Annotated in this window: 53 protein-coding genes (2 of these 53 running past the window's edge); 17 read left to right on the top strand and 36 right to left on the bottom strand. The window is 71.9% G+C overall.

Annotation, left to right across the window (positions count from 1 at the left end; genetic code table 11):
• Positions 1-552 carry the 5' portion of an MFS transporter gene (locus ACZ6S0_RS31320; RefSeq protein ID WP_465922902.1) on the bottom strand. 675 nt of this gene lie to the left of the window's left edge, so 552 of the gene's 1,227 nt are visible here — the first part of the coding sequence; the start codon lies at positions 550-552; the stop codon falls past the left edge of the window.
• 123 nt (positions 553-675) lie between these two features.
• On the opposite strand from ACZ6S0_RS31320, the gene ACZ6S0_RS31325 reads away from it, so the two are divergent.
• Positions 676-1,596 (top strand): EamA family transporter, encoded by a 921-nt coding sequence (locus ACZ6S0_RS31325; protein ID WP_465922903.1) that lies wholly within the window; start codon positions 676-678, stop codon positions 1,594-1,596.
• A 423-nt stretch (positions 1,597-2,019) separates the two neighbouring features.
• Here ACZ6S0_RS31325 and ACZ6S0_RS31330 read toward each other — a convergent pair whose 3' ends face one another.
• From ACZ6S0_RS31330 to ACZ6S0_RS31365, 8 genes are read right to left on the bottom strand one after another with little or no spacing between them, the layout of a single operon-like run.
• On the bottom strand, positions 2,020-2,694 hold the full coding sequence (locus ACZ6S0_RS31330) for a GntR family transcriptional regulator (RefSeq protein ID WP_465922904.1): 675 nt from the start codon (positions 2,692-2,694) through the stop codon (positions 2,020-2,022).
• Between the two features lie 49 nt (positions 2,695-2,743).
• Positions 2,744-3,772 carry an ornithine cyclodeaminase family protein gene (locus tag ACZ6S0_RS31335; protein ID WP_465922905.1) on the bottom strand — a complete coding sequence of 343 codons (1,029 nt, stop codon included), beginning with the start codon at positions 3,770-3,772 and terminating at the stop codon, positions 2,744-2,746.
• Entirely contained in the window at positions 3,769-4,746 is a 978-nt protein-coding gene (locus ACZ6S0_RS31340) for a proline racemase family protein (RefSeq protein ID WP_465922906.1), read from the bottom strand. Before ACZ6S0_RS31340 ends, ACZ6S0_RS31335 begins: the two co-directional genes overlap by 4 nt.
• Before the next feature lie 10 nt (positions 4,747-4,756).
• Positions 4,757-5,758 (bottom strand): proline racemase family protein, encoded by a 1,002-nt coding sequence (locus ACZ6S0_RS31345; protein WP_344873793.1) that lies wholly within the window; start codon positions 5,756-5,758, stop codon positions 4,757-4,759.
• Positions 5,755-6,648, bottom strand: a complete 894-nt coding sequence (locus tag ACZ6S0_RS31350; protein WP_465922907.1) for a dihydrodipicolinate synthase family protein — start codon at positions 6,646-6,648, stop codon at positions 5,755-5,757. The genes ACZ6S0_RS31345 and ACZ6S0_RS31350 overlap by 4 nt, the downstream gene beginning before the upstream one ends.
• 23 nt (positions 6,649-6,671) lie before the next feature.
• Positions 6,672-8,195 carry an FAD-dependent oxidoreductase gene (locus ACZ6S0_RS31355; protein ID WP_465922908.1) on the bottom strand — a complete coding sequence of 508 codons (1,524 nt, stop codon included), beginning with the start codon at positions 8,193-8,195 and terminating at the stop codon, positions 6,672-6,674.
• Positions 8,192-8,434 (bottom strand): (2Fe-2S)-binding protein, encoded by a 243-nt coding sequence (locus ACZ6S0_RS31360; protein WP_344475636.1) that lies wholly within the window; start codon positions 8,432-8,434, stop codon positions 8,192-8,194. Before ACZ6S0_RS31360 ends, ACZ6S0_RS31355 begins: the two co-directional genes overlap by 4 nt.
• Complete coding sequence (locus tag ACZ6S0_RS31365; RefSeq protein ID WP_465922909.1) at positions 8,431-9,705, bottom strand: NAD(P)/FAD-dependent oxidoreductase; 1,275 nt, start codon at positions 9,703-9,705, stop codon at positions 8,431-8,433. Before ACZ6S0_RS31365 ends, ACZ6S0_RS31360 begins: the two co-directional genes overlap by 4 nt.
• Before the next feature lie 408 nt (positions 9,706-10,113).
• Here ACZ6S0_RS31365 and ACZ6S0_RS31370 point away from each other — a divergent pair, with 408 nt between their 5' ends.
• Together ACZ6S0_RS31370 and ACZ6S0_RS31375 are read left to right on the top strand one after the other, a co-directional pair.
• A complete protein-coding gene (locus ACZ6S0_RS31370; protein WP_465922910.1) occupies positions 10,114-11,100 on the top strand; it encodes a COX15/CtaA family protein in 987 nt (328 codons plus the stop codon).
• Positions 11,101-11,162: 62 nt separating this feature from the next.
• Positions 11,163-11,861: a SanA/YdcF family protein gene (locus ACZ6S0_RS31375; RefSeq protein ID WP_465922911.1), complete on the top strand. Its 699-nt coding sequence runs from the start codon at positions 11,163-11,165 to the stop codon at positions 11,859-11,861.
• Between the two features lie 27 nt (positions 11,862-11,888).
• On the opposite strand, the gene ACZ6S0_RS31380 is transcribed toward ACZ6S0_RS31375, so the two are convergent.
• Together ACZ6S0_RS31380 and ACZ6S0_RS31385 are read right to left on the bottom strand one after the other, a co-directional pair.
• Entirely contained in the window at positions 11,889-13,079 is a 1,191-nt protein-coding gene (locus tag ACZ6S0_RS31380) for a PrsW family intramembrane metalloprotease (protein ID WP_465922912.1), read from the bottom strand.
• A 132-nt stretch (positions 13,080-13,211) separates the two neighbouring features.
• Entirely contained in the window at positions 13,212-14,156 is a 945-nt protein-coding gene (locus tag ACZ6S0_RS31385; protein WP_465922913.1) for a heme o synthase, read from the bottom strand.
• A gap of 399 nt (positions 14,157-14,555) precedes the next feature.
• On the opposite strand from ACZ6S0_RS31385, the gene tkt reads away from it, so the two are divergent.
• The 7 genes from tkt to ACZ6S0_RS31420 all read left to right on the top strand — a co-directional run bounded on the left by tkt (position 14,556) and on the right by ACZ6S0_RS31420 (position 23,487).
• Positions 14,556-16,586: a transketolase gene (gene tkt / locus ACZ6S0_RS31390; protein WP_465922960.1), complete on the top strand. Its 2,031-nt coding sequence runs from the start codon at positions 14,556-14,558 to the stop codon at positions 16,584-16,586.
• A 7-nt stretch (positions 16,587-16,593) separates the two neighbouring features.
• Positions 16,594-17,685 carry a transaldolase gene (tal, locus tag ACZ6S0_RS31395; RefSeq protein WP_465922914.1) on the top strand — a complete coding sequence of 364 codons (1,092 nt, stop codon included), beginning with the start codon at positions 16,594-16,596 and terminating at the stop codon, positions 17,683-17,685.
• On the top strand, positions 17,685-19,298 hold the full coding sequence (locus ACZ6S0_RS31400) for a glucose-6-phosphate isomerase (RefSeq protein ID WP_465922961.1): 1,614 nt from the start codon (positions 17,685-17,687) through the stop codon (positions 19,296-19,298). The genes tal and ACZ6S0_RS31400 overlap by 1 nt, the downstream gene beginning before the upstream one ends.
• 73 nt (positions 19,299-19,371) lie before the next feature.
• On the top strand, positions 19,372-20,901 hold the full coding sequence (gene zwf / locus ACZ6S0_RS31405) for a glucose-6-phosphate dehydrogenase (protein ID WP_465922962.1): 1,530 nt from the start codon (positions 19,372-19,374) through the stop codon (positions 20,899-20,901).
• Entirely contained in the window at positions 20,902-21,816 is a 915-nt protein-coding gene (locus ACZ6S0_RS31410) for a glucose-6-phosphate dehydrogenase assembly protein OpcA (protein WP_465922915.1), read from the top strand. It begins immediately after the preceding gene.
• A 5-nt stretch (positions 21,817-21,821) separates the two neighbouring features.
• On the top strand, positions 21,822-22,595 hold the full coding sequence (gene pgl, locus ACZ6S0_RS31415; RefSeq protein WP_465922963.1) for a 6-phosphogluconolactonase: 774 nt from the start codon (positions 21,822-21,824) through the stop codon (positions 22,593-22,595).
• Positions 22,596-22,737: 142 nt separating this feature from the next.
• Complete coding sequence (locus ACZ6S0_RS31420; protein ID WP_465922916.1) at positions 22,738-23,487, top strand: class I SAM-dependent methyltransferase; 750 nt, start codon at positions 22,738-22,740, stop codon at positions 23,485-23,487.
• Positions 23,488-23,568: 81 nt separating this feature from the next.
• Here the strand turns inward: ACZ6S0_RS31420 and ACZ6S0_RS31425 are convergent, their stop codons facing one another.
• Genes ACZ6S0_RS31425 through ACZ6S0_RS31435 form a run of 3 tightly spaced genes read right to left on the bottom strand, consistent with a single transcriptional unit; the run spans position 23,569 to position 25,898 of the window.
• Positions 23,569-24,141, bottom strand: a complete 573-nt coding sequence (locus tag ACZ6S0_RS31425; RefSeq protein ID WP_465922917.1) for a TetR/AcrR family transcriptional regulator — start codon at positions 24,139-24,141, stop codon at positions 23,569-23,571.
• Positions 24,142-24,157: 16 nt separating this feature from the next.
• Positions 24,158-25,027: an oxidoreductase gene (locus ACZ6S0_RS31430; RefSeq protein WP_465922918.1), complete on the bottom strand. Its 870-nt coding sequence runs from the start codon at positions 25,025-25,027 to the stop codon at positions 24,158-24,160.
• A gap of 40 nt (positions 25,028-25,067) precedes the next feature.
• Positions 25,068-25,898: a hypothetical protein gene (locus tag ACZ6S0_RS31435; protein ID WP_465922919.1), complete on the bottom strand. Its 831-nt coding sequence runs from the start codon at positions 25,896-25,898 to the stop codon at positions 25,068-25,070.
• Positions 25,899-25,988: 90 nt separating this feature from the next.
• On the opposite strand from ACZ6S0_RS31435, the gene ACZ6S0_RS31440 reads away from it, so the two are divergent.
• Entirely contained in the window at positions 25,989-26,606 is a 618-nt protein-coding gene (locus ACZ6S0_RS31440; protein WP_465922920.1) for a Clp protease N-terminal domain-containing protein, read from the top strand.
• On the opposite strand, the gene ACZ6S0_RS31445 is transcribed toward ACZ6S0_RS31440, so the two are convergent.
• A complete protein-coding gene (locus tag ACZ6S0_RS31445) occupies positions 26,598-27,620 on the bottom strand; it encodes a GNAT family N-acetyltransferase (RefSeq protein ID WP_465922921.1) in 1,023 nt (340 codons plus the stop codon). The two genes, ACZ6S0_RS31440 and ACZ6S0_RS31445, sit on opposite strands and share 9 nt — an antisense overlap.
• A gap of 109 nt (positions 27,621-27,729) precedes the next feature.
• On the opposite strand from ACZ6S0_RS31445, the gene ACZ6S0_RS31450 reads away from it, so the two are divergent.
• Both ACZ6S0_RS31450 and ACZ6S0_RS31455 read left to right on the top strand, forming a co-directional pair.
• Positions 27,730-29,106 carry an NAD(P)/FAD-dependent oxidoreductase gene (locus ACZ6S0_RS31450; protein ID WP_465922922.1) on the top strand — a complete coding sequence of 459 codons (1,377 nt, stop codon included), beginning with the start codon at positions 27,730-27,732 and terminating at the stop codon, positions 29,104-29,106.
• A 42-nt stretch (positions 29,107-29,148) separates the two neighbouring features.
• On the top strand, positions 29,149-30,750 hold the full coding sequence (locus tag ACZ6S0_RS31455; RefSeq protein ID WP_465922923.1) for an amidohydrolase: 1,602 nt from the start codon (positions 29,149-29,151) through the stop codon (positions 30,748-30,750).
• A 51-nt stretch (positions 30,751-30,801) separates the two neighbouring features.
• On the opposite strand, the gene ACZ6S0_RS31460 is transcribed toward ACZ6S0_RS31455, so the two are convergent.
• From ACZ6S0_RS31460 to gap, 5 genes are all read right to left on the bottom strand, one after another.
• Positions 30,802-31,146: an RNA polymerase-binding protein RbpA gene (locus ACZ6S0_RS31460; protein ID WP_465922924.1), complete on the bottom strand. Its 345-nt coding sequence runs from the start codon at positions 31,144-31,146 to the stop codon at positions 30,802-30,804.
• A 73-nt stretch (positions 31,147-31,219) separates the two neighbouring features.
• On the bottom strand, positions 31,220-31,450 hold the full coding sequence (secG, locus tag ACZ6S0_RS31465; protein ID WP_080037067.1) for a preprotein translocase subunit SecG: 231 nt from the start codon (positions 31,448-31,450) through the stop codon (positions 31,220-31,222).
• Between the two features lie 99 nt (positions 31,451-31,549).
• Positions 31,550-32,311, bottom strand: coding sequence for a triose-phosphate isomerase (gene tpiA, locus ACZ6S0_RS31470; protein ID WP_465922964.1), 762 nt, complete (start codon positions 32,309-32,311; stop codon positions 31,550-31,552).
• Positions 32,312-32,363: 52 nt separating this feature from the next.
• The gene (locus ACZ6S0_RS31475; RefSeq protein ID WP_465922925.1) at positions 32,364-33,563 is read right to left on the bottom strand and encodes a phosphoglycerate kinase; all 1,200 of its coding nucleotides are present in this window, start codon (positions 33,561-33,563) and stop codon (positions 32,364-32,366) included.
• A gap of 92 nt (positions 33,564-33,655) precedes the next feature.
• Positions 33,656-34,660 carry a type I glyceraldehyde-3-phosphate dehydrogenase gene (gene gap, locus ACZ6S0_RS31480; protein WP_465922926.1) on the bottom strand — a complete coding sequence of 335 codons (1,005 nt, stop codon included), beginning with the start codon at positions 34,658-34,660 and terminating at the stop codon, positions 33,656-33,658.
• Positions 34,661-34,886: 226 nt separating this feature from the next.
• Here gap and ACZ6S0_RS31485 point away from each other — a divergent pair, with 226 nt between their 5' ends.
• Positions 34,887-35,492 carry a hypothetical protein gene (locus ACZ6S0_RS31485; RefSeq protein WP_465922927.1) on the top strand — a complete coding sequence of 202 codons (606 nt, stop codon included), beginning with the start codon at positions 34,887-34,889 and terminating at the stop codon, positions 35,490-35,492.
• A 659-nt stretch (positions 35,493-36,151) separates the two neighbouring features.
• Here the strand turns inward: ACZ6S0_RS31485 and whiA are convergent.
• The 7 genes from whiA to ACZ6S0_RS31520 all read right to left on the bottom strand — a co-directional run bounded on the left by whiA (position 36,152) and on the right by ACZ6S0_RS31520 (position 43,031).
• A complete protein-coding gene (gene whiA, locus ACZ6S0_RS31490; RefSeq protein WP_344873748.1) occupies positions 36,152-37,132 on the bottom strand; it encodes a DNA-binding protein WhiA in 981 nt (326 codons plus the stop codon).
• 71 nt (positions 37,133-37,203) lie between these two features.
• The gene (locus ACZ6S0_RS31495) at positions 37,204-38,157 is read right to left on the bottom strand and encodes a gluconeogenesis factor YvcK family protein (RefSeq protein ID WP_465922928.1); all 954 of its coding nucleotides are present in this window, start codon (positions 38,155-38,157) and stop codon (positions 37,204-37,206) included.
• Positions 38,158-38,309: 152 nt separating this feature from the next.
• Positions 38,310-39,176 carry an RNase adapter RapZ gene (gene rapZ, locus ACZ6S0_RS31500; protein ID WP_344873744.1) on the bottom strand — a complete coding sequence of 289 codons (867 nt, stop codon included), beginning with the start codon at positions 39,174-39,176 and terminating at the stop codon, positions 38,310-38,312.
• A gap of 133 nt (positions 39,177-39,309) precedes the next feature.
• The gene (uvrC, locus tag ACZ6S0_RS31505; RefSeq protein WP_465922965.1) at positions 39,310-41,214 is read right to left on the bottom strand and encodes an excinuclease ABC subunit UvrC; all 1,905 of its coding nucleotides are present in this window, start codon (positions 41,212-41,214) and stop codon (positions 39,310-39,312) included.
• 233 nt (positions 41,215-41,447) lie between these two features.
• A complete protein-coding gene (locus ACZ6S0_RS31510) occupies positions 41,448-41,894 on the bottom strand; it encodes a Rieske (2Fe-2S) protein (protein ID WP_465922929.1) in 447 nt (148 codons plus the stop codon).
• A gap of 69 nt (positions 41,895-41,963) precedes the next feature.
• Positions 41,964-42,422: a Rieske (2Fe-2S) protein gene (locus tag ACZ6S0_RS31515; protein ID WP_465922930.1), complete on the bottom strand. Its 459-nt coding sequence runs from the start codon at positions 42,420-42,422 to the stop codon at positions 41,964-41,966.
• A gap of 141 nt (positions 42,423-42,563) precedes the next feature.
• Positions 42,564-43,031, bottom strand: coding sequence for a Rieske (2Fe-2S) protein (locus tag ACZ6S0_RS31520; protein WP_465922931.1), 468 nt, complete (start codon positions 43,029-43,031; stop codon positions 42,564-42,566).
• 100 nt (positions 43,032-43,131) lie between these two features.
• Here ACZ6S0_RS31520 and ACZ6S0_RS31525 point away from each other — a divergent pair, with 100 nt between their 5' ends.
• A complete protein-coding gene (locus tag ACZ6S0_RS31525) occupies positions 43,132-43,899 on the top strand; it encodes a DUF2306 domain-containing protein (RefSeq protein WP_465922932.1) in 768 nt (255 codons plus the stop codon).
• A 207-nt stretch (positions 43,900-44,106) separates the two neighbouring features.
• On the opposite strand, the gene uvrA is transcribed toward ACZ6S0_RS31525, so the two are convergent.
• The gene (gene uvrA, locus ACZ6S0_RS31530; RefSeq protein WP_465922933.1) at positions 44,107-46,947 is read right to left on the bottom strand and encodes an excinuclease ABC subunit UvrA; all 2,841 of its coding nucleotides are present in this window, start codon (positions 46,945-46,947) and stop codon (positions 44,107-44,109) included.
• Between the two features lie 217 nt (positions 46,948-47,164).
• On the opposite strand from uvrA, the gene ACZ6S0_RS31535 reads away from it, so the two are divergent.
• Together ACZ6S0_RS31535 and ACZ6S0_RS31540 are read left to right on the top strand one after the other, a co-directional pair.
• Positions 47,165-48,010 (top strand): maleylpyruvate isomerase family mycothiol-dependent enzyme, encoded by an 846-nt coding sequence (locus ACZ6S0_RS31535; protein WP_465922934.1) that lies wholly within the window; start codon positions 47,165-47,167, stop codon positions 48,008-48,010.
• Positions 48,007-48,663: an MBL fold metallo-hydrolase gene (locus ACZ6S0_RS31540; protein ID WP_465922935.1), complete on the top strand. Its 657-nt coding sequence runs from the start codon at positions 48,007-48,009 to the stop codon at positions 48,661-48,663. The genes ACZ6S0_RS31535 and ACZ6S0_RS31540 overlap by 4 nt, the downstream gene beginning before the upstream one ends.
• A gap of 653 nt (positions 48,664-49,316) precedes the next feature.
• Here ACZ6S0_RS31540 and pssA read toward each other — a convergent pair.
• From pssA to steA, 8 genes are all read right to left on the bottom strand, one after another.
• A complete protein-coding gene (pssA, locus tag ACZ6S0_RS31545; RefSeq protein ID WP_465922936.1) occupies positions 49,317-50,162 on the bottom strand; it encodes a CDP-diacylglycerol--serine O-phosphatidyltransferase in 846 nt (281 codons plus the stop codon).
• On the bottom strand, positions 50,152-50,760 hold the full coding sequence (locus tag ACZ6S0_RS31550) for a phosphatidylserine decarboxylase (protein WP_344873914.1): 609 nt from the start codon (positions 50,758-50,760) through the stop codon (positions 50,152-50,154). The genes pssA and ACZ6S0_RS31550 overlap by 11 nt, the downstream gene beginning before the upstream one ends.
• Before the next feature lie 139 nt (positions 50,761-50,899).
• Positions 50,900-51,883, bottom strand: coding sequence for a TerC family protein (locus ACZ6S0_RS31555; RefSeq protein WP_465922937.1), 984 nt, complete (start codon positions 51,881-51,883; stop codon positions 50,900-50,902).
• A 191-nt stretch (positions 51,884-52,074) separates the two neighbouring features.
• Positions 52,075-53,232, bottom strand: a complete 1,158-nt coding sequence (locus tag ACZ6S0_RS31560) for a glycosyltransferase family 4 protein (protein ID WP_465922938.1) — start codon at positions 53,230-53,232, stop codon at positions 52,075-52,077.
• Between the two features lie 158 nt (positions 53,233-53,390).
• Positions 53,391-54,995 (bottom strand): murein biosynthesis integral membrane protein MurJ, encoded by a 1,605-nt coding sequence (murJ, locus tag ACZ6S0_RS31565; RefSeq protein ID WP_465922939.1) that lies wholly within the window; start codon positions 54,993-54,995, stop codon positions 53,391-53,393.
• A gap of 109 nt (positions 54,996-55,104) precedes the next feature.
• On the bottom strand, positions 55,105-55,968 hold the full coding sequence (locus ACZ6S0_RS31570; protein ID WP_465922940.1) for a hypothetical protein: 864 nt from the start codon (positions 55,966-55,968) through the stop codon (positions 55,105-55,107).
• Position 55,969: 1 nt separating this feature from the next.
• Positions 55,970-56,941: a copper transporter gene (locus tag ACZ6S0_RS31575; protein ID WP_465922941.1), complete on the bottom strand. Its 972-nt coding sequence runs from the start codon at positions 56,939-56,941 to the stop codon at positions 55,970-55,972.
• A protein-coding gene (steA, locus tag ACZ6S0_RS31580) for a putative cytokinetic ring protein SteA (protein ID WP_465922942.1) crosses the window boundary here: on the bottom strand, positions 56,938-56,945 show its end. The gene runs 1,189 nt beyond the window's last position; the window shows 8 of its 1,197 coding nt (coding positions 1,190-1,197); its start codon lies off the right edge, out of view — the gene reads right to left on this strand; its stop codon occupies positions 56,938-56,940. The genes ACZ6S0_RS31575 and steA overlap by 4 nt, the downstream gene beginning before the upstream one ends.

Here is a 56,945-nt window from a genome sequence, read left to right on the forward strand (position 1 = left end):
ACGCAGCGCCAGCGCGCAGGCCAGGGCGCAGGCGGCGGGCACGGTGAAGGCCACCCGCCAGTCCACCAGGCCCGCGACGACCCCGCCCAGCCCCGTGGCCAGGGCCGTGCCGAGCGCGGCGGCGGCCATGAGGTCGGTGAGGGCGCGCTGGCGTACGGACTGGTGGACGGTGTCGCCCACGTACGTGAGCCCCGTGGGGATCACCGCGCCGAAGCACGCGCCCGTGACGACCCTGGCCACCACCAGCGCCGCCAGCACGGGCATGAGCGCCGAGGCCGCGCCCGCCACCGCCGCGCCGAACAACGCCCACCGCATCACCCGCACCCGCCCGAACCTGTCGGACAGCAGGCCCCACAGCGGCTGCGTGAGCCCGTACGCCAGGTAGTAGCCGCTGGCGGCGGCGACCGCGGCCGACAGCGAGACGCCCAGGTCGGCGGCGATGAGCACGAGCATGGGGCTCACCGCGAAGCGGTCGAAGCTGCTGACGAACGAGGACACGGACAGAGCCTGCGGAGGCCGGACGGGGCTCACGGGGAGCGAGCTGGCTTTCATGCTTCCATGGTGGGTTTGTCCGAATAATTGAGCCAGTCGGCAGTAGTACCACCCTGAGGGGGAAATGTCGCCCCGCCTGAGTACGCTCGGACGGTTGCCTGTTTGCCCTGATGAGGAGTCCTGTTGACCGCCTTCGCCCTCGACGATCCGCTCGACCGCGGACCCGGCCTGCCCAAGCCGGGCAATCTGCTGCGCACGGCGGCCGACTCGATGCCGCCCCCGGGGCTCGTGCTGCTGGCCATCGTCTCGGTGCAGCTCGGCGCCGGGTTCGCGAAGGAGTTGTTCACGACGCTGCCGCCGAGCGCGGTGGTGTTCCTGCGCATCGCGGCCGGGGCGCTGATCATGGGGGTGCTCGTCCGGCCGAGGCTGAGGGGGCTGTCCTGGCGCGACTGGGCGGTGGGCGTCGGCTTCGGCCTGACGCTGGCCGTGATGAACCTGTCCTTCTACGAGGCCCTGTCACGGCTGCCGATGGGCATCGCGGTGGCGATCGAGTTCCTGGGGCCGCTGGGCGTGGCGGTGGCGGCCTCGCGGCGCCGGATCGACCTGCTGTGGGTCGGCCTGGCGGCGGCGGGCGTGGCGCTGCTGGCGCCCTGGGGCGAGTCGGCCTCGGCGAGCTGGGTGGGCATCGGGTTCGCGGCCGTGGCCGGGGCCTGCTGGGCCGGATACATCCTGCTGTCGGCGGCGGCCGGGCGGCGCTTTCCTGGCACGACCGGGCTGTCGTTCGCGATGATCGTCTCGGGCGTGGTGATCGCCCCGGTCGGGATCACCACCGGCGGGGCCGACCTGCTGCAGCCGGAGCTGCTGCTGATCGGGCTGGGCGTGGGGCTGCTGTCGTCGGTGATCCCGTACTCGCTGGAGCTGCAGGCGCTGCGGCGGATGCCCAAGCACGTGTTCGGCATCCTGATGAGCATGGAGCCGGCCGTGGCGGCGCTGGTCGGGGTGCTGCTGCTGAGCGAGTTCCTGCACGTGCAGCAGTGGGCGGCGATCGTGTGCATCGTGGCCGCCAGCCTGGGCTCGACGCGTACCGGCAGGGCCCTGACGTGAGTGGCCCGCGAGGCGGGTGAGATCAGGGAGGCCCGCCGCGCGCCCGCGGGATGGGATCTCGGGCGCGCGGCGGAGGGCTCGGCTGTTGGGCGGGGTTCGCCGAGCCCGGGGAGGTCAGCGGAGTGCGGGTGTCCGCTTGACCAGGCATATGCCACCACCGGCAGGCGGGGGTGGCCGGTCCGTCGTGGACCGGGTGTGGATCAGGCCAGGTGTGGATCGGGAGGGCGGCACCACCGGCGCTCGCCACTCGACCGGCCCGCATTGAGATTACCGCCAACGGCGGCTCTCTGATCCCCGAATGTCAGAACTTAGTGCCCGGTGTTCGGACGTCCGCGACGCGGCCCGGGTGTCCGGGCCGAAGGACGGGTCGGCGTCCGGTCCGTGGCAGGGGCGAGTGCCTGGTCAGGGGGCCCGAGGGCCGGGTCAGGGTCGGTGTTCGGCCCAGATGCCGCGGACGTGGCCGATGTGGTCGGACATGAGGCGGGCGACGACCTCGCCGTCGCCGGTCTTGAGCGCGTCGAGCAGGTGGAGGTGCTCCCTGGCCGACTCGCCCAGCCCGCCGCGGGCGGAGAGCTGGGACAGGCCGTAGAGCCTGGCCCTGTTGCGCAGGTCGCGCACCACCGAGACGAGATGGGCGTTGCCGCCCAGGGACAGCAGCTCGACGTGGAAGCGCAGGTCGGCGTCCACGTACGCGAGCAGGTCGCCGCGCTCGCCGGCCGAGACGATCTCCTCGGCGAGTGGCCTGAGGCGTTCGAACTCCTCCGCCCGCGAGCTGTCGGCCAGCCTGGCCACCGTGGGCACCTCGATGAGCGCGCGGATCTCGGTGAGCTCGTCGAGGTCGCGGTCGGACAGCTCGGTGACCCGGAAGCCCTTGTTGCGCACCGCCTCGACCAGGCCCTCCTTGGCCAGGTCGAGCATGGCCTCGCGGACGGGCGTGGCCGAGACGCCGAACTGGGCGGCCAGCACCGGGGCGGAGTAGACCACCCCCGGCCGCATCTCACCGGTGATCAGCGCGGCCCGCAACGCGTGCGCGACCTGCTCGCGCAGGCTCCGGCGCTCTCCCACCATCGGCAGGTCGAGCCGGTCCTCGGCAGCCATCCCGCCCATCCCTTCCCCATCCCTTTCCTGTCAGCGCCCGACTTCCCTGTCAGGGCCCGACGTCGCGCGCCCTCTGGTGAGCCCAGCCCTCGTAGGCGGCGGACGCGACCACGAGGTCCTCCCATGCCATGCCCGTGCTCTTGAACACACGCGGCCCCGGGCCCACGACCACCCTTCCGGCGATCAGGTCGGCGAGGTTACCGGCGAGATGGCGGGAAGTGATCGTACCCCGGCGGATCGGCACGACGAGATCACCGGCCTCCTCCAGGGCGGCGGCTCGGGCCTCGACGACCACGGTGGCGCGTGCGACGAGGTCGCCGTCGAGTTCGCGGGCCTCGGGCTCGTGGGAGCCGACCGCGACGACGGTGGCACCGTCGCGGGCGAGCTTACCGGGGAACAGCGGCTCTCTGGCCGTCGTGCAGCACACGACGAGATCGGCCCCCGCCACCACCTGCGCCACCGCGGCCGGGGGCACGGCGGCCGAGTGCGTCGTGCCTGGGGGCGTGGGGGCCGGGGGCGTCGTCAGGGCTTGGGCGGTCAGACCGAGGGCGCGGCAGCGGGCGGCGAGCGCCTCGGCCCGGCCCGCGTCGCGCCCGACCACGGTGACCTCCTCGACCGGCCGCACCTCCCGCAGCGCCAGCACGTGCCCGTACGCCTGCGGCCCGCTCCCGAACACCACCAGCCGCCGCGCCCCCGCCTCGGCCAGATGCCGGACGGCGAGCGCGGAGACGGCGGGCGTGCGCAGCGAGGTGAGCGCGGTCCCGTCCACGGCGGCCAGCGGGGCCAGGGTGTCGCCGTCGAACAGCAGGTACGTCCCCTGGACGCGGGCCAGCCCCCGCCCTGGGTTGGCGGGCGCGACGCTGACCGCCTTGACTCCCACGTAGCTCCTCCCCACGCCGCTCCTCCCCACGGCGGGCATGAGCAGGAGCTGCCCGGCCGGGACGTCGATCGCCGACCGCCGCGGCGTGGCCTCGGGGTCGAGCCCGGCCCGCAGCGCCTCCTCCAGGACGGCCACGGCGCGGCCCATCGGCACCAGCCGCTCCACGGTGGCGGCGTCGAGGTACGGCAGCCCGCTCATCGCAGCGTGAACCCGGTCGGGAAGGGATCGGCCGGGTCGAGTTCGAAGGCGTGCCGCCCGGTCCGGTACGCCGTGCCGTCGACCTCCACGACCACGCCCCGCGGCCCCGCCTCGCGCACACGGGCGGTGAAGACGCTGCCGACGACGCTCTCGTGGACGAGTTCGGCGGTCTTGTCCTCGTCGTGCAGCAGGGCCATCCTGGCGGCGGTCCCCGAGCCGCAGGGCGAGCGGTCCACCTCCCCGTCGGCGAAGACGGTGACGTTGCGCTGCCGCCTGACGCCGCCGTCGCCGTCGCCGTCGCCGGGCAGGTCCTCGTGGAAGATCACGCCGTACACGCCGGACAGCCGTTCGTCCGCCGGGTGCCGGGCGGCGGGGTGTCCGGCCAGCCCGGCCTTGATCCGGCGGGCGTGCTCGACGAGGGCGCCCAGGTGCCGGGGCTCGACCGCCAGGCCGACGGCGGAGGCGGGCAGGCAGGCGTAGACCGCGCCGCCGTAGGCGACGTCCACCTCGACGCCGGCGACCGGCACGGCGCGGGCGGTGACGTACGAGGGGACGTTGACGAAGGTGACCGACTCGACCCGGGCCGCGCGGGTGCGCACCCGGGCCGTGACGCGCCCGGAGGGCACGTCGACCACCACGTCGGTGACGCCGTCGGGGGCCGCCTCGACCAGGCCCTCGTGGACGGCGTACGCGCCCAGCGCGATCGTGCCGTGCCCGCAGGCGGTGGAGAAGCCGTCCTTGTGCCAGAACAGCGCGCCCAGATGCGCGCCGGGATCGTCCGGCGGCACCAGGAAGCAGCCGTACATGTCGGCGTGCCCGCGCGGCTCGTGGCACAGCAGCCGCCGCACGTCGTCGAACTCGGCCATCGCGGTGGCGCGGCGGGCGAGCACGTCGGAGCCGCCGATCTCGGGCACCCCGCCGGTCACGATGCGGAACGGCTCGCCGCCCGTGTGGTAGTCGACGGTCGTGATCATCCGATCCTCCTCACAGCTCGAAACCGGCGGGGAACGGGTCGCGCGGGTCGAGGAAGTACTGGGCCGTGCCGGTGATCCAGGCCCGGCCGGTGATCGACGGCAGCACCGCGGGACGCCCGCCCACGGTGGTCTCCTCCAGCAGCCGTCCGACGAACCGGGTGCCGATGAACGACTCGTTGACGAACTCCGCCCCGATCGCCAGCTCGCCCCGCGCGTGGAGCTGGGCCATGCGGGCGCTGGTGCCGGTGCCGCAGGGCGAGCGGTCGAACCAGCCCGGGTGGATGGCCATGGCGTGCCGCGAGTGGCGGGCGTCGGAGCCGGGGGCGGCGAAGTAGACGTGGTGGCAGCCGCGGATGCGCTCGTCCTCGCGGTGCGCGGGCTCGTCGGCGGCGTTGATCGCCTCCATGGTGGCCAGGCCGGCCGCGATGATCTCGTTCTTGGCCGCCCGGTCGAACGGCAGCCCGTAGTGGGCGAGGTTGACGATGGCGTAGAAGTTGCCGCCGTACGCCAGGTCGTACGCGATCTCCCCGAACCCGGGCACGCTCACCTTGGCGTCCAGCCGGTCGCAGTAGGAGGGCACGTTGCGCAAGGTCACCGACGTGGCCGCGCCGTCCTCGACCGCCACGTCCACCTCGACGAGCCCGGCCGGGACCTCCAGGCGTACGGTCGTGACCGGCTCGCTCACCTCCACCATGCCGGTCTCCACCAGCACGGTGGCCACGCCGATGGTGCCGTGCCCGCACATCGGCAGCAGCCCGGACACCTCGATGAACAGCACGCCGAAGTCCGCGTCCGGCCTGGTGGGCGGCTGGAGGATGGCGCCGCTCATGGCGGAGTGGCCGCGCGGCTCGGTCATCAGCAGCGTGCGGATGTGGTCGAGGTGGTCGCGGAAGTAGACGCGCCGCTCGGCCATGCTGTCTCCGGGGATCACACCGATGCCGCCGGTGACGACCCGGGTGGGCATGCCCTCGGTGTGCGAGTCGACGGCGTGGAAGACGCGTTTCGTCCTCATCGCAGCCCTTCCGCCAGCGCCTTCTCGGTCGCCGCCCGGACGATCGCCGCCTGCTCGTCCGTCAGCGGCTGCCTGGGCTGCCTGCAGGGGCCGCCGTAGCGGCCGGCGATGTCCATGGACAGCTTGATGGCCTGCACGAACTCGACCTTGGAGTCCCAGCGCAGCAGCGGGTGCAGGGTGCGGTAGAGGGGCAGCGCGGTCTCCAGGTCACCGGCGACGGCGGCCCGGTAGAGCGCCGAGCAGGACTCCGGCAGCGCGTTGGGGTATCCGGCGATCCACCCGGCCGCCCCGGCGACGGCCAGCTCCAGCAGCACGTCGTCGGAGCCGATCAGCAGGTCGAGCCCGGGGGCCAGCTCGGCCAGCTCGTACGCCCGCCGCACGTCGCCGGTGAACTCCTTGACCGCTGCGATCAGCCCCTCCTCATGCAGCCTGGCCAGCAGCGCGGGGGTCAGGTCGACCTTGGTGTCGTACGGGTTGTTGTAGGCCACGATCGGCAGACCGGCCTTGGCGACCTCACGGTAGTGGGCGACGACGGCCCGCTCGTCGGCCCGGTAGGCGTTGGGCGGCAGCAGCAGCACCGAGCCGCAACCGGCCTCGGCCGCCTGCTCGGCCCAGCGGCGCGACTCGGCCGCGCCGTACGCGCCCGCCCCGGCCATCACGCGCTCGCCGCCGACGGCCGCCACCGCGGTCTCGATCACCTTCGTCCGCTCCTGCGGGGTGAGCGTCTGGTACTCGCCGAGCGACCCATTCGGTACGACGCCGTCGCAGCCGTGGTCCACCAGCCACCGGCAGTGCTCCGCGTAGCCGTCGTGGTCGACCGACAGGTCCTCGCGCAGGGGCAGGGCCGTGGCCACCATGACGCCGTGCCAGGGCTTGCTGCGGTTGTCCATCGGGAAGTTCCTCCAAGCGGGGGTCAGTGAGCGGGATGGTCGTCGGGGCTGCCGGGGCTGCCGGGGCCGACGCGGCTGCCGGATCCGGGCGGGACGTCGAGCGAGGCGAGGGCGCCCAGCGTGACGGGCTGGGCGAGGGGACGGCGGGGCGGCCGCGGCGGCTCGCCCGCCAGGCACGCGACGGCGTATCCGCAGACGCGGCCCTGGCACCAGCCCATGCCGGGCCTGGCCAGGAGCTTGACGGAGCGCGCGTCGGTCGCGCCGAGTGCCTGCGCCCGGCGTACGCCCTCCAGCGGCACCTCCTCGCAGCGGCACACGAGCGTGTCACCGCGCAGCCAGCCCTGCCAGCCGTCCTTGACGGGGTACGCGCGGTGCAACGCCTCGCCGAACGCCCGCCACCGCTGCCGCCGCCGCACGAACACCCACGGCACCACGCCCACGCCCGTGACCGCACCCGCGCCCGCGCCCGCGCCCGTGACTGTGACCGCGCCCGCCACTGGGCCCGCGACTGGGCCCGCGACTGGGCTGGCAGCCGGGCCGGTGGCTGTGCGGGTGTCGGCCACGACGGCCCGGCCCGCGATGCGGCCCTCCAGCTCGGCCAGCAGCCGGCCGCCCACGCCGACCGGCTCTCCGGCGGCCCACACCCCCGGCACGCTCGTACGCTGGGCGGCGTCCACAGCCAGCACCGGGCTGCCGTCCACGCCGTGCCGGGTCGCGCAGCCGAGCTGCGTGCCCAGCTCGATCTGCGGCACGAACCCGTAGCCCACGGCCACAGTGTCGCACTCGACGATCCGGGTGGTCAGAACGTTCCAGCCCGCGTCGAGGCGGGCCACGGTGACGGCCGCCACCTCACGCTCCCCGTGGGCGGCCACCACGGCGTGACGCGTCCGGTACGGCACCCGGTGCCGGGCCAGGGCCGCCGCGTACCCCGCCGCCTCCCCCGCCTTGCCCAGGGCCATCAGCGGATGCCGGGCCAGGCCGAGGCCGCCGTTGGCCTCGTACACGCCGAGCACCCGCGCCCCGGCCCCGGCCAGCCCAGCGGCGACGGGCAGCAGGAACGGCCCGGTGCCGGAGACGACGATCCGCCTGCCCGCCACCACGCCGCCGCCCTTGAGCAGCGCCTGCGCGCCCCCGGCGGTGAGCACGCCCGGCAGGTCCCAGCCGGGGAACGGCAGCGACCGGTCGTACGCGCCGGTCGCGATCAGCAGCCGCCGGGCCCGCAGCGGCCGCGCCCGTTCCCCTGACTCTCCCCGGGTCGAGCAGTGCACGAGGAGGTCGCCGTCCGGCTCGCGGGACACGTGCCAGACCTGGTGCCGGAGCAGCACGTCGGCGCGCTCGGCGAGGGCGCGGGCCTGCCGCAGGAACCGGTCCAGCCCAGGGGCCGCCTCCGGCTCGGCGGTGTGCCGGAAGAACTGGCCGCCCGGCCGGGCACCGGAGTCCACCAGCGCCACGCGCAACCCGGCCAGCGCCGCCGTCAGCGCGCCCGCGACCCCGGCGGGCCCGCCGCCCACCACCACGAGATCGTACGTCTGGCCCTCGGACGTCACGCCGTCGTCACCTCGTCCCCCGGCTCGGCCTCCAGCAGGCAGGCGCGCTCCGGCGGACGCCCGTTCACCGAGATCAGGCAGTCGAAGCAGACCCCGATGCCGCAGAACAGCCCGCGCGGCCGCCCGCCGAAGCGGGTGGTGCGCCACGAGCGCACCCCGGCCGCGTGCAGCGCCGCGCCGATCGTCTGCCCGGGTACGACCGGCACCGGCCGGCCGTCCACGGTGATGTGGAAGGTCACAGGTCCTCCTTGACCGGAGCCACCGGAGCCACCGGATCCGCAGGGGCCGCCTGGGCCGCCTGGCCGGTGAGCCGCCCGGGTCGTCCCGGCCCGGTCACGGCCTCCTCTGGGAAGCGGTCGGGGCGGAAGGGACGCAGGTCCAGGTCGGGCCGTTCGCCGGTGAGGAGCTGGGCGAGCAGGCTCCCGGTCGCCGGGGCGAGCCCGATGCCGGCCCCCTCGTGCCCGCACGCGTGATACAGCCCGTCCACGCGCGGGTCGGCGCCGATGACGGGCAGATGGTCGGGACAGTACGGCCGGAAGCCGCAGTACGACCTGATCGCCCGCACCTCGCGCAGCGCGGGGAAGAGCGCGACCGCCTGCCCGGCCAGCCTCGCCAGCACCGGTACGGACGTCGTCCGGTCGAACCCGACCCGCTCCCTGCTCGCCCCGATGAGCACGGTCCCCGAGGGCGTGCTCTCCACCACGGCCGAGGTCTCCAGCGCGGCGGAGTCGCTGGCCACGTTCGTCACGTAGGCGGCGGTGTAGACCTTGTGCCGGATCAGCGGCTCACGCGGCGACCCGTTCGAGTGCCCGTTCAGCGGCCCGTTCAGCGGCTCGGTAACGAGGATGAACCCGCGCCTGGGCAGGACCGGGAGCCCGACGCCCGCCAGCGCCGCCACCTCGCCGCCCCAGGTGCCCGCCGCGTTGACGACCGCGTCGCCGAGCACGTCGCCGTGCGAGGTGCGGACGCCGGTCACCCGCCCGCCCGAACGGATGAACCCGTTCACCGTGACCCCGAGGCGCAGCCGCAGCACGCCGTGGCCGAAGCTCTCGGCACCGTGGCTGAGCAGGGTGGCGGCGGCCAGCATGGGCTGGACCTGGGCGTCCTGCGGGTAGTACACGCCGCCCGCGAGGCCCTCGGCCAGGTGCGGCTCGTAGTCGCGCAGCCTCTCGCCGGACACGGGCGTGTGCTCCACGCCCTGCGCGGCGGCCAGGCCGGTGAGCTTGCGCCGGACCTCCTCGGTCTCGGCGACGACGAGCCCGCCTTTGGGCTCGTACTCGAAACCGCCGATGGCGGCCAGCTCGCGCCACAGCCGGTTGGACAGCACGGCCAGCTCCAGCTCGGGTCCCGGCTCCTTGTCGGACACCAGCACGTTGCCCTCACCCGACCCCGTCGTGCCACCGGCCACGGGTCCCCGGTCGACCACGGTCACGTCGAGACCGGCGCGCGCGGCGTAGTACGCGCAGGCCGCGCCCACCACTCCGGCGCCGACGACGATCACGTCGGACATCCCCACCTCCTTTCAGTAACATGTCACATACTTCTCCGCTTGAGAAGCCCGATTTCCCCCTTCTGCCCGGCACACGCACTCACCGCACTTCGGCGAGGTCCCTTGAGGGGGAGGGACGAGCCGGGCGGAAGGCCCGGCGGGAGGGGCGGCCGACAGGTTCGGCGTTCCCAGCGGCGGGACCGCGCCCCGGGGTGGGGTGTTCCCCGCTGGCGGACCAACCGATGGGCGGGGTGTTCCGGGTGACGGGCCAAGTGGTGGGCGGGATGTTCCCGGTGGCGGACCAACCGATGGGCGGGATGTTCCCGGTGGCGGGCCAACAGATGGGCGAGGTGTTCCCGGGGCCGACCAACTGGTGGGCGGGTGTTCCCGATGGCGGGACCGAGTGGTCGGGCCCCTACCATCGATGACGTGAAGCCATCCACGGACGCTCCCAAGCTCCTCGCGCGTTTCCTGGCGTCCTTCTGGACGCCCACGACCCGGTCGATGCGCGGCTGGGCGATGGCGTCCGTGGTGGTCAACGCGGGCATCACGGTGACCGGGGCGGGCGTGCGCGTCACCGCCTCGGGCCTGGGCTGCCCCACCTGGCCCCGGTGCACGCCCGACAGCTTCATCCCGGTCGCCCACCCCGAGGTCTCGCCGCTGAACATGGCCGTCGAGTTCGGCAACCGGCTGCTGACGTTCCTGGTGCTGGCCGTCGGGGTCGCGTGCGTGCTGGCCGCGCTGCGCCTGGCCCCGCGCCGCACCTCGCTGGTGCGCCTGGCCTGGCTGCAGCCGGTGGGGATCGTCGCCCAGGCCCTGTGGGGCGGGCTGGTGGTCAACACGATGCTCAACCCGTTCACGGTGGGCACGCACTACCTGATCTCCAGCGGCCTGATCGCGGCCTGCTGGCTGCTCTACGCGCGCGCGGGCGAGGGCGACGGCCCCGTGCTGCGGGTGGCCCACCGCGACGTCCGCAGGCTCGGGCACGGGCTGCTGGCGGCGGTGTTCGCGCTGCTGGTGATCGGGGTCGTGGTGAGCGGCACGGGTCCGCACTCGGGCGACGCGATGGCCTCCCGCTTCGACCTCGACATCGAGGCCGTGGCGCGGCTGCACGCCGACGTGGCGTACGTGGTGGTGGGGCTGACGTTCGCGCTGCTGTTCGCCCTGCACGTGACCAACGCGCCCCGGCCCGCCAGGCGGGCGGCGATGGGGCTGTTCGGGGTGGAGCTGCTGCAGGGCGTGATCGGATACACGCAGTACTTCCTGGCCGTGCCGGCCGCGCTGGTCCTGCTGCACGTGCTGGGCTCCACCCTGGTCTGGATCGCCGCGCTCAGGGTCGTCACCTCGCTGCGCACCCGCGACAGGACGGACTCCCCCGTGAACCACTCCCCCACCGAAGCGGCCGCCGCCGTCTGACGGGATATGCCAGGGTATGTGGTGTTGGGTCCGCCACTCCCCCGGCCCCGAAGGGGTGCGATTTGCTGGGAAAAGTCCGCCCCGACCGGAAGGCGCTGCGCCGGGCGTACCAAGGGCTGGTGCTGGTGAGCGTGCTGGCCCTGGCGCCGATGACGTGGGCCTGGCTGAGCAGTACGGGCCACCGGGCGATGGCCGACGGCGAGGGCTGGCTGGGCCGGGTGCCCGAGGCGCAGGCCGCGCTGGTGCTCGGCGCGGGCGTGTACGGCACGCGGCCCACCCCCATGCTGGCCCGCAGGCTCGACATCGCCGCCGACCTCTACCGGGCGGGCAAGGTGCGGGCGCTGCTGCTGTCGGGCGACAACAGCCGCAAGGAGTACGACGAGCCCACCACCATGCGCGACTACCTGCGGGCCAGGGGTGTGCCGGACGCCGCGATGGTGCTCGACTACGCCGGTTTCGACACGTGGGACTCGTGCGTGCGGGCGCGTACGGTGTTCGGGGCCGAGCGGGTGACGGTGGTGACCCAGGAGTTCCACCTCCCCAGGGCGGTCACGCTCTGCCGGACGGCCGGGCTGGAGACGTTCGGCGTGGGTGACGACTCCTCCAGGCGATGGGCCTCGACCACGTACGCCTACGCCGCCCGCGAACTGCTGGCCACCGTCAAGGCGTTCGCCGACGCCAAGCTCCTGCGCTCCGAGCCGGTCTACCCGGGCCCGCGCGAGGTGTCGCTCACCCGCATACTCGAACAGCCCCCTGCCTGACCGCTCGCCCGTCAGCCCGTCAGCCGGTCAGCTCGGCGCGCCGGGCGCGTAGCCGGGCGGCGGCGAGCCCCTCGCCACCGACCTGGCGTGCGTCAACGGCACAGGAAGGTCCGCGCGGGCGGTGCTCATGCACTCCAGCAGCGCCCGCTGCTCCTCGTGGAAGGTGTGCTCGTCGACCATGTGGCGGGCCGCCCGCTCGTGCAGCAGCCCCAGCTCGGTCGCGGCGAGCTGGTAGTCGCGCATCGCGCGCCGCCCGCGCCTGCCGCCGTGGGCGCGGGCCCACTGCCGGGCCTGGCGGCGCCGGGAGAACGTCGAGAGCATGTAGATGTCGGCCTCGTTGACCAGCTTGGTCGGCTCGTACGGCGGCAGGTAGCGCTGGATGAGCGCCACGATGCGCCGCCGGTCGCGGAACACCACGCCGATGAGCACCACCAGCACGACCAGCAGCGCCAGATAGGCCACCACCAGCCCGGGGAAGCCGCCGTAGGAGGCGAGACCGTTCCACAACCCGTGCAGGATCATCGCCGCCGACCAGCCCACCAGCACGTACGTCACCCGCTCGGGCCCGCGCCGCTGGGCCGCGTAGGCCACGGCGACCCCGATCATGGAGCTGAACAGCGGATGCGCCAGCGGCGACAGCACCCCGCGCAGCACCACGGTGACCGCCAGGCCCTTGACGCCCGAGGTGGACAGCGCGCCGAGGTAGTAGCTGACGTTCTCGCTCATGGCGAAGCCGAGGCCGACCATGCTCGCGTAGATGACGCCGTCGGTCGGCCCGTCCAGCTCGGCCCGGCGGAACTTCAGCAGGCCCAGCAGCACCAGGCCCTTCATCGTCTCCTCGACGACCGGCGCGCCGAAGGTCGCCGCGATGTTGCGCGCGCTGGCCTCCGACAGCTTGGCGGTGTCGATGATGTAGTGCAGGTTGAGTGAGTTGATCACGCCGGCGACCAGCACGGCGACGCCCGCGCCCCAGGCGAAGGCGAAGATCAGGTTGCTGCGCGGCTCCGGCTCCATGCGGTCGAGCGCGAGCACCGCCGCCAGCAGCAGCGGCACCGGGGCCAGGGCGAGGGCCAGGGCGATGAAGAACTGCACCGGCGCGCCGTTGATCACGTCGAAGGAGAACGAGACCAGAGCGCACACGCCGGTGAGGACCAGCCCGATGATCAACGCGAACGACGGGCGGTCCTTCAACACCCAGCGTGGATCACGGGTCGCCATAGGGTGACTTTAACGGATCAGGGTGCCGGGGTCGGCGCTGGCCGTCGCGGATAGCCACTCGTCACCGTCCGGCCACGACATTCGGACACGACATTCGGACACGGCGTTCGCGGGCAGGGCGGGGCGGGGCGCTCAGGACAGCAGCGGGTCGATCGCCACCGCGAGGAACAGCAGCGCGAGGTAGGCGTTGGACCAGTGGAAGAACCGCATGGGCCGCAGGTCGACGCCGCTCTTGCCGGCGTTGAGCCGGGCCAGCAGGCGGTGCACCTCCCACAGGCACATGGCGCCCAGCACGGCGGCCACGATCGGGTAGAACAGCGTGGTGCCGGCCACCGGCCACAGCGCCAGCGAGCACAGCACGGTGGCCCAGGTGTAGGCGATCGACTCCAGGACGACCCGGCGCTCGGTGGCCACCACCGGCAGCATCGGCACCTTGGCCGCCGCGTAGTCCTCCTTGTAGCGCATGGCCAGCGTCCAGGTGTGCGGCGGGGTCCAGAAGAACACCACCCCGAACAGCACCAGCGGCGCCCAGTCGAGACGCTCGGTGATGCCGGCCCAGCCGATCATCACCGGCATGCAGCCCGCGATGCCGCCCCAGACGATGTTCTGGGCCGTGCGCCGCTTGAGGAGCATCGAGTAGACCAGCACGTAGAACAGGATCGCGCCGAGCGACAGCAGCGCCGCCAGCCAGTTGGTGGTCAGCCACAGGCCCGCCGTGGACAGCGCGCCCAGCACGACGCCGAAGACCAGCGCGCCCCGCGGCGAGACCTGGTGCCTGGCCAGCGGCCGGCGGCGGGTGCGGCGCATCTTCTGGTCGATGTCGCGATCCACATAGCAGTTGAGCGCGTTGGCGCTGCCCGCCGACAGGGTGCCGAACACCATGACCGCGATCGACGTCCACAGCGGCGGCAGACCGCCCGCGGCGAGGAACATCACCGGCAACGTCGTGATCAGCAGCAGCTCGATGATCCGCGGCTTGGTGAGCGCGATGTAGGCGCTGATGGTCATGCCGATCGAGCGCGGCGCCTTCACCTGGGGTGACGAGGCCGTCGGCTGCCTGTTGGCCAGCACCGTCAAGGCGCTTCCAGCCTGTGCTGAGTCAACGCGTAACCTCTGATAAGAGCGGATCCATGGGCGGGCGCCGTGACGCCCCTGCGAACAAACAAACTGTAGTCGCAGGGTCGGACGGTCCGGCCAATGGGGGGCTTGCGCCGTACATGGACACGCGCGGGTGGAATGGGAATCGATCGCCGGTCCCACTCGGTTAGGGTCCCGTGTAGGTGCGGGCCATCACGCGACCGGCGGCCGAGCCGGGCGACCGAACCGGGACCGAGCCGGGCGACCGGCCGGCGACCCACCGGCACTGCCAATGACAACTAGATTCCGGAGATCGAGCACTTGAGCACCGAACTCGTGCCAGCCCTTGAATGGACCGACCTGGACAGCAAGGCGGTCGACGTCGTCCGAGCCCTGGCCATGGACGCAGTGGAGAAGGCGGGCTCGGGTCACCCCGGCACCGCCATGAGCCTGGCCCCCGCCGCATACCTGCTTTTCCAGCGCGTGTTGCGCCACGACCCGACCGACCCGGGCTGGCTCGGGCGCGACCGGTTCGTGCTGTCGTGCGGCCACAGCAGCCTGACTCTCTACATCCAGCTCTACCTGTCCGGCTACGGGCTGACGCTGGACGACCTGCGGCGGCTGCGCCAGTGGGACAGCCTCACGCCGGGTCACCCCGAGCACGGTCACACGGCGGGCGTCGAGACCACGACGGGCCCGCTGGGCCAGGGGCTGGGCAACGCGGTCGGCATGGCGATGGCGGCCCGCCGCGAGCGCGGCCTGTTCGACCCGGACGCCGAGCCGGGCTCCTCGCCGTTCGACCACCACATCTGGTGCTTCGTCAGCGACGGCGACATCGAGGAGGGCATCAGCCACGAGGCCAGCGCGCTCGCCGGCCACCAGAAGCTGGGCAACCTCGTCGTCATCTACGACGACAACCACATCTCCATCGAGGACGACACGCTGATCGCCAAGTCGGAGGACGTGGTCGCCCGCTACGAGGCGTACGGCTGGCACACGCAGAGCGTCGACTGGACGGCCACCGGCGAATACGTCGAGGACGTCCAGGCCCTCTACGACGCGTTGCAGGAGGCCAAGGCCGAGACCGGCCGCCCGTCGTTCATCCGGCTGCGCACGATCATCGGCTGGCCCGCCCCCAACAAGCAGAACACCGGCAAGATCCACGGCAGCGCGCTGGGCGATGCCGAGATCGCCGCCACCAAGGAAGTGCTGGGGATGGACCCGGCCAAGACGTTCGACGTGCCGGCCGCGGTGCTGGAGCACGCCCGCGGCATCGCCCAGCGCGGCCGCGCCGACCACGCCGAGTGGGAGAAGACCTACGCCGAGTGGCGGCTGGCCAGCCCCGAGCGGGCCGCCGAGCTCGACCGCATCTCCCGGCGCGAGCTGCCGGCGGGCTGGGCCGCCGCGCTGCCGTCGTTCGAGACGGGCGCGTCGATCGCCACCCGCAAGGCGTCCGGCGAGGTGCTCAGCGCGCTGGCGCCGGTGCTGCCCGAGCTGTGGGGCGGCTCGGCCGACCTGGCGGACTCGAACAACACCACGATGAAGGGCGAGCCGTCCTTCATCCCGGAGGAATACCAGACCAAGGAGTTCCCCGGTAACCGCTACGGCCGCACGCTGCACTTCGGCATCCGCGAGCACGCCATGGGCGCGATACTCAACGGCATCGCCCTGCACGGCGGCACCCGCCCGTACGGCGGCACGTTCCTGGTCTTCTCCGACTACATGCGGCCCTCGGTGCGCCTGGCGGCGCTGATGAAGCTGCCCGTCACGTACGTGTGGACGCACGACTCCATCGGCCTGGGCGAGGACGGCCCCACCCACCAGCCGATCGAGCACCTGTGGGCGCTGCGCGCGATCCCCGGCCTCGACGTGGTGCGCCCGGCCGACGCGAACGAGACCGCCCACGCCTGGAAGGCCGTGCTGGAGCACACCGACCGTCCCGCCGCGCTGGCGCTGACGCGGCAGAACCTGCCGGTCTACGAGGGCACCAGCGCCGACGGCGTGGCCCGCGGCGGCTACGTGCTGCGCGAGGCGTCCGACGGCCAGCCGCGGGTGATCATCATCGCCACGGGCAGCGAGGTGGAGATCGCGGTGGGCGGCCGGGAGCTGCTGGAGGCGCGGGGCATCCCGACGCGAGTGGTCTCGATGCCGTGTGTCGAGTGGTTCAAGGGGCAGGACACCGCATACAGGCAGACGGTTCTGCCTTCGTCGATCCGGGCACGGGTCGCCGTCGAGGCGGGCGTCGCGCTCGGCTGGCACGAGTTCGTCGGCGAGTGCGGCGAAGTGGTCAGCCTCGAGCACTTCGGCGCCTCGGCGCCGTACAGGACGTTGTTCGAGCAGTTCGGGCTGACGGCGGAGCGGGTGGCGGCGGCGGCGAAGGCGAGCCTGGCCAAACTGGGTCAGGACAAGGGCGAGACGACGGGAAACTGAAGAAGCGATGAGCGAGATCCTCAACAAGCTGTCCGGCCAGGGCGTCGCCATCTGGCTCGACGACATCAGCCGTGAGCGCCTGCGCAGCGGCAACCTGGAGCGGCTGATCCGCGAGAAGAACGTCGTCGGGGTGACCTCCAACCCGACGATCTTCGCCAACGCGCTCGGCAAGGGCGACGCCTACGACAGCCAGCTCCACGACCTGGCCGTGCGGGGCGTCGAGGTGGGCGAGGCCGTGCGCGCCATCACCACCTACGACATCCGCTGGGCCGCCGACGTGCTGCGCCCGGTCTACGACGCCACGGGCGGCGTCGACGGCCGCGTGTCGCTGGAGGTCGACCCCCGCCTGGCCCGCGAGAGCGAGAAGACCGTGGCCGAGGCCAGGGCGCTGTGGTGGCTGGTCGACCGGCCCAACCTGTTCATCAAGATCCCGGCCACGCTGGAGGGCCTGCCCGCGATCACGCAGGCGCTGTCGGAGGGCATCAGCGTCAACGTCACGCTGATCTTCTCCCTCGAGCGTTACCGCGCGGTCATGGACGCCTGGCTCGCCGGTCTGGAGGCCGCGCAGGCCAAGGGCCTCAACCTGGCCACGATCGAGTCGGTGGCCTCGTTCTTCGTCAGCCGGGTCGACACCGAGATCGACAAGCGGCTCGACGGCCTGGGCAAGCCGGAGCTGAAGGGCAAGGCGGGCGTGGCCAACGCGCGCCTGGCGTACGCGGCCTTCGAGGACGTGATGAACTCCGAGCGCTGGCAGCGCCTGCGCGAGGCGGGCGCCCGCCCGCAGCGCCCGCTGTGGGCCTCGACCGGCGTGAAGAACCCCGAATACTCCGACACCCTCTACGTCGACCAGCTCGTCGCCCCCGGCACCGTCAACACGATGCCGGAGAAGACGCTCGACGCCACGGCCGACCACGCCAACGTCTCGGGCGACACCGTGCGTCCCTTCTACGAGCAGGCGTGGAACACCATGGCCGCGCTCAAGGACGCCGGCGTCGACTACGACGACGTGGTGAAGGTGCTGGAGGAGGAGGGCGTGGAGAAGTTCGAGGCGTCCTGGAACGAGCTGCTCGAGAGCGTCACCAAGAACCTGGTTCCGTGATGGAGGTGTCCTACCGCGAGGAGGGGGTGGCCTCGGCCGCCTCCTCCGTCGCGGGGCGTCTCGTCGCCGACGGCGTGCCCGCGCGGCTCGCCGGCGGCGACCCCACGCTGTGGGGTGAGGACGCCGAGGCGGAGGCGGCTGCCAGGCTCGGCTGGCTGGCGCTGCCCCGCTCCTCCCGCGAGCTGCTGCCCGTGCTGGGCGGGCTCGCCGGGTGGGCCCGCGCCGAGGGCCTGACGAACGTGGTCCTGGCCGGGATGGGCGGCTCGTCGCTGGCGGCGGAGGTCATCTGCGACACCGCCGACGTGCCGCTGACCGTGCTCGACACGACCGATCCCGAGCAGGTCCGCCGGGCTCTGGCGGGCGGACTGGAGTCCACGGTCGTGGTCGTGTCCGGCAAGAGCGGCACGACCGTGGAGACCGACTGCCACCTGCGCATCTTCGAGCGGCTCTACACGGAGGCGGGCCTGGCCCCCGCGGACCGCATCGTGATCGTCACCGATCCCGGCTCGCCGCTGGAGCGGCTGGCCGTCGACGGCGGCCACCGCCTCGTGCTCGCCGCCCCCGACGTGGGCGGGCGCTACTCGGCGCTGTCGGCGTTCGGGCTGGTGCCCGGCGCGCTGGCCGGCGCGGACGTGGCGCGGCTGCTCGACGACGCGGCGGAGGTGCTGCCGCTGCTGTCGCGCGACAGCGGCAACCCCGGGCTCGACCTGGGCGCGGCGCTCGGCGGCGCGGCGCTGGCCGGGCGCGACAAACTGGTGCTGGAAGACCAGCTCTCGCCGATCAACGGGCTGCCCGACTGGATCGAGCAGCTCGTGGCCGAGTCCACCGGCAAGCAGGGCAGGGGGATCCTGCCGGTCGTCGGCGCCGACCCCAACGGCACCGGCGACGAGCTGGTCGTGGCGATCGGGTCCGACGTCGGCGACGTGCGGGTGGACGGGCCGCTGGGCGCGCAGTTCCTGGTCTGGGAGTACGCCACCGCGATCGCCGGCCACCTGCTCAGGATCGACCCCTTCGACCAGCCCAGCGTGGCCGAGTCGAAGGACAACACCGTGGCCCTGCTGTCCCTGCCCGACCTGCCGACCGGCGCGCCGTCGTTCGTGGACGGGCCGGTCGAGGCGTACGCCGCGGCGACGGCCACCGACCTGCCCGGCCTGTTCGCCGAGCTGCTGCACGCGATCCCGGGTGACGGCTATCTGGCGATCATGGCCTATCTCGACCGGCTGGCGGCCTTCGACGCGCCGGTGCCGGAGGGGGCCGACTTCGAGCAGATGACCGACGCCTGGATGATGGCCGATCCGACGACGCTGCGGGCGCTGCTCGCGCTGCGTACCGACCGGCCGGTGACGTTCGGGTGGGGGCCGCGGTATCTGCACTCGACGGGGCAATACCACAAGGGCGGGCCGCAGAACGGGGTGTTCCTGCAGATCACCGGGGCGGTGGGCGACGACGTCGCCGTTCCCGGCAGGCCGTACACGCTGGGGCGGCTGCAGCTCGCCCAGGCGCTCGGCGACCTGGGGGCGCTGGAGACCCGGGGGCGGCCGGCCGTACGCCTGCATTTGACCGACCGCGTGGCGGGAGTCGCGCGTTTGCTCGCAGCCGCACAGGAGGTTTGAGATGACTGACCCGGCAGCGCCCGCGGAGGAGGCCGCCACCGTGGCGGCGGCCGTCGCGGGCACAGCCACCACCATGGAGGTGGAGGCCGCCAACCCGCTGCGCGATCCGCGCGACAAGCGGCTGCCGCGGGTGGCGGGGCCGTGCGTGTTGGTGTTGTTCGGCGTGACGGGTGACCTGGCCAAGCGCAAGCTGCTGCCGGCGATTTACGACCTGGGGAACCGGGGGTTGCTGCCGCCCGGCTTCTCGCTGGTCGGGTTCGCCCGGCGTGACTGGAAGGACCAGGATTTCGCCCGGTTGACGCACGACGCCGTCAAGGCGCACGCGCGGACGCCCTTCCGCGAGGAGGTCTGGAAGCAGATCTGCGAGGGCATCCATTTCGTCCCCGGCGAGTTCTCGGACGACGGGGCGTTCGACGCGCTGGCCATGGCGTTGGCCGAGATCGACGAGACCCGGGGCACCGGCGGAAACTACGCTTTCTACCTGTCGGTGCCGCCGAAGTTCTTCCCTGTGGTGGTGGAGCAGCTCAAGCGCACGGGATTGTCCGACGCGCCCGAGGGCTCGTGGCGGCGGGTGGTGATCGAGAAGCCGTTCGGGCACGACCTGCAGTCGGCCCACGAGCTGAACGAGATCACCACCTCGGCCTTCCCGGAGAGCTCGATCTTCAGGATCGACCACTACCTGGGCAAGGAGACCGTCCAGAACATCATGGCGCTGAGGTTCGCCAACAACCTCTACGAGCCCATCTGGAACCGCAGCTACGTCGACCACGTGCAGATCACGATGGCCGAGGACATCGGCATCGGGGGGCGCGCGGGCTACTACGACGGCATCGGCGCGGCCCGCGACGTGATCCAGAACCACCTGCTCCAGCTCCTCGCGCTGGTCGCGATGGAGGACCCGACCTCCTTCGACGCCTCCGCGCTGCGGCGGGAGAAGGAGAAGGTGCTCAAGGCCGTACGGCTGCCGGCCAACCTGGGGCTCAACACCGCGCGCGGCCAGTACGCGGCGGGCTGGCAGGGCGGCGAGAAGGTCGTCGGCTACCTCCAGGAGGAGGGCATCTCGCCCGAGTCCACCACCGAGACCTACGCGGCGGTCAAGCTGGAGATCGCCAACCGGCGCTGGGCCGGGGTGCCGTTCTACCTGCGCACCGGCAAGCGCCTGGGCCGCCGGGTGACCGAGGTGGCCGTGGTGTTCCAGCGGGCGCCGCACCTGCCCTTCAGCAAGGACGACACCGAGATCCTCGGCCAGAACGCGCTGGTCATCCGGGTCCAGCCCGACGAGGGCATCACGGTGCGCTTCGGCTCGAAGGTGCCGGGGACGCAGATGGAGGTGCGCGACGTCTCCATGGACTTCGCCTACGGTGAGTCGTTCCTGGAGTCGTCGCCGGAGGCGTACGAGCGGCTGCTGCTCGACGTGATGATCGGCGACCCGCCGCTCTTCCCGCACCAGCGGGAGGTGGAGCTGTCGTGGAAGATCCTCGACCCGATCGAGGAGTTCTGGGCCACGCAGGGCCAGCCGGAGGCGTACGAGTCGGGCTCGTGGGGGCCGGAGTCGGCCGACGCGATGATGGCCCGCGACGGCCGGGTGTGGAGGAGACTCTAGATGACCACGTTCATGCTGACCGACACGACGGCCGGCAAGATCTCGGCGCAGCTCACGCACCTGCGTCACCAGATGGGCGCCCCGGCCATCGGCATGGTGCTGACGCTCGTCGTGGTCAGCGAGGAGCGCCACCAGTACGACGCGCTGCGCGCGGCCACCGAGGCGGCGCGCGAGCACCCGTCGCGCATCATCGTGGTGATCAAGCGCGAGGAGGACGAGCCCATCCGGCTCGACGCCGAGCTGCGGATCGGGGAGAACACGCCCGGCGAGGTGGTCGTGCTGCGCCTGTACGGCGAGCTGACCGAGCACGCCGACTCCGTGGTCAGCCCGCTGCTGCTGCCCGACACGCCGGTCGTGGCCTGGTGGCCGGGCGCGGCCCCCGACGCGCCGGCCAAGGACGCGATCGGAGCGCTGGCGCAGCGGCGCATCACCGACGCCAAGGGCTTCGACGACGGCGGCGTCAAGTCGCTGGTCATCCGGGCCAAGGGCTACGCCCGCGGTGACACCGACCTGGCCTGGGCCCGGCTGACGCCGTGGCGCAGCCTGCTGGCGGCCGCGTTCGACCAGCCGGTGGGCAAGGTGCGCAAGGGGGTCGTGGAGGCCGCCGCGGGCCACCCGAGCGCGCCGCTGCTGGCCGCCTGGCTGTCGGAGCGGCTCGGTGCGCCGATCAAGGTCGCCGAGTCGTCCGGGCCTGGGCTGACGGCCGTGCGGCTGCAGCTCGGGGAGGGCGAGCTGGCGGTGGTCCGCACCGACGCCCGCCTGGCCAAGCTCTCCCGGCCCGGCCAGCCCGACAGGAACGTGGCCCTGGCCAGGCGGCACACCTCCGAGCTGATGGCCGAGGAGCTGCGCAGGCTCGACACCGACGAGATCTACGAGGCCGCGGTCAAGCGGTTCGCGAGGACGTACAAGGGATGACCAGAGTGAGCGTGCCCAGCATCGTCGTGCACCGCGACGCCGACGTCCTCGCCAAGGCCGTGGCGGCGCGGATCATCACACGGCTGGTCGACGTGCAGTCGGCCAAGGGCTCCGCCTCGATCGTGCTCACGGGCGGCACCGTCGGCACCGCCACGCTGGCGGCCATCGCCGCCACCCCCGCCCGCGACGCCGTCGACTGGCAGCGTCTGGACGTGTGGTGGGGCGACGAGCGGTTCGTGCCCGACGGCGACAAGGAGCGCAACGAGACCGGCGCCCGCGAGGCCCTGCTCGACCACGTGGACCTCGATCCCGCCCGGGTGCACGTCATGCGCGGCCCCGACTCGGGGATGACGGCGGAGGAGTCGGCCGACGCCTACGCCGCCGAGCTGCGCGGGGCCGCCCGTCCTGAGGACCACGGGCCGGTGCCGAGCTTCGACGTGATGCTGCTCGGCATGGGCCCGGACGCCCACGTGGCCTCGCTGTTCCCAGGGCTGCCCGCGCTGTACGACACGCGCCCGGTGGTGGCGGTGCACGGCTCGCCGAAGCCGCCGCCGACCCGCATCTCGCTGACGCTGCCGGCCATCCAGTCGGCCCGCGAGGTGTGGGTGGTGGCGGCCGGGGCGGAGAAGTCGGGCGCGGTCCGGCTGGCGCTGTCGGACTCGGGCCCCGTGCAGGTGCCGGCGGCCGGGGCCCGGGGGCGGGGGCGGACGCTGTTCCTGCTGGACCGGGCGGCGGCGAGCAAGATTCCGCCGGAGCTGGGACGTATCGCCTCCCCCTGAGCGGAGTTCCTGGGATCGCGGCCCGGCGGACGGGTCCAGTCGGCCGCACCGCCCTTCGGGGCGGCATTTCCCCAAAAATTGGGCCTTGAGGGGTAATCTCACAGGAGGTTGTCAGATTCGGGGGCTGGGTTAGGCTGGCTCGATGACCAACGCGGAAGCGTACGATCGCGGCTTCGCCCATCTCAGCTCCCACACCGTCGGCCCGCTCCTGGCCTCGGCCTGCCGGGGCCGCGCCCCGCACCTGCTCGACGTGGGCTGCGGCACGGGAGTGGTGACGGCGGCGGCGCTCGCGCTGGGCGCCGAGGTGACCGCGGTCGACGCCGATCCGGCGATGCTGGAGCTGGCCGTCCGCCGCCATCCGTACGCGACCACCCGGCTGGCGGCGCTGCCGGAGCTTCCGTTCGAGGACGCGCAGTTCGACGCGATAGCGGGAAATTTCATCATCAACCACGTGCCCGACGCGACCGAGGCGCTCCGCGAGTTGCACCGCGTGCTGCGTCCGGGCGGGGCGATCGCCCTGACCTGGTGGAAGTCCGGTGAGATGACGGCCACCGACGTGTTCGCCGAGGCCATCACCGCCGCGGAGGTCCCCTACGATCCCCCGCCGCGCCCCTTCACGGCCCACGAGACCCCGCAGCGCTTCACCGTGCTGCTGGGCGGGGCGGGGTTCGGCGAGGCCGCCGTGGAGACGGTCAGGTGGCGCCACCGGGTCGATCTCGCGTCCTGGTGGACCGATGTCGTGCAGGCGGGCGGGCCCAGGTTCGAGGTGATCGCGCGCCAGCCGCCGCAGGTCGTGGAGCGCATCAGGAGCCACTATCTCAGGCTCGCGGCCCCTTACGAGCGCGACGGCTTCCCCGTCTGCGCCTACCTCGCCCGCGCGACCCGCCCTTAGCCGATCTCACCCGCGCGATCCTCCGGGGGCCGCCCCCGCCCGCGCGATCCTTCGCCGGGCCGCCGTCTGCCCGGCCCAGCGTTATCCCGCCCAGGCGCGCACCAGCGGCATCAGCACGCCGTCCACCGACTCCGCCACGAACGGCTCGCCGAACGGCGGCCCCGTGAAGATCATGCGGTGCCACACCAGCGCCTCGGCCACCCCGAACAGCCGCCCGGGATCGACCGGCCCGGCCAGCTCGCCCCGCTCGACGGCCCGCGCCAGCAGCGCGCCCACCTCCCCGAGGTCCTTGGCGGGCATGTGGGCGCGCAGCGTGCGCGCCAGCTCCTGGTTGGACACCAGCGTCGAGGACAGCCCGATGACGAGCGTGTGCTTGCGCTCGACCGACTCGCACAGGCCGCGGAAGAGGGCGGCCAGGTCGCCGCGGAGCGAGCCGGTGTCCTCGCCCGGCGGCAGGTCCATGTCGAAGCGTCGGCAGATGACGTCGACCACCAGCTCGGACTTGCCCGCCCAGCGCCGGTAGATGGTGGCCTTGCTCGCCTTGGCGCGCTTGGCGATCTGGTCGACCGTCATCCGGTCGAAGCCGACCTCCGACAGCAGCTCCATCGTGGCGTCGAGGATGGCCCTGTCGCGCTCAGGGTCGAGTGGAGCCACGTGCACGTCCTTCTGGCTAACGGTTGGCGAACTTGTCGAATCGTACGCCCGTCAGCTCCTCCGACACATTCCACAGGCGCGCGGCCAGGTCCTCGGAGCGGGCCGCCTGCGACGGCTGGAGCCGCTTGGGCCCGGGCCCGAGGAACTCGCCGCCGTGGACGTCGGGCGAGGCGGCGGCGTACAGCGAGGGCACGGCGCCCGCCGCGGCCGACTTCATGACCAGGCGCAGCAGCGGCTGGAACGGCCCCAGCCTGACGATCGCCGTGGCCGTCATGCCGGGGTGGACGGCCGTGCTCCTCAGGTCCGCGCCCGCCCGCTCGGCCCGCCGCTGCAACTCCAGCGCGAACAGCAGGTTGGCGAGCTTGGAGCGCCCGTACGCGGACATCCGGCCGTAGCCGCGCTCCAGCGCCAGGTCGTCGAAGTCGATCCGGCCCATGGCGTGCGCGTCGCTGGAGACGGTCACCACGCGGGCGCCCGGCGCGGCCGTCAGCAGCGGCAGCAGCAGCCCGGTCAGCGCGAAGTGGCCCAGGTGGTTGGTGCCGAACTGCAGCTCGAAGCCGTCCTTGGTCTCGCGCCTGGGGACCATGGCGATGCCGGCGTTGTTGACCAGCAGGTCCACCTTCCGCACGCCCTCGGCGAACCGCCGGACCGAGGCCAGGTCCGACAGGTCGAGCCGTCCGTACTCGGCCTGGGCGCCCGGCACGGCGTTCCTGATGCGCGCGACCGCCTCCGCGCCCTTGCCCGGGTCGCGCGCCGCCACGGTGACGTGCGCGCCGTGCCGGGCCAGTTCGAGCGCGGTGGGCAGGCCGATGCCGCTGTTGGCGCCGGTCACGATGGCGGCCTTGCCGGTGAGGTCCGGCATGGAGTCAGGGGTCCAGGTGGTCATCTACGCTCCAGGTGTACGAAACCGTTTCGTACACCATACCTCATCGCTCCAGGCGCAGCCGGGCCTGGCGCTCCTCCCGCCGCGTCACCTCCAGGCGCTGCCGGGCTGCTTCGAGCCTCCTGCGGGCCTTGGCCAGCTTCTTCTCCAGCGCGTCCACCCGCTCCGCGCGCTCGTCGTGCTCTCGCTGGGCCGCGTCCAGGGCCGCGCGCCACTCCCGGTGGGCCGCCCGCGCCTCCTCGCGCTCCCTGACCCTCCTGGCCTCGGCCTCCTCCCGCCGCCTGGCCTCGACGGCCGCGTCCTCGGCTGCTTTGGCTGCTTTGTCCGCCGCTGCCCGGCCCGCGTTCTTAGCTGTTTCGTCCGCCGCTGCCCGGTCCGCGGCCTCGGTGGTCCTGCGCCGCCTCGGGGCGGAGGGCTCACGCGTGATGGGGGCGGGGGCGAATCCGCTGTAGTGCAGCGGTTTCGTCAGGTGGCCGCGGCGCACCTCGGCGGCGGCCGCGGCGTCCACGACGGCGGCGTCCAGGGTCTGGTCCACCTCGGTCGCCGCCGCGGGCGACAGGCCCGCGAACCGACGGGCCAGGCGGCCCACCTTCCCGGTCACCTCGCCCCTGCGCCGGGTCAGCTCGGCCAGCTCGCCCGCGTCCTGCTCCTGCCAGGCCGCCCGCAGCCGCTCGCCCACGTCGAGCAGTTCGGCCAGCTCACCGGGATGCTCACGGGAGAGCCGGTTCACGGCCCAGGCGGACACCGTCGGCCTGCGGAGCTTCGCGATCTCGCGCGAGAGCCCCGCGTCGCCCGCGTCCCTGGCCGCCCGGACCTCCGCCGTACGCGCGGCGGTGAACTCGGACGGCGGCAGCGCATAGAGGCGATCCGCCACCTCGTCAAGATCCACACAGGTCAAATACCCCACATGCCCGGTTTTCTAGCGCATAGTGGAGGGAGCGCCAGCCGAACAGGAGGCCCCCCGGTGTTCGAACGCTTCACCGACCGTGCACGCAGGGTAGTCGTCCTCGCCCAGGAGGAGGCGCGGACGTTGCACCACGACTACATCGGCACGGAACACCTGCTGCTCGGTCTCATCGGAGAAGGCGAGGGGATGGCCTCACTCGTGCTCGACGGGTGCGGCGTGGAACTCGACCACGTACGCGCGTTCGTCGAGCGGGCGGTGGGCCGCGGCGCCGAGCCGCCCAGCGGCCACATCCCGTTCACCCCGCGGGCCAAGAAGGTCCTGGAGCTGTCGTTGCGCGAGGCGTTGCAACTGCGCCACAACTACATCGGCACCGAGCACATCCTGCTCGGCCTGATCAAGGAGGGCGAGGGCCTGGCCGCGCTGGCGATCAGGGACGCGGGGGCGGACCTGCCGGACGTACGCCAGCGCGTGCTCGACCGCGTGGGCCGCGGGCCCAGGGACCGTCAGTCGGAGATGTTCTTCGCCGGCGGCCCCGCGCTGGGCGATCGGCTCGCGCAGATCCAGGAGAGCCTCGACCGCATCGAACGCCACCTGGGCATCAAGCGGGCGGACCCCCCGGCAGAAGAGCCGGGGAAGGACGCCGGCGAGCCGGGGAACGACGCGGCCCTAGGCTGACACCAGCGCGCCGACCGGCAGCCGCGACTCGACCACTCCCGGGTCCTCGGTGTAGCCGAGGGTGGCGCCCAGCGAGACCAGCAGCCGCCGCATCCGGGCGTTGTCGGCCAGCATCGTGGTCCTGACCTCGGCGTATCCGAGGTCGCGGGCCGCGCGTACGAGCGTCCTGGCCATCGCCGCGCCCAGACCGCGCCCCTGCCAGCGGTCCTCGACCAGGAAGGCCATCTCCGCGATGCCCGGGTCGGGGGTGAACATGAGGCTGGCCATCGCCACGACCTGCCCGTCGTGCCCCGCGACCAGCGAGTATCCCCGGCTCCTGTCGCACAGCCGGTCGAACATGCGCGGCGGCAGCGCGGGCATCGAGGTGAAGTAGCGGAACCTGCGCGACTCGGGCGAGCACCTGTCGTGCAGGTCGCGCACGGCCTCGCGGTAGATCGAGGTGAGCGGGCGCACGGTGACCTCGACGCCGTCGGCGAGCTTGACGCCGCGTTCGGCGGCGGCCTGCTCGGTGGCGGGCTGGGCCAGACGGGCGAACGAGGCCGCCCTGGCCGCCTCGGTCAGCGTGAAGGGCAGCCCGGCGCGGCGCAGCCGGACCGCGCGCCTGGCCGCGACGGGCACGACCAGCCGGGTCGGGTCGGGAAGATCGCTCACGGCCTCACCATAGACCCAGCGGGCGTCGTCCGCCCGCAGCAACTCGGCGAGCAGTTCGGGCAGCCGCCACGGCATCGCGCGCAGCCGGGAGGCCAGCAGCAGCGCCCTGGTGGGCTCGTCGGTCAGCTCGTGGGCGGTGGCCGGCACCACCTGGACGCGGCGGCCCCCGGCCGCCTCCAGGGCCTCGCGCACGGTCTCGGGGTTGGCGGGGATGTCGGCCACGAACTCGTCGACGGTGCCGTCGGCGTCGGACTGCACGCTCAGGCCGAGGATGTTGCCGCCCTTGGCGGCCAGGGCCGAGGCCAGCGAGGCCAGCCGGCCGGGCCGCTCGTCCACCGTGGTGCGGATGCGCAGGAATCCCATGCGCTCCAGCGTGCCGCGCCTCTGTTACACGCCCGCTACCGACGTGTTTACATTGCGTATTTCGTCGCATGATGCGGCGACTTATCCGGATATAGGAGGATATGTCGCTATGAAGGCACGTGTTCCCTTGTCGTCCGGGTACGTGAACGGCGACGTCTCCTTCTGGTACCGGTCCTCCGGCCAGCCCGCCCCCGGCCCCCGGCTCGACGGCGACATCCAGGCCGACGTGGCGATCGTCGGCGCCGGTTACACGGGCCTGTGGACCGCGTACTACCTCAAGCGGGCCCGCCCGTCGCTGAACGTCGTGCTGCTGGAGCAGGAGTTCGCCGGGTTCGGGGCGTCCGGGCGCAACGGCGGCTGGCTGACCGGCGACCTGGCCGGCTCGCACGAACGCTACGGCGCGGGCGCACGGCGGCTGCAACGCGAGATGTACGCCTCGATCGACGAGGTCATCGCGGTCTGCGAGCGGGAGTCCATCGACTGCGACCTGGTCAAGGGCGGCGTGCTGAACGTGGCCCGCACCCCCGCCCAGGCCGCCCGCCTGCGCCTGGACCTGGCCTCCGCCCGCTCCTGGGGCATCGAGGAGGCCGATCTGCGGCTGGTCGACCCCATGGACCACGTACGCGTGTCCGGCGCGCTGACGGCCTCCTGGAGCCCCCACTGCGCCCGCATCCAGCCGGCCAAGCTGGCCCAGGGCCTGGCCAGGACCGTACGCGACCTCGGCGTCACCGTCTACGAACGCACCCCCGTGACCCAGATCGTCCCCCACCGGGCGGTCACCCCGTACGGCACGGTCTCGGCCGGCCACGTGATCCGCGCGACGGAGGGCTTCACGGCCCGCCTGCCCGGCCTGCGCCGCCAGTGGCTGCCGATGAACAGCTCCATGATCGTCACCGAGCCCCTCCCCCCGTCGTTCTGGGACGAGGTCGGCTGGCAGGGCGCCGAACTGCTCGGCGACCTGGCCCACTACTACATGTACGCCCAGCGCACGGCCGACGACCGCATCGCCTTCGGCGGGCGTGGCCGGCCGTACCTGTACGGCTCGCGGGTGGACGCGCGCGGCCACACCCACGAGTGGACCGTCGAGGCCCTGTGGGGGCTGCTGACCGACTTCTTCCCGGCCGCCCGCTCGTCCTCGGTCGCGCACGCCTGGTCGGGCGTGCTGGGCGTGCCGCGCGACTGGTGCTCGACCGTGCACGTGGACCCGGCCACCGGCCTGGGCTGGGCGGGCGGCTACACCGGCCACGGCGTGACCACCACGAACCTGGCCGGCCGTACCCTGCGTGACCTGATCCTGGGCGAGACGTCGGAGCTGACCGCGTTGCCGTGGGTGGGCCGCCGGGTGCGCCCGTGGGAGCCCGAGCCGCTGCGCTGGCTGGGCGTGCACTCGATGTACCGCCTCTACCGGATGGCCGACCACCGTGAGCGCGGCAGGCCGCGCACGTCGGTGCTGGCCCGCTTCGCCGATCTGATCACGGGTCACTGACGAGGGGCGGGATGATGAGGCGACCGTGAGAAAGGAACATTCATGAACATCCTCTTCCGGGGCGGCCGTGCCTTCACCCCGCGGGGCGTCGTGGCCGAGGCCGTACTGGTGCGCGACGGTGTGATCGCCGCCGTGGGCGAGGAGCGGGAGCTGGCGCGGCAGGCCCACGAGACGGTCGATCTGGACGGCGGGCTGCTGGCGCCGGGATTCACGGACGCGCACCTGCATCCGGTTCAGGCGGGCCTGGAACGCGCGAAGTGCGATTTGGCCGAAGATTTCGGCCTGGACGCTTATAGAGAAAAGATCTCTGACTATGCCGCGAAAAATCCAGATAAGGAGTGGATTGATGGCGGCGGCTGGGACATGGCGGCATTCCCGGGCGGTCTCCCCCACCGCGACCAGATCGACTTCCTCGACCGTCCCGCCTATTTGATCCAGCGCGACCACCACGCCGCCTGGGTCAACACCCGCGCCCTCGACCGGGCCGGGATCACCCGCGACACCCCCGACCCCGCCGACGGCCGGATCGAGCGCGACGCGGACGGCGCCCCCACCGGCGTCCTGCACGAGGGCGCGATGGACCTGGTCGGCCTGCTCACCCCCCGCCCCACCGCCCAGGACCTGGAGGACGCGCTGGCCGACGCGCAGCGGCATCTGTTCTCGCTGGGCATCACCGGCTGGCAGGACGCCATCGTGGGCTCGTACGCCGGCTCCGACGACCAGTTGCCCACCTACCTGGCGGCGGCCCGCTCCGGCCTGCTGCGGGCCCGCGTGGTGGGCGCCCTGTGGTGGGACCGCACGCGCGGCCTGGACCAGATCGAGGACCTGGTGGCCCGCCGGGCCTCGGCCGAGGGGCTCGACCGGTTCAGCGCCACCTCCGTCAAGATCATGCAGGACGGCATCACCGAGAACTTCACGGCCGCGACGCTGGAGCCGTACTGCCTGTGCGGGGGCACGGGGCTGTCGTACGTCGACCCCGCCAAGCTGCGGGGCTACGTCGCCGAGCTGGACCGGCTCGGCTTCCAGGTGCACTTCCACGCCATCGGCGAACGCGCCGTGCGCGAGGCGCTCGACAGCTTCGAGGGCACCCACCCCGGCAACCGCCACCACATCGCCCACCTGCAGATCATCGAGCCCTCCGACGTGCCGCGCTTCGCCGCCCTGGGCGTCACGGCCAACCTGCAGCCGCTGTGGGCCACGCACCACGCCCAGATGGACGAGCTGACGCTGCCCTATCTCGGGGAGCCGCGCTCGTCGTGGCAGTATCCGTTCGCGGACCTGCTGGCCCGTGGCACCCGGTTCTGCGCCGGCAGCGACTGGCCGGTCTCGAACGCCGACCCGCTGCAGGGCATGCACGTCGCCGTCAACCGCACCGAGCCGGGTGGTTCGGTGCACGCGGGCTACCCGACCGCGCAGACCCCGTTCCTGCCCGGTCAGCGCATCGACCTGGCCACGGCCATGACCGCGTACACGGCGGGCTCGGCCTGGGTCAACCGCTCGCCCGCAGGGGCCGTGGAGCCGGGCCGGCCTGCCGACCTGGTGGTGCTGGACCGCGACCCGTTCGATCTCCCGCCGGGTGAGATCTGGACGACCCGGGCGCGCATGACGTTCGTGGACGGCGAGGTCGTGCACGAGAGCCGGTAGGCACGGCGAAGGGGCCTCGGAGAACCCGAGGCCCCTTCGCCCTGCACACCGCTACCAGGGGGACTTGTTGTTGCGCAGGCGTTCCAGTGCCTCCTCGAGGATCGCCTTGCCGTCCTTGTCGCTCCGGCGCTCCTTCACGTAGGCCAGGTGCGTCTTGTACGGCTCGTTCTTCGGCGGGGCAGGCGGGGCCCCCTCGTCCTGTCCGGCTGGGAGGCCGCAACGAGGGCAGTCCCACAACTCGGGGACCGCCGCGTCGCTGGCGAAACTGGGGCGCGTCTCGTGCATGTTGGCGCACCAGAACGAGACCCGCACTCGCGGAGCCGCCTCGCCGCGCTCGGCCTCCCCCATCGGGCCGGCGCCGACTCGGCTGCCACGGATCGCGTTGCCACTACCCACGGATGAACTCCTCGCTCGATCGCCCCGCGTACGGACACGGGGGGAGAATCACTGTCACGCGTTGACTTGTTGCTCAGGGCCTCATGAGCAGGCCGAGAGCGATGATGCAGACGAACCAGATCGTGCCCGTGATGACGGTCAGCCGGTCGAGGTTGCGCTCCACCACCGAGGAACCACCGAAGTTCGACGAGAAGCCGCCGCCGAACATGTCAGACAGGCCACCACCCTTACCCTTGTGGAGCAGGACGAGCAGGATCATGAGAAGGCTCGCCAGGATGAGGGCGATGGAGATTCCGATTTCCACGGTATGCCTGTTCCTTCAATGCTCTGTTACGCGTGACGATTCAAACTTGCCTTCTGAGGGTACGGCCTGATGTCAAGTCGCACCCCCAGAACGACTCAGTTAGCCGGTCATATCGGAGAATCGGCAGATCTTCGTGAACTCCCCGGCGTCGATGCTGGCACCACCCACGAGTGCGCCGTCGACATCCGGCTGAGCCATGATCCCCGCGATGTTCCCCGGCTTGACCGAGCCACCGTAAAGGATACGGATCCCGGAGGCCACTTCGGGGTCGTAGAGCTCAGCGAGTCTGACCCGCAGCGCTCCGCACACCTCCTGGGCGTCCTCCGGGGTGGCCACCTCGCCGGTGCCGATCGCCCACACCGGCTCGTAGGCCACCACTATCGATTTTGCCTGCTCGGCGCTGATTTTGCGCAGCGCGCCGTCGAGTTGGCCGAGACTGTGCGCGATGTGGCCGCCTTCTTGACGGACCGACAGGCCCTCGCCGACGCACAGGATGGGCGTCAGCGAGTGGCGGTAGGCCGCCTGCACCTTGGCGTTGACGAGGTCGTCGTCCTCGCCGTGGTACTGGCGGCGCTCGGAGTGGCCGACGGCCACGAACGTGCAGCCCAGTTTGGCCAGCATCGCGCCCGACACCTCACCGGTGTAGGCGCCGCCGTCGTGTTGCGACAGGTCCTGGGCGCCGTAGACGATCCGCAGCTTGTCGCCGTCGACCAGGGTCTGGACGCTGCGCAGGTCGGTGAAGGGCGGCAGGACGGCGACCTCGACCTTGTCGAAGTCCTTGTCGTTGAGCGCGAAGGCCAGCTTCTGGACCAGCGCGATGGCCTCGAGGTGGTTGAGGTTCATCTTCCAGTTGCCGGCCATGAGCGGCTTGCGCCGCGTCGCCTCGGCCTTCGTCGCCTCGGTCTTCGTCACCTCAGTCCTCCAGGGCCGCGAGTCCGGGAAGGGTCTTCCCCTCAAGGTATTCGAGGCTGGCCCCGCCACCGGTGGAGATGTGCGAGAAACCGTCCTCGGGAAGTTCCAGCCTGCGTACGGCCGCCGCGGAGTCGCCACCGCCCACCACGGTGAACGCGCCCCCGTCGCCGGTGCGGGCGAGCAGCGCCTCGGCCACCGCCCTGGTGCCGCCGGAGAACGCGTCGAACTCGAACACGCCCATCGGCCCGTTCCAGAACACGGTCCTGGCGTCGGCCAGCTTGGCGGCGAACAGCTCGCGCGTCCTCGGCCCGATGTCGAGGCCCTCCCGGTCGGCCGGGATGGCCGTGGCCGCGACCACGTCGTGCTCGGCGTCGGCCGCGAACGTCACCGCCGCCAGCACGTCGACCGGCAGCACGATCTCGACGCCGCGCCGCGCCGCGTCGTCGAGGAAGCCGCGCACCTGGTCGAGCTGGTCTTCCTGGAGCAGCGACCGGCCCACCTCGTACCCCTGGGCCTTGAGGAAGGTGTAGGCCATGCCGCCGCCGACCAGCAGCCGGTCGACCTTGGTCAGCAGGTTGGCGATGACGCCGAGCTTGTCGGAGACCTTGGCCCCGCCCAGCACCACCACGTAGGGGCGCTCGGTGTCCTCGGTGAGCCTGCGCAGCACCGCGACCTCGGCCTCGACCAGCCCGCCCGCCGCGTGCGGCAGCAGCCGGGGCACGTCGTAGACGCTGGCGTGCTTGCGGTGCACCGCGCCGAACCCGTCGCCCACGTACAGCTCGGCCAGCCCGGCCAGCTTCTGGGCGAACGCGCCCCGCTCGGCGTCGTCCTTGGACTCCTCGCCGGGCTCGTAGCGCAGGTTTTCCAGCAGGGCCACCTCGCCGTCCTGGAGCGCGTCGACCGTGCCGCGCGCGCTCTCGCCCACCACGTCGGCGGCGAAGGCGACGTCCTGGCCGAGCAGCTCGCCGAGCCGCCGCGCCACGGGCCCGAGCGAGAACTCCGGGTTGACCCGGCCCTTGGGCCTGCCCAGGTGGGCGCAGACGACGACCTTGGCGCCCCGGTCGAGCAGGGTCCTGATCGTCGGCACCGACGCGCGGATGCGGCCGTCGTCGGTGATCGTCTCCCCGTCGAGGGGGACGTTGAGGTCGGCGCGTACGAGCACGCGCCGCCCCTTCACGTCGAGATCGTCGAGCGTGCGCATGCTCCTGCTCCTGTTTTCGCGGGACGCGCAAGGCGCGCGCCCCGAGGTGCCCGATGTGTACGCGTCGGCCCCGGAATCAGAGGCATCGGCACTTACAGACCCCGGCCCACCAGCTCGATCAGGTCGGCGAGGCGGTTGGAGTAGCCCCACTCGTTGTCGTACCAGCCGACGACCTTGACCTGGTTGCCGATGACCTTGGTGAGGCCGGCGTCGAAGATGCAGGACGCCGGGTCGGTCACGATGTCGGAGGAGACGATCTCGTCCTCGGTGTAGCTGAGGATGCCCTTGAGCGGGCCCTCGGCGGCGGCCTTGACCGCGGCGTTGACCTCCTCGACGGTGACCTCGCGGCCGACCTCGACGGTGAGGTCGGTGGCCGAGCCCGTGGGGATCGGCACGCGCATGGCGAAGCCGTCGAGCTTGCCCTTCAGCTCGGGCAGGACCAGGCCGATGGCCTTGGCCGCGCCGGTCGAGGTGGGCACCACGTTGAGCGCGGCGGCGCGGGCGCGGCGCAGGTCGCTGTGCGGGCCGTCCTGCAGGTTCTGGTCCTGCGTGTAGGCGTGGATGGTGGTCATCAGACCCTTCTCGATGGTGAAGGTGTCGTGGAGGACCTTCGCCATCGGAGCCAGGCAGTTGGTGGTGCAGGAGGCGTTGGAGACGATCGTGTGCTTGGCCGGGTCGTAGGCGGAGTCGTTGACGCCCATGACGACGGTGACGTCCTCGTTCTTCGCCGGGGCGGAGATGATGACCTTCTTCGCGCCGTTGTCGGCGTGCACCCTGGCCTTGGTGGCGTCGGTGAACAGACCGGTCGACTCCACCACGACGTCGACGCCGAGGTCGCCCCAGGGCAGCTTGCCCGGGTCGCGCTCCGCGAACACCTTGATCGCCTTGCCATCGACGGTGATCTCGTCACTCGTGGCCTTCACCTCGTACGGAAGGCGGCCGAGAATGCTGTCGTACTTCAGCAGATGAGCGAGCGTCGCGGTGTCGGTCAGGTCGTTGACCGCGACGATCTCGATGTCCTTGCCGCTGGCGGCGACAGCGCGCCAGAAGTTGCGGCCGATGCGGCCGAAGCCGTTGACGCCTACGCGGATGCTCACGAAAACCGATCTCCTCGAAGCAGATGGCGGGCTGGAACCTCAACCACGAACCTTATCCGACCCAAATTGGTTTAGACCACTGCAGGTACCAGCATGTGAATCGACGTTCATGCGACACGTTTTGCGGGGTTCGAGTAAAGTGCCCGACTCGTCGATGTAAATTCGTGCATTCTCTCTGGGGGCTGAGATGTCACATAAGCGGTCCGGCCTACTGTCCGGACTCATCGTGGGCCTACTGGCCGGGCTCGTCTGCGCGGCCGGCCTGGGGGCGGCCGTCCTGTTCCAGCAGAGCCTGCCGAGCGCCCTGATGGACTTCGGGGGCGGAGTGCCCATCTCGCTGGCGCTGTCGCTCCTCATCGCCGCGCTGGTCGCCCTCGCGATCGGCGCCGTACGCCCGAGCAGCCTCCTCCTGCTCCCCGTGGCCGCCCTGTACGCGGGGGGCGCCGTCGTGGCCGGGCAGATCACGGGCTCGGCCGTCATGATCGGCGCCGCCCTGCGTACGCCGTCCGCGAACCGCGTCGCGGGCCTGAGCGACGTCACCTGGCCCACCTTCACCTCGGGCCTGCGGGACGCGCTCGCCCTGTACGGGGCGCCGCTGTCGGAGTCGTGGGCGGCGTGGTTGTTCATCGCCGTGGCGGCGGCGGGGGCGTTCCTGCTGGTCGCCTTCCGGGTCGTACGCGTGCGGCGGGCGCGGCGCGCCGAGGAGGCCGCCGCCGCGGAGGCCGAGGAGACGCGGGAGCCGGAGTACCGGGCCCCGTTCGAGCCCGCCCAGCAGCCTGCCCCGAAGCCGACGGCCGACCTGTTCACCCCTCGCAACCCCGCCCGCGACTGACCACCGCGCCCCTCCGTCTCCTGACGATCAACCCGCCCACCCAGGGCAGGGGAATCCCCGGCCGACCCCTTACCGACCTGGCAGCCATCGGCTTACCGGGACCTGGCACGGCCGTCGGCACCGGCCCGCACATTCGCGCCCGGACGAGCGCGCAGGCGCAGGCTCCCGCACAGCCGACGCCCCGGCGCGAGCTTTACCTGCACCCTGCGCGCGGCCGGGCGTGTCGCCGGTCAGGCCACCGAGTCAAGCCCGCCGCCCGCACGACCGACCACAAGACCACTCCCGCCTCAGCACCGCGCAGCGCCGCACGTCCGCGTTACCGGGGCTTCCGGCGCTGGTCGTCCGGCCGACACGGCCTCCGTGCCGACCTGCGCGGCGCCGGCCGCGCCGCCGCATCGCTGCGGCGGCGACCGGCGCACGGCCCTCGGCCCGACGCCTCCGCCAGGCGCCCTGGCGAGCCCGCAGGGCCGCTCCCGACCACCGGCGGCGCGTCCGCGCGAGCCTCCCGTCAAGCCTCTTGTCAAGCGCGCCCCCCCCGACACGCCCAAGAGGCTCATGACCAAGCCCGCTCACCCCGCCGCAACCGGCGCTGAATGGCTCACGGCGTTCGCGACCTCACAGGACTCGCGGGCCCCACGAACTCCGCGGGCCCCACGGGCTCATGGCGCGAGCATGTCCACTGTGAGATTCGCCTCAGTGTTCGGAATCCCCATGTCCGAGGCCCGTTTGTCGGCCATGGCCAGCAACCGCCGGATCCGTCCCGCGATCGCGTCCTTGGTCAGCGGCGGGTCGGCGATCTGCCCCAGCTCCTCCAGGGACGCCTGCTTGTGCTCGACCCGCAGCCGCCCGGCCACCACCAGATGGTCGGGCGCCTCGTCACCGAGGATCTCCAGCGCCCGCTGCACCCGCGCACCCGCCGCCACCGCGGCCCGCGCCGAACGCCGCAGGTTGGCGTCGTCGAAGTTGGCCAGGCGGTTCGCGGTGGCGCGCACCTCGCGGCGCATCCGGCGTTCCTCCCAGGCCAGCACGCTGTCGTGCGCCCCGAGCCTGGTCAGCAGGGCACTGATCGCGTCGCCGTCGCGGACCACGACCCGGTCGACCCCGCGCACCTCGCGCGCCTTGGCGTGGATCTTCAGCCGCCGCGCCGAACCCACGAGCGCCAGCGCCGCCTCCGGCCCCGGGCAGGTGACCTCCAGCGACATCGACCGGCCGGGCTCGGTGAGGGAGCCGTGGGCCAGGAAGGCGCCACGCCAGGCGGCCTCGGCGTCACAGGAGGCGCCCGCCACGACCTGGCGGGGCAGGCCGCGTACGGGACGGCCGTGGTTGTCGATCAGGCCCGTCTGCCGGGCCAGCGCCTCACCGTCGCGGTAGACGCGTACGACGTAGCGCGAGCCCTTGCGCAGCCCGGCGGGAGCGAGCACGAGCACCTCGGCCTTGTGCCCGAACACCTCGCCGATGTCCTTGATGAGCCGCCGCGCGGTGGCGTTGGTGTCGAGCTCGGCCTCGATCACGATCCGCCCGCCCACCAGGTGCAGGCCGCTGGCGAACCGCAGCAGCGTCGAAACCTCCGCCTTGCGGCAGCACGGCTTGAGCACCGGCAGGCGGCTCAGCTCGTCTTTCACCACACCTGTCATCGCCATGCGTTAGTCCTCTCCCCCATTCAGACCGGCTCTCTTGAGTCTCTCGCACCTTCGCGCAACGCCGACCAGGATCAACGCTTCTGGAGGAAAATCTCGTCCAGGACGGAGGCAAGACGTCGTGGGTCGTGCCTCGGCGACCCGTCCGCGGCGGCCACGTCGGCCATGACGACCCGGGCGCCGAGCGCCGCGGCGGCCTTCTCCAGCGCGTCGGGGTCGTCCACCACTCCGGTGTCGGCCAGGACGACGTCGATCGACAGGTCGGGCGCGTGCTGGCGGAGAACCTCCAGGTGCTGCTGGGGGGAGAAGTCATCGGTCTCGCCCGGCTGAGGCGCCAGGTTGAGTGTGACGAGTCGTTTCGCCTTGGTCGCGTACAGGGCCCTGGCCAGTTCGGGCACCTTGAGGTGCGGCAGCACACTGGTGAACCACGATCCGGGCCCGAACACCACCCACTCGGCGTCCAGCACCGCCGCGACGGCCTCGGGCCGCGCGGGCGGGTCCTCGGGGACCAGGGAGATCGCCTGTACGCGACCGGGCGTCAGGGCACAGGCCACCTGTCCGCGTACGGTCGAGATGACGCCGTCGAGCTCCACCTCGGCCACGATGTCGAGCGGCACGGAGGCCATCGGCAGCACGCGGCCGTGCGCGCCCAGCAGCCGCCCGACCCAGTCGAGCCCGGCCACGGGGTCGCCGAGCAGCTCCCACAGGGCGACGATCAGCAGGTTGCCGACGGCGTGCCCGTGCAGCTCGCCCTCGCTGCGAAAGCGGTGCTGCACGACCTCGCTCCAGGTGCTGCCCCACTCGTCGTCGCCGCACAGGGCGGCCAGCGCCATGCGCAGGTCGCCGGGCGGCAGCACGCCCAGCTCGCGGCGCAGCCGTCCGCTGGACCCGCCGTCGTCGGCGACGGTGACCACGGCGGTCAACCGGTCGGTGACCATCCGTAAGGCGGACAGAGACGCGTAGAGCCCGTGCCCGCCGCCCAGCGCCACCACCGGCGGCCCGAACCCGGCACTCCCCACGTCACTCACACCGCCGCTCAGAACGCCGAACGACCCGGGAACGGCGGCCCCGGGCGAAGGGGACGGCAAGTCACCACGCCCCCTCACCGCGCCCGCGGAGTCACCTTCTATCGGATCTTTTATTGGATACGGCAAAGCAGGTTCGGAAAAGCCCTCATCGGTCACTCCCGCCCCACATCCCGGTGACTCACCTGGACCTCCATCCCGCGGTCACGCAGGCGGGCGGCGACCTGTTCGGCCATGGCCACACTGCGGTGCTTGCCGCCCGTGCAACCCACCGCGAGCGTCGCATAGCTCTTGCCCTCGCGCGTGTAGCCGGTGGCGACCACCTGGAGGACCTCCTCGTACGCGTCGAGGAACTCCTTGGCCCCCGGCTGCCCGAGCACGTAGTCGCTGACCGCGGGCTCGAGCCCGTTCATCGGCCGCAGCTCGGGCACCCAGTGCGGGTTGGGCAGGAACCGGCAGTCGACCACGAGGTCGGCGTCGACCGGCAGACCGTATTTGAACCCGAACGACACGACGTTGAGCCGCAGCCCGGGCCGGTCTTCCCCGCCGAAGTAGGCGACGATCTTGTTGCGCAGCTCGTGCACGTTGTGCGAGGAGGTGTCGATCACCAGGTCGGCGTTCGCGCGCACCTCCCGCAGGATCCCGCGCTCGCGGGCGATGCCGTCGACCAGCCGCCCCTCGCCCTGGAGGGGATGGGGCCTGCGGACGTTCTCGAACCTGCGCACCAGCTCCTCGTCGCTGGCCTCCAGGAACACCACCCGCACGCGTACGCCGCGCCCTTCGAGCTCCTCGATGGCCGCGTTGAGGTCGGTGGTGAAGGCCAGGCTGCGCACGTCGACGACGGCCGCCACCTTGTCGGCGGCCAGCTTGACCTTGCCCGCCTCCTCCGCCATCGCGAACAGCAGCCCCGGCGGCAGGTTGTCGATGACGAACCAGCCCAGGTCTTCCAGCGCCTTGGCGGCGGTGCTGCGCCCCGCCCCGGACATGCCGGTGACGATGACGAACGCCGGCTCGGTGCTCATGGTCTCACTCCGTCCGCGCGCCTGACCGGCACGCCGTCGGCGGCCCCGAGCGGCCGCTCTCCCACGGCCCGCCCACGGGAACGGACGGAACCGCATGGCCCTTCGGTGCGAACACCCGGGCATCCTGACGAGATCAAGGTGACTCTCCCTTCAGCGTCGACACGATGACCTCGGCGATGGACGGGCCGATGCCGGGAACCTCGCAGATTTCGGCGGCGGTGGCCTCGCGTAGTCTCTTCACGGAGCCGAAGTGCTTGAGCAACGCCTGCCTGCGCGCCGGCCCGAGGCCCGGCACGCCGTCGAGCGCGCTCTCCTTCACCGTCTTGGACCTCTTCGAACGATGGTAGGTGATGGCGAACCTGTGTGCCTCGTCTCTCACTCGTTGCAGCAAGTAGAGACCTTCACTTGAACGAGGCATGATCACCGGCTGGTCGTCGCCGGGCAGCCACACCTCCTCCAGCCGCTTGGCCAGGCCGCACACGGACACGTCGTCGATGCCCAGCTCGTCGAGCGCCCGCTGCGCGGCGGCGGCCTGGGGCCCGGCGCCGTCGACGACGACGAGGTTGGGCGGGTAGGCGAACTTGCGCGGTTTGCCCGTCTCGGGGTCGATGGGCCCGTTGCCGCTGTCGTCGTCGGGCGCCAGCTCACCGGTGGCCGAGCGTTCTTCCAGATAGCGGCGGAAGCGGCGGGTGATCACCTCGTGGATCGAGGCGACGTCGCCCTCCTTGGTCTTGACGGCGAAGCGCCGGTATTCGCTCTTGCGGGCCAGGCCGTCCTCGAACACCACCATCGAGGCCACCACGTTTTCGCCCTGCAGGTGGGAGACGTCGTAGCACTCGACGCGCAGCGGCGCCTGGTCGAGGTCGAGCGCGTCGGCGATCTCCTGCAGCGCCCTGCTGCGGGTGGTCAGGTCGGCGGCGCGGCGGATCTTGTGCTGGGCGAGCGACTCCTTGGCGTTGCGCTCGACGGTCTCCATCAGCGACTTCTTGTCGCCGCGCTGCGGCACCCGCACGTCGACGCGGGCCCGGCGCTGCTCGGTCAGCAGCTCGGCCACGGCCTCGTCGTCGGGCGGCAGGGCGGGCACCAGCACCTCGCGGGGCATGGAGTCGGGGCTGGCCTCGGCGTACATCTGGAGCAGGAACTGCTCGACCAGCTCGCCCGGCGAGGTCTCCTCGACCTTGTCGACCACCCAGCCGCGCTGCCCGCGGATGCGCCCGCCGCGTACGTAGAAGACCTGGACGGCGGCTTCGAGGGGATCTTCGGCCAGCGCGATCACGTCGGCGTCGGTGCCCTCGCCGAGCACGACCGCCTGCTTCTCCAGCGCCCGCTGCAACGCCAGGATGTCGTCGCGCAACCGGGCGGCGCGCTCGTACTCCTGCTCGGACGCCGCCTCGCGCATCTCCCGTTCCAGCCGCTTGATGAAGCGGCCGGTGTTGCCCGCCATGAAGTCGCAGAAGTCTTCGGCCAGGGCGCGGTGCTCCTCGGGGGTGACCCGGCCGACGCACGGCGCCGAGCACTTGTCGATGTAGCCGAGCAGGCACGGCCGGCCGATCTGCCCGGCCCGCTTGAACACCCCCGCGCTGCACGTGCGCACCGGGAAGACCCGCAGCAGCAGGTCGACGGTCTCGCGGATGGCCCACGCGTGGGAGTAGGGCCCGAAGTAGCGGGTGCCCTTGCGCTTGGCGCCGCGCAGGACCTGCACGCGCGGGAAGTCTTCGCCCATGGTCACCGCGAGGTAGGGGTAGGACTTGTCGTCGCGGTATTTGACGTTGAAGCGCGGGTCGAACTCCTTGATCCAGGAGTATTCGAGCTGGAGCGCCTCCACCTCGGTGCCGACGACGGTCCAGTCGACGTCGGCGGCGGTGGTGAGCATCGACTGGGTGCGCGGGTGCAGGGCCGAGAAGTCGGCGAAGTAGGAGTTGAGCCGCTGGCGCAGGCTCTTGGCCTTACCTACATAGATCACCCGGCCGTGCGTGTCCCTGAACCGGTAGACCCCCGGGGACTCGGGGATCGAGCCCGGCTCGGGCCGGAAACTCAAGGTGCTGCCCGCTGATCTCGCCACGTTTCCAGCCTAGTAGCCCCCACCGACAAGGTTGCGCTCCACGATCGCCGAGCGGGAGCACGGCCTGCGGACGCAACCGTCGTTGTGCCGGGTCCCGCCGGGCACGGCCATCACGCGATCCCCGGAGGTCCTCACGAACGCCGGAAGATCACGTGATGGCCGTCTCCGCGCGACCCGGACTCCGCGGCCGCGAAGTGCCGGGGGAGCCGCTAGGCCAGCATGATCTGATCGCCCTCCACCTTGATCTCCGCCGCGGGCAACGGCTGCTGCGCGGGACCGTCCGTGACCGAGCCGTCGGCGATGGCGAACTTGCTGTTGTGGCACGGGCACACGATCGCGCCGCTCTCGACGCCGCCGACCGCGCAGCCCTTGTGCGTGCAGACCGAGCTGAACGCCTTGAACTCGCCGGCCGTCGGCTGCGTCACCACGATCTTCTGGTCCTTGAAGACCGTGCCTCCGCCGACGGGGATGTCGGAGGTCTTGGCCAGCGCCCCACCTGCCTGGGGCGCGCCGGACTGCGGTGCGCCGGACTCCGGCGCGCTTGGCGGCGCCGCGCCCTGATCGGCGGCGGAACCGGTTGTCTGCGCTGTGTCGCTGCCGCCACAGGCGGAGATCGCCAGCGCCAGGCCACCCGCTCCGACGCTTGCGATCACCACCCTGCGACTCTGAAGGTCATCCATGCGCTCACCCAAGCGCACCCAGGTGAGAAATTCATGAAGCCTCGGTCAGGCCAGTCTGATCTTATCGCCATCGACCTCGATCTGCTTCTCTTCGAGGGGGCTGCTCGCCGGGCCGTTGGCCACGGAGCCGTCCGCGATGTTGAACTTGCTGCCGTGACAGGGGCAGTTGATCGTCTGGTTCGAGACGGTGGCGACCGTACAGCCCTGGTGGGTGCAGACCGCCGTGAACGCCTTGAACTCACCCGCCGTCGGCTGCGTCACCACGATCTTCTCGTTCTTGAACACCTTGCCGCCGCCCTCGGGGATGTCGCTGGTGTCGGCCAGCGCCTTGGGCTGCTCCGCGGCCTTCTGCTTCTTGGGCGCCTCGGACGACGGCTCCGCTGCGGGCGGTTCCACGGCGGCCTCCGTCACCGGCGAGCCGTAGCTCGCGCAAGCCGTCAGAACCGCCGCGAGCCCTGCGCTCCCGGCGCCGAACACCACGGTCCGGCGCGTCGTTTCCGTCATGGTGCGTCCTCCCGGATTGGCTTTCACTTCAGGTACGGCCGGCGCCCTGGCACCGGTTCAGCGTGCCCGAGACCAATCCCGGTGAATACGCACTATTACCCGTTCAGATCGTCGTTCCAGATCACCGCTCCAGCCGTCCCCTCAGGCCACCACGATGCCGTCGCCCTCCACCTTGACCTGGAAGGAGGCCAGCGGCGCGGTGGCGGGCCCCTTGGTGGCCCGCCCGCTGTCGGCGGCGAACTCGCTGCCGTGGCACGCGCACCTGATCACGTTGTCCTTGGGGGTGCTGACCTGGCAGCCCTTGTGGGTGCACGACGCGCTGAACGCCTTGTAGACGCCCTGTGAGGGCTGCGTCACCACGACCTTCAGGTCGTCGATCAGCTTGCCGCCGCCCACGGGGACGTCGGCCGTCTTCGCCAGCACCTTGCCCTTGAGGCTGGGCCGGGCCTCGGCCCCGCCCGTGCCGCACGCGGTCAGCGCCAGCCCGCACGCGGCCACCCCGGCCGTGCCCAGCATCTCTCGTCGTCCCAGCCCGTTCTCGGACATGGCTTCGCCCCCGATCCGTACCGTTGTTGGTGCCTGCACCCGGTTGTCGCCTTTGCCTGCCACGGGTGCGGCCGTTACCTGGGCTCAACCCTATTGACGGGATCGGCCGGTGCGGTCAGCGGGTGGTAGGCCCGTGGTCAGCGGCACGCCCCAGGCTGCGTTCATGACTCTCTCGACCGAGCACTCGCCCGCGCCCCCAGTGTCGCCCCCAGCGTCGCCCGCGCGTCCCCGATGGTGGCGCCGGCCGTGGGTGGCGCCGCTGATGGTGGTGGCGGCGGCGTTCCTGGCGTTCTCGCTGCCGCCGTACCTGTCGATGGACCCGGGCCAGTCCCGCGTGCCCGCTCCCGACTTCTTCCCGCCGCACTTCGTGGTGCTCTCGCTGCACGTGGTGTTCGGGTCGATCGCGATGATCACGTGCTGCCTGCAGATCTGGCCGTGGTTCCGCGGGCGCCACCCGAAGGCCCATCGCATGATCGGCCGCGTGTACGTCTTCGGCGGCTGCCTCCCCAGCGGCCTGATGGGGCTGGTGGTGGGCCTGGCCACGCCGTTCGGCCCGGTCACGATGGCCAGTGACGTGCTGCTCGCGCTGCTGTGGCTGGGCTGCACGCTGACGGGGTGGCGGATGGCCAGGCAGCGCAGGTTCTTCGACCACCGCCGCTGGATGGTACGCAGCTTCGCCCTGACGATGTCGATCATCACGAACCGGATCTACGCCGTCCTGTTCACGATCCTGCTGGAGCCTCAGCTCGAGACGACCTTCCACGGCGACCCGGCGCTCATGTCGGCCACGGTGTCGGCACTCGGGGCGTGGCTGGGCTGGGTGCTGCCGCTGCTGGTGGCCGAGTGGTGGCTGGAGCGCGGCGAGGCCGCCCAGCGCCGCCGCCGCGCCACCGCCCTCGCCGAGCACCGCGCCAGGACCTCCGTCTCCTGACCGCGCTCGCCAGGCGCCGCACCGGCCTCCGTCTCGTCTGACCGCGCTCGCCGGGCGCCGCACCGGCCTCCGTCTCCCGACCGGTCGCGCCGCCGCGCTCGCCGGGCGCCGCACTGGGACCTCCACCTCCTGACCGTGAGAACCCCCGCCGGGTCCGCCCCGCCCTGGGGGGGACGGACCGGCGGGCGCCCCCGCCGCGGCGGGGACTCAGAACGCGAGGATCTTGCGCAGGAACCGCCCTGTGTGGCTCTCGTCCACCAGGGCGACCTGCTCGGGAGTGCCGCTGGCCACCAGCGTGCCGCCGCGCGACCCGCCCTCGGGCCCCATGTCGATGATCCAGTCGGCGGTCTTGATGACATCGAGGTTGTGCTCGATGACGATCACCGTGTTGCCGCCGTCGACCAGCCGCCCGAGCACCCCGAGCAGCCGCCGGATGTCCTCGAAGTGCAGGCCGGTGGTCGGCTCGTCGAGAACGTAGATCGTCCGCCCGGTCTGCCGCCGCTGCAGCTCGGAGGCCAGCTTGACCCGCTGCGCCTCGCCGCCGGACAGCGTCGTGGCCGGCTGCCCGAGCCGTACGTAGCCCAGCCCCACGTCGTTGAGCGTCTGCAGGTGCCGCCGGATCGCGGGGATCGCGTCGAAGAAGCCCAGGGCCTCCTCGATCGGCATGTCGAGCACCTCGGCGATGGTCTTGCCCTTGTAGTGGACCTCCAGCGTCTCCCGGTTGTAGCGGGCGCCGTGGCAGACCTCGCAGGGGACGTAGACGTCGGGCAGGAAGTTCATCTCGATCTTGATGGTGCCGTCGCCCGCGCACGCCTCGCAGCGCCCGCCCTTGACGTTGAAGCTGAAACGGCCGGGCTGGTAGCCGCGCACCTTCGCCTCGGTCGTGGCCGCGAACAGCTTGCGCACGTGGTCGAAGACCCCGGTGTAGGTGGCCGGGTTGGAGCGCGGAGTGCGCCCGATCGGCGACTGGTCGACGTGGACGACCTTGTCCACCTGGTCCATGCCGTTGATCCGCGAGTGCCGCCCCGGCACCGTGCGCGCCCCGTTCAGCTCCTTGGCCAGCGCGTTGTACAGGATGTCGTTGACCAGCGTCGACTTCCCCGACCCCGACACACCCGTGACCGCCGTGAACACGCCCAGCGGAAACTCGATGTCGACGCCCTTGAGGTTGTGCTCGCGCGCCCCCTTGACCGTGATCTGCCGCTTCTTGTCGCGCTTGCGGCGCTTGGCGGGGACGGGGATGCTCCTGCGCCCGGACAGGTAGGCCCCGGTCAGCGACCCCTCGCTGGCCAGCAGCTCCTGGACGGTGCCGGACACGACGACCTGGCCGCCGTGCTCGCCCGCCCCCGGCCCGATGTCGACCACCCAGTCGGCCGCCGCGATCGTGTCCTCGTCGTGCTCGACCACGATCAGCGTGTTGCCCATGTCGCGCAGCCTGATCAGCGTGTCGAGCAGGCGCATGTTGTCGCGCTGGTGCAGGCCGATGGACGGCTCGTCGAGCACGTAGAGTACGCCGACCAGGCCGGAGCCGATCTGCGTGGCCAGCCGGATGCGCTGCGCCTCGCCGCCCGCGAGGGTGGCGGCGGCGCGGTCCATCGTCAGGTAGTCGAGGCCGACGTCGAGCAGGAAGCCCATGCGGGCGTTGATCTCCTTGACCACCCGCTCGGCGATCTGCATGTCGCGGTCGGACAGCTTGAGCGCGGCCAGGAACTTCGCGCACTCGCCGATCGACATGCCCGACACCTCGGCGATCGACTTCCCCGCCACCGTGACCGCCAGGGTGACCGGCTTGAGCCTGGCCCCCTTGCAGGCGGGGCACGGGATCTCGCGCATGTAGCCCTCGAACCGCTCGCGCGCCGCGTCGCTCTCGGCCTCGGCGTGCCTGCGCTGCACCCAGGGGATGACGCCGTCGTAGGTCGTGTAGTAGGAGCGCTGGCGGCCGTAGCGGTTGCTGTAGCGGACGTGGACCTGCTCGTCGTGGCCGTACAGCAGCGACTTCTGCGCCTTCTTCGGCAGGCTCTCCCACGACGTCTCCAGCGTGAACCCGACCGTGTGGCCGAGCGCCTCGATCAGCCGGGCGAAGTATTCGCTGGTGTGGCCGCCGGACCAGGGGTGGATCGCGCCGTCGCCGAGCGTGCGCTCGGGGTCGGGCACCACCAGGTCGGGGTCGACCTCCATCTTGGTGCCCAGGCCCGTGCATTCGGGGCAGGCGCCGAACGGCGAGTTGAAGGAGAACGAGCGCGGCTCCAGCTCCTCGAACGACAGGTCGTCGTAGGGGCAGTAGAGGTGCTCGGAGTAGAAGCGCTCGCGGTTGGGGTCGGTCTCGGGCAGGTCGACAAACTCGAGCGTGATCGTGCCGCCGGACAGTTGCAACGCCGTCTCGACCGAGTCGGTGAGCCTGCGCCGCGCGGACTCCTTGACCGACAGGCGGTCGACGATGACCTCGATGTCGTGCTTCTCGTACTTCTTCAGCGTCGGCGGCTCCTCCAGCCGTACGACGGTGCCGTCGACCCTGGCCCTGGCGAACCCCTTGGTCTGCAGCTCGCGGAACAACTCGGCGTATTCGCCCTTGCGGCCTCTGATGACCGGCGCCAGCACCTGGAAGCGGGTGCCCTCGTCGAGGTCCATCACCCGGTCGACGATCTGCTGCGGCGTCTGCCGGGCGATCGGGCGCGCGCACACCGGGCAGTGCGGCTTGCCGATGCGTGCCCACAGCAGCCTCAGGTAGTCGTAGACCTCGGTGATCGTGCCGACGGTGGAGCGGGGGTTCTTGCTGGTGGCCTTCTGGTCGATGGAGACCGCCGGCGACAGGCCCTCGATGAAGTCGACGTCGGGTTTGTCCATCTGGCCGAGGAACTGGCGGGCGTAGGCCGACAGCGACTCGACGTAGCGCCGCTGGCCCTCGGCGAAGATCGTGTCGAAGGCCAGGCTCGACTTGCCCGAGCCGGACAGACCGGTGAAGACGATCAGCGAGTCTCGCGGCAGGTCGAGCGAGACGTCTTTGAGGTTGTGTTCTCGTGCACCACGCACGATCAGGCGGTCGGCCACGGCGATCCCGGAAGTCGAAAGGCGGATAGGTCCACGGGGGATGGTAGACGGGGGCTCCGACAATTTCGGCGGCCCGATCCACGGCCTACCGAAAATCCGTCCCTCACAGGTTACGGCCATCCTCCCAGGGAGAGGGCAGTCCTTTCACATTCAACCCGCTGACCAGCGGGTTTATGCCCTCCCCGTCCGGCATCCCCAAGTAGGGAAATATCCAGATATGACGGTACTATCCGCGCTGCAGGCTGAGCTGGTCACCGCGACGAACCGGCTCCTGGCCACGGCCGCCTCACTCTCCGCGGACGACCTCGCCGCGCCCTCCCTCCTGCCCGGCTGGACCAGGCGTCACGTCCTGGCCCACGTCGCCGGGAACGCCGACTCCCTCCGCAACCTCCTGACCTGGGCCAGAACCGGCGTACGCACCCCGCAGTACGCCTCGCTCGAGGCCAGGACCGCCGAGATCGAAGCCGCCGCCACCCTGCCCGCGGACCGCCTCCTGACCGGCCTTCACGACGGGGCCGACCGCCTCGCCGCCGCCGTCCGCGACCTGCCCGCCGCCGCGTGGTCGGCGCCGGTGGAGGGCATGCGCCCGCCGCCCCACCCCGCCTGGTACGTCCTGGTACGCCGCCTGCGCGAGATCGGCTTCCACCACGTGGACCTGGCCGCCGGGTACGGCCCCGCCGACTGGCCGGGCCCGTTCGTCCGCCGCGAACTGCACGACTGCCTGGCCACCTGGCCCCACGGCCACGTGAGCCGGCTCCATTTCCTCCCCGAGCCGGACGCCGCCACGTTCCCCCGCACGGCTCCAGACGGGGACTCCGGCCGGGATCGCGAGATCGTCGCCCGCTGGACCGGTCTCGGCGACGGCCCGATCCTGCGGGGCACGCCCCGCGACATGCTGGCCTGGCTGACCGGCAGGTCCGGCGGCGAGGGCGTTAGTCTGTTGCCCGTGGGGCAGCCGTTCATTCCCGGCCCCGGGGGCGAGCGTCTTCCCGAGCCGCCACCGTGGCTGACGATGCCGGCCCCCGCTGATCTGCCCGCGACGCCCCCAGAGGACTATCCATGACCTACACAGGTGACGTCCAGGTCGGCGGCCCCGCCGACGTACGAGAGCTGCCCGCGCTGACGATCTCCAAGCTCGCCGTCGGGCCGTACGACAACAACGCCTACCTGCTGCGCTCCACCGAGACCGGCGAGGGGCTGCTCATCGACGCCGCGGCCGACGCCGACCGGCTCCTGGCCCTGATGGCCGACCAGCCGGCCACCGCCGTCGTCACCACCCACCAGCACGGCGACCACTGGCAGGCGCTGGAGCAGGTGGTCAAGGTGACGGGCGCCCAGGTGATCGCCCACCCCCTCGACGCGCCCGCCCTGCCGGTGCCGGTCGACCGCACGGTCGAGCACGGCGACACGATCACGGTCGGCGAGGTCACCCTCGAGGTCATCCACCTGCGCGGCCACACGCCCGGCTCGATCGCCCTGCTGTACGACGGCGGCCCGGCCGGTCACCACCTCTTCACCGGCGACTCCCTGTTCCCCGGCGGCGTCGGCAACACGTGGAAGGACCCCGAGCGTTTCACCCAGCTCTACACCGACGTGGTGGAGCGCGTCTTCGACCGCCTGCCCGACGAGACCTGGGTCTACCCGGGCCACGGCAAGGACACCACCCTCGGAGTCGAACGCCCCGCCCTCCCGGAGTGGAAGGCCAGGGGCTGGTAGCGCCTCCTCCGCGCAGGGGCCGCCCGTCACACGCCATCGAGCCGCGCGGGGCCGTACCACGCGAGACTTCACCGAACGGCCCCGCCCGCTCGACTCTCCACCACCCAGGCCCTCACCACACCGCCGAACGGCCCTGCCAGCTCGCCCCTCCACCACCTGGGCCCTCACCACACATCAGTCGCCACGTGCCGCCTCACCACGCAGCTCTTTCCCCACACAGACCCGCGCCCGCTCGGGCGTCGGGCGTCGGGCGTCGGGCGTCGGGCGTCGGGCGTCGGGCGTCGGGCGTCGGGCGGAGCGTACGCGACGCGGCCGACCGCGGCAACGGGATCGGCCGCGGTGACGGGATCGTCAGCCGACCCCGCCGGTCCTCCCTACGACCACCGGCAGAACCACCCTTCGGCGAGCGGCACCCAGCCCACGTTGTCCACGTTGTCCACGTTCTCGGCCGCCTGGCGACGTCGGGATGTCTGTTGATGCGCAACGCGGGCGGTTACGGCCGCGACTTGGCCGTCAGCCCGCGCTGCTCCAGCTCCGTGGCCGGCTTGCCGAGGAAGTGCGTACGCGTGTGCTCGCACGGCACCACCGACCACCTGGAACCATCAAAGCCGAAATAAGACGAAAAATCCCGCCTCTCCGACATCAGGTGTGGCTCACTGGCCGACGCGCTTGTACTCCCTGCCCTGCTCGCGCTCGAACTCCCGGCGCTGCTCACGCTTGTAGAACAGCATCCGCAGCGGGATCGCCGCCACGAGCGCGATCTGCATGGTCGCCCCGATCTTGATCGGCAGGTCGCCGCCCTTGGGCCAGGCCACCCAGAACGCCAGGAACGCCACGTTCACCATGATCCACCCGAGGACGACCGCGGCGAGCTGCCCCTTCGGCTTGGGGTACTCGATGCGGCTGACCATCAGCCAGGCCACAGCGAGCATGGCCAGCAATGACCAGATGCTCGGCTGGAACAGCAGCACGATGGAGATCACGGTCATGGCGCCCATGGGAATGGGCAACCCCATGAAGTCGCCGCTCTTGGTCTTGACACAGGCGAACCTGGCCAGGCGTACGATCCCGGCGACCAGCACCGCGGCGGCCGCGGCCAGCACCGCCGCGAACGGCACCTGCGCGGTGAACCCGCCCCAGATCACGACCATGAACGCGGGCGCGAACCCGAAGCTGATGACATCGGCCAGGTTGTCCAGCTCGGCGCCCATCGCCGAGGCCCGGAAGCGCCGCGCCACGAGCCCGTCGAACAGGTCACAGGTCGCGCCGATGAGCAGCAGCACGATGGCGGTGGCGAAATAGCTGGGCGCGGGGATGAACCGCCCGCCGCCGACCTGGAGCTGCTGGATGGCGGAGGAGGCCAGGACGCACACCGCGAGGAACCCGCAGACGGCGTTGCCGAGCGACAGGGAGTCAGCGGCGGACAGGCGGAACGCCTTGCCCACGGGACCACGAGGCTCTTCCTCGTCCGCCTGCCAACTGCCGGCGTCAGCGGTCAATTCTGGTCACCCCCGCAACCATCTTGTCACCCACGGACACCGCGGGAGAAATGCCTTCAGGCAGGTAGATGTCGACCCGCGAACCGAACCTGATGAGCCCGATCCGCTCGGCCTGCTCGACCTTGGCCCCAGCGCTCAGGTACGGCACGATCCGGCGCGCCACCGCGCCCGCGATCTGCACCATCTCGATGTCGCCCAGCGTGGTCTCGAAATGCCACACCACACGTTCGTTCTGGTCGCTGTCCTTGTTGAACGCCGGCAGGAACCCACCTGCCACATGCTGCACGGATGTGACATTTCCCGCAAGGGGGGCACGGTTGACGTGCACGTTCAGCGGGCTCATGAAGATCGCGACCCGGGTGCGGCCATCGGGCCATGGGTCGATGCTCTGCACCACGCCGTCGGCGGGAGACAGCACGCGACCCTCGCCCGGCGTGCGGTCGGGGTCGCGGAAGAACCAGAGCATGCCCCCGGTGAGGGCGCTCAACGGCACCGCCGCGAGCGCCCATCGCCGGTCTCGGCGCGTCAGCAGAGCGGTGGCGGCCGCCGTGGCCGCCGTAGGGAGGAGCCACGGGGACACCCCGCGCGCGAGCCGCATACGGCTCGGCTTGGCAGAATCGTCTGACACGAACAACCTTTGATGGTGAATGGACTAGGCGCTTTGCCGTGATGTTACAAAACTAGCAACTATTACACGACGCAAGTACACAAGCAAAGCGCCCTCGAAGCCCATCTCGCTAGACCTGCTCCGGATGCGGCTCCTCGCCCTTGCGCGCGTCGATACGGGCCTTGACCAGGCTCGCCACGGTGGTGATGACCATGGTGGCGCCGATGACCGAGAGCGACACCCAGATGGGAATGGTGGGCGCCCAGGAGACATGGCTGGAGTGCAACGCCTCCAATACGAGCTTAACCCCGATGAACCCCAGGATGAACGCCAAACCGTAGCTGATGTACACGAGCCGCTGGAGCAGGCCACCCAGCAGGAAGTAGAGCTGACGCAGCCCCATCAGGGCGAACGCGTTGGCGGTGAAGACGATGAAGGGATCCTTCGTGAGCCCGAAGATCGCGGGGATCGAGTCGAGCGCGAACATCAGGTCGGTGCTGCCGATGGCCACCATCACGATGAGCATCGGGGTCACCATGCGCTTGCCGTCGATCTTCACGGTGACCTTGGAGCCGACGTACCCCTCGGTGGTGGGGAAGGCCCGGCGCACCCACCGCAGCACGACGTTCTCGTTGTACTCCTCTTCCTGCCCCTTGAGGTGCCCGCGGACGATGTTGATCGCCGTGTAGACCAGGAAGGCGCCGAACACGTAGAACAGCCAACTGAACCGCTCGAGCGCCGCCGCGCCGAGCGCGATGAAGATGCCGCGCATCACGAGCGCGAGCAGGATGCCGACGAGCAACACCTTGTGCTGGTACGCCTTCGGCACGGCGAACCGGCTCATGATGATGAAGAAGATGAACAGGTTGTCGACGCTCAGGCTGTATTCGGTGATGTAGCCGGCGAAGAACTCACCGGCTCTGCCGGGACCCGTCGTGACCCACATCAGCATCCCGAAGGCGACGGCGAGGGCGACGTAGAACGTCACCCAGTAGCCCGCCTGTCGCATGGAGAACTCTCGGGCTTCTCCACGGTCGACGATCCACAGGTCGATGGCGAGGACCAAAAGAAGACCGCCGATCACGGCGATCCAGGCCCACAGGGGTTCAGTCACTCAGACCCTCCGGCATGGACGATTCATTGCCGGAGGTCTCTCCCGCCCGCCACGCTGCGGACCGGCAGCCCCGGGGGCCCCGTGGGGTGGGGCTGCACCGTGATGACGAGGCTGTCGCGAAGGGATACTCCCCTCCCTAACCCAGGCAGTATATGAGAACGCTTCAACGGCGCCTAATCATCCGCCGAACCTCACATCGCGTAAACGGCCAGCACGCTGTCCACCACCTCGTCGGGGCCGGGCATCTCCCGCCCCCTCCGCCTGGCCGCCTCTGCGAGCCCTTCCGCGGCTTCGGGCGCCGACAGCAGCTCCCGTACGGCCTCGAGGAACCTTCCGGCGTCGCCGTACGGGACCAGGATGCCGGCCTCGCCCAAGATCTCCGGAATCCCGCCGACGTCGGAGGCGACGGCCGGGGTGCCGGTCATCAGCGCCTCCCTGAGCGTCAGCGGCTGGCCCTCCCACCGGCTCGGCATCAGCAGGGCGACGGCGGCGTTGAGCAGGTCGGGCACGTCGTCGCGGTTGCCCAGCAGCCGCACCGGCAGCCCTTCGTCGTCGATCCGGCGCTGCAACCCACCCCGCAACGGCCCTTCCCCCGCAACCACGAACAACGGCCCACCCGAGGCGTGGAACTCGGACGCGAACGCGGACTGCGACTCGGACTCGGACTGCGACTCGGACGCGGACGCCGCCGAAGAGGTCGGCGAGGGGACGTCGGGCCACGGCCCGGCCGCGACGTCGAGCAGCGTCTCCAGGCCCTTCTGCTGAGCCAGCCGGGCGACGGTGAGCAGGAGGGGCCGATCACCCGCCCCCAGTTCGTCCCTGACCTCCTGGGGCGTCCGCTTCGGCGGCCGGGGGACGGGCGCGGTCACGACGGCGGCGCGTACGTCGCGCGCGCCGAGCCGGGTCATCCGCGCGCCGAGGTCGGGCGAGACGACCAGCACGTGCCCGGCCCGCCGCGCCACGATCCGCTCCAGCACCCCGTAGACGACCCCCACGAGCCCGCCCGCGGTGAGCGCGTTGTGCAACGTCACCACCGGCCGCCGGGACGCACGCGACCCGAGCGCGGCCAGCGCCCCGGCCCGCAGGCCATGGGCGTGCACCACGTCGGCTCCCCGGGTCAGCCGCCTGATCGTCAGCACCGCGCGCAGGTCGTTGACCGGGTGCGGCCGGTCGGAGACGGCCACCTCCGCGAACACGGCGCCCGCCGCGCCGTACGCGAACTGCTCCTCGACGCTGCGGGGCCCCGCGACGAGCACCTGGTGCCCCCGCCGGACGAGCCCCTCCACCAGCATCAGGACATGCCGCCCGGTACCACCGGACGTGGTGCCCAGCACGAACGCCACCCGCACGACCCAGCTCCTTCCTCGCCTACGGCCATCACTCCACCGGCACCTCAGTCAGCACCCGACACGAACGCCTACCCCAAGCACCCCAATCCGCCCCAAACACCTCGCTCCAACCCAAATACCCCACCTCGGCCCGAGCACCTCAGCCCGGCCCGAGCGCCTCAGTCCGGCCCGCGACGCCGCAACAGCCCGGCCACCGCACCAGCGTCCGGCCGATCCACCACGGCCACGGCCACCCCGCCGACCGCCACCGCGACGACCGCGCCCAGCACGAGGGCTCCCACGTTCGGCCAGACGCCGACCGCCCCGAGCCACTCCACCACCCCGGCCCCCGCGAGATACCCCAGCAGCCCCCCGGCGACCGCCGCGCCCACGGCCCTGGGCAGCCCCGCGACCGCTGCACGGCCGCGCGCCCGCACCACGGACGCGAGCAGCAGCCCCCCGCCCACGCTCATGCCCACGCTCATCCCGAGCGCCATGCCGCCGAGCCTCCACTCGCCGGGCAGCACCAGCACGAAGACGGTCTGGGCGATCATTACCACGATCCACCCCGCCACCGTGCCCGTGGCCACCGCCCGCCCCTGGCCCACCGCGTACAGCACGCGGGTCAGGTGCGCCATCAGCCCATAGCCCACCAGACCGGGCGCGAACAACGCGATCGCGACCGCCAGCTCGGCGGGGGCCACGTCGCTCTTGCGCGTCAGGAACACCACCGCGCCCGGCCCGGACGCCGCGGCCAGCACCCCGGCGGCCAGCCCCGACACCAGCACCACGGCCCTGGACGTGCGCGCCGCGAGCGCGGCGAAGGCTCCAGGATCGTCGGCCTTGGCGGCCAGCCGGGGAAACGCGCTGGTGGCGATGGGTACGGCCAGCACCGCGTACGGCACCAGGTAGATCGCCCACGCGTAGTTGTAGGCGACGATGGCCCCGCCGCCGATCGCGTTGTTCGACAGCAGCACCACCACGATCATCGCCGCCTGCTGGGCGAGCAGCGCGGCGATGCCCGCCAGCGCGAGCCTGCGCACCTGCCCGGCGACCCCGGCGGGGAACCGTAACGTGGGCCGCCACCGCAGCCCCAAGCGGCCCACCGGCCCGATCACGGTCAGCACCAGCGACAGGACTCCCAGGCTCGTGCCCACCGACAGCACCAGCTCGGCGACCGGCGGAACCGCCGCGGGATCGGTCGTCCCGCCGCTGAACGGCACGAACAGCAGGTACGCGACGATGACCACGATGCTGGAGACCAGCGGCGCGACCGCGGGCCCGGCGAAGCGCCCGTGCGACTGGAGCAGGCCGTAGAGCACCACGGCCACGCCATACAGCGGGATCTGGGGGGCGAAGACCACCAGCATCCGGGCGGCGACCGCGCTGACCGCGCCGACGTCGCACCCTTCGAGCACCGTGCCGAAGAACAGCCCCGACACCGGCCCGGCCAGCAGCGCCAGGAGCGCGCCCAGCGGGACGAGCACGACGACGACCCACGTCAGCAGCGCCGAGCCGATCCACCCGGCCCGCTCCCGGTCGTCGCGGTCGGCCGCCGCGGCGAGCACGGGGACGACCATGCCGGCCAGCGCGCCCCCGGCGACCACCTCGAACACGATGTTGGGGATCTGGTTGGCCGTCATGTAGGCCGTGCTCAGGCAGTTGGTGCCGACGGTCTGGGAGAAGGCGTACTGCTTGGCGAACCCGGTCACCCGCGCCAGCACGGTGATCGCCCCGATGAGCATCGCGCCGCCCGCGACGCTCCGCGCCGTCACCACCCGCACCCGGCCTCCCAGCCCCGTCGCCCGCCACCGCCCACGGCGATGCCTACGCAGACATCCTGGCAGGTCACACCGACAGACGCGGGGCGCGAGCACGCGTACCGCAGGAGAGTCACACGGGGTCGACCGGGCGGCGGCCGAGCATGTCGATCCGGTTGAGCACGGGGTTGCCTGCGATGACCTTGGTGAAGCTCACCTTCTCCGCCGCCGCCGTCAACGCCACCACGCTGCCCAGCAGCGCGTACCGGCCGGGGCGGCCCAGTTCGGTGACGGCGGCGAGCCCGAGCAGGGCGCCCAGGGCGTTGGCCCCCGCGTCGCCCAGCATGGCGCGCTCGCCGAGGTCGTCGGGCAGCAGCGCGGCGGCGGCACCCAGCGGGGCGGCGGCCAGCGCGGCCGCGGCGGGCGAGTCGCGCAGGAGCGCGGCGGCCAGCAGCGGCCCGCCGGTGAGCAGCCCCACCTTGATGGCCCGGCCGGGACGCAGGTCGAAGAGGTTGGCGAGGTTCGCGGTGCCGGCGATGGTCGCGCCGTTGACGAGGATCTCGGCGGGGCCGCGGGAGACGAGGGCGGCGGCGCCCAGGCCGGTGGCGCCGATGCCGAGAATCTTGACGGCCCCGCTGGTGACCTCGCCCCGCGCGAGCGCGCTCAGGTGGCCCTTGAAGCCCTTGGAGGAGGTGGTGCCGTAGAGGTCGTCGTAGGCGCCGAGCGCGCCGCTGCCGACGCCCGCCAGCAGCGCCGCCGCCCGCACGCGGGGCGGCAGGCCGGGCGTGAGCGCGGCGGCGGCGCCCGCCCCTGCCACGAACGCGGGGCCTTCGAGCAGGGTGATGGGCTCGCCCCGGTGGTTCTTCCTGGTCCAGCGGCCGCTCAGGTCGGCGGGGCGGTCGCGGGTGAACGCCGCGTACGCGGCCCGCGCGGCCACGGCGCCGATCGCGGCGCCGGCGAGGGCGAAGAGGAGGCCACGGGCCCGGCTGGCAGGCATGTCAGCTCCCTGACTCGGGGGTGGGGGACGGGGTCGGCGACGTCACGGTGGGCACCGGGGCCGAGGCTCCCGCACCCATGCCGTAGTGGCCGGCGCGTCCGGACAGTTGCTCGCGCAGAGCGTAGACGATCCCGATGCGGCCCACGGGCATGTCGGCCGTGTCGACCGTGGAGACGCGCTTGGAGATCTCTCCCTCGTCGCGGACGGCGGTGATCACGTCACCGGCCGGGGCGGCGGCCAGCCCGGCCACCACCGCGCCCTTGCCGCCCGCGTCGAAGCCGTCGGCCACGGAGACGAGCGCGCCCGTCAGGGTCTCGGCGGGCTCGCCCTCGTACGGCTTCTCCGGCGCGAACACCACCGCGAGCGTGGCCCGCTTGTCCGGTTCGCCCTCGGTGGTGAGCAGCCCGCCCGCCTCGAACGTGCTGAGGACGTCGGCCGTGGCCACGTTGGGGGTGCCGCTCTGGGCCTGGTCGTTGGTGACGAGGGTGGCGGCGAGCAGCGCGGAGGCCCTGTCCCAGCTCGTGGCGGTGGCCGGGAAGATCATGTTGGCCGGCTTGAGCCGGTTGACCAGGCCGTCGAGGACGCCCCTGCCCTTGGGGTCGGGGAACTTCTCGCTGAACGTGACCCGCCCGGTCACCTCCGCGCCGGCCTGGGCGAGCACCTGCTGCACGGCCTCGCGCATCGCGGTGCTGGAGCCCGGGGTCTCGATCAGCACCACCTGCTGCCCGGTCAGCTCACCGGCCACCAGGTCGGGCGTCACGGTGCTGATGAAGCTGTCGTTGCCCGCCTCGCGCCCCTGCAGGGTGTCGATCTGGGTGCGAAGCTCCTCGTTGGTCTTGGTGATCCAGCCGGTCAGCTCTTGAGCGGACTTGACCGCCGGTTCCTGGAGCAGTGTGGTGCCCAGCACGATCCCCACCGCGAGGGCCAGGAAGACCGCGACGATGGAGACGAGATGATAGCGAAAATCGATCACGAGA

This window comes from Nonomuraea sp. NPDC051298 (assembly GCF_055586305.1).

Excerpts from the sequence above, each read along its gene's own strand:
- ACZ6S0_RS31400 (WP_465922961.1), top strand. The coding sequence starts at position 17,685 with ATGGAGGTGTCCTACCGCGAGGAGGGGGTGGCCTCGGCCGCCTCCTCC.
- ACZ6S0_RS31420 (WP_465922916.1), top strand. The coding sequence starts at position 22,738 with ATGACCAACGCGGAAGCGTACGATCGCGGCTTCGCCCATCTCAGCTCC.
- ACZ6S0_RS31430 (WP_465922918.1), bottom strand. The coding sequence starts at position 25,027 with ATGACCACCTGGACCCCTGACTCCATGCCGGACCTCACCGGCAAGGCC.
- ACZ6S0_RS31475 (WP_465922925.1), bottom strand. The coding sequence starts at position 33,563 with ATGCGCACGCTCGACGATCTCGACGTGAAGGGGCGGCGCGTGCTCGTA.
- ACZ6S0_RS31410 (WP_465922915.1), top strand. The coding sequence starts at position 20,902 with ATGACCACGTTCATGCTGACCGACACGACGGCCGGCAAGATCTCGGCG.
- ACZ6S0_RS31550 (WP_344873914.1), bottom strand. The coding sequence starts at position 50,760 with ATGCGGCTCGCGCGCGGGGTGTCCCCGTGGCTCCTCCCTACGGCGGCC.
- ACZ6S0_RS31515 (WP_465922930.1), bottom strand. The coding sequence starts at position 42,422 with ATGACGGAAACGACGCGCCGGACCGTGGTGTTCGGCGCCGGGAGCGCA.
- ACZ6S0_RS31540 (WP_465922935.1), top strand. The coding sequence starts at position 48,007 with ATGACCTACACAGGTGACGTCCAGGTCGGCGGCCCCGCCGACGTACGA.
- ACZ6S0_RS31330 (WP_465922904.1), bottom strand. The coding sequence starts at position 2,694 with ATGGCTGCCGAGGACCGGCTCGACCTGCCGATGGTGGGAGAGCGCCGG.
- rapZ (WP_344873744.1), bottom strand. The coding sequence starts at position 39,176 with ATGAGCACCGAGCCGGCGTTCGTCATCGTCACCGGCATGTCCGGGGCG.
- tal (WP_465922914.1), top strand. The coding sequence starts at position 16,594 with ATGAGCGAGATCCTCAACAAGCTGTCCGGCCAGGGCGTCGCCATCTGG.
- whiA (WP_344873748.1), bottom strand. The coding sequence starts at position 37,132 with ATGGCGATGACAGGTGTGGTGAAAGACGAGCTGAGCCGCCTGCCGGTG.
- ACZ6S0_RS31340 (WP_465922906.1), bottom strand. The coding sequence starts at position 4,746 with ATGATCACGACCGTCGACTACCACACGGGCGGCGAGCCGTTCCGCATC.
- ACZ6S0_RS31350 (WP_465922907.1), bottom strand. The coding sequence starts at position 6,648 with ATGGACAACCGCAGCAAGCCCTGGCACGGCGTCATGGTGGCCACGGCC.
- ACZ6S0_RS31450 (WP_465922922.1), top strand. The coding sequence starts at position 27,730 with ATGAAGGCACGTGTTCCCTTGTCGTCCGGGTACGTGAACGGCGACGTC.
- ACZ6S0_RS31365 (WP_465922909.1), bottom strand. The coding sequence starts at position 9,705 with ATGTCCGACGTGATCGTCGTCGGCGCCGGAGTGGTGGGCGCGGCCTGC.
- tpiA (WP_465922964.1), bottom strand. The coding sequence starts at position 32,311 with ATGGCCGGCAACTGGAAGATGAACCTCAACCACCTCGAGGCCATCGCG.
- ACZ6S0_RS31335 (WP_465922905.1), bottom strand. The coding sequence starts at position 3,772 with ATGAGCGGGCTGCCGTACCTCGACGCCGCCACCGTGGAGCGGCTGGTG.
- zwf (WP_465922962.1), top strand. The coding sequence starts at position 19,372 with ATGGAGGTGGAGGCCGCCAACCCGCTGCGCGATCCGCGCGACAAGCGG.
- ACZ6S0_RS31535 (WP_465922934.1), top strand. The coding sequence starts at position 47,165 with ATGACGGTACTATCCGCGCTGCAGGCTGAGCTGGTCACCGCGACGAAC.
- ACZ6S0_RS31345 (WP_344873793.1), bottom strand. The coding sequence starts at position 5,758 with ATGAGGACGAAACGCGTCTTCCACGCCGTCGACTCGCACACCGAGGGC.
- ACZ6S0_RS31445 (WP_465922921.1), bottom strand. The coding sequence starts at position 27,620 with ATGGGATTCCTGCGCATCCGCACCACGGTGGACGAGCGGCCCGGCCGG.
- ACZ6S0_RS31455 (WP_465922923.1), top strand. The coding sequence starts at position 29,149 with ATGAACATCCTCTTCCGGGGCGGCCGTGCCTTCACCCCGCGGGGCGTC.
- ACZ6S0_RS31570 (WP_465922940.1), bottom strand. The coding sequence starts at position 55,968 with ATGCCTGCCAGCCGGGCCCGTGGCCTCCTCTTCGCCCTCGCCGGCGCC.
- ACZ6S0_RS31525 (WP_465922932.1), top strand. The coding sequence starts at position 43,132 with ATGACTCTCTCGACCGAGCACTCGCCCGCGCCCCCAGTGTCGCCCCCA.
- ACZ6S0_RS31380 (WP_465922912.1), bottom strand. The coding sequence starts at position 13,079 with ATGGCGACCCGTGATCCACGCTGGGTGTTGAAGGACCGCCCGTCGTTC.
- tkt (WP_465922960.1), top strand. The coding sequence starts at position 14,556 with ATGGACGCAGTGGAGAAGGCGGGCTCGGGTCACCCCGGCACCGCCATG.